At 49.5% G+C, this 56083-nt stretch carries 63 protein-coding genes (1 of these 63 cut by a window edge); 22 read left to right on the top strand and 41 right to left on the bottom strand.

Annotated features, from left to right (window positions below; genetic code table 11):
* The 5 genes in view from OGV71_RS01875 to OGV71_RS01855 are tightly spaced (at most 14 nt apart) and all read left to right on the top strand, a layout consistent with a single transcriptional unit that may run on beyond the window.
* Nucleotides 1-297, top strand: the end of a protein-coding gene (locus OGV71_RS01875; RefSeq protein ID WP_197385926.1) for a hypothetical protein. The gene continues 492 nt to the left of window position 1, outside the view; 297 of the gene's 789 nt are visible here — the last part of the coding sequence; the start codon falls outside the window, past its left edge; its stop codon occupies nt 295-297.
* Between the two features lies 1 nt (nt 298).
* On the top strand, nt 299-595 hold the full coding sequence (locus tag OGV71_RS01870) for a hypothetical protein (RefSeq protein WP_197385925.1): 297 nt from the start codon (nt 299-301) through the stop codon (nt 593-595).
* Nucleotides 596-609: 14 nt separating this feature from the next.
* Nucleotides 610-996, top strand: a complete 387-nt coding sequence (locus OGV71_RS01865) for a S24/S26 family peptidase (protein ID WP_197385924.1) — start codon at nt 610-612, stop codon at nt 994-996.
* Between the two features lie 7 nt (nt 997-1003).
* Nucleotides 1004-1300, top strand: a complete 297-nt coding sequence (locus OGV71_RS01860; RefSeq protein WP_197385923.1) for a coiled-coil domain-containing protein — start codon at nt 1004-1006, stop codon at nt 1298-1300.
* On the top strand, nt 1287-1595 hold the full coding sequence (locus OGV71_RS01855; RefSeq protein ID WP_197385922.1) for a hypothetical protein: 309 nt from the start codon (nt 1287-1289) through the stop codon (nt 1593-1595). The genes OGV71_RS01860 and OGV71_RS01855 overlap by 14 nt, the downstream gene beginning before the upstream one ends.
* A 307-nt stretch (nt 1596-1902) precedes the next feature.
* On the opposite strand, the gene OGV71_RS01850 is transcribed toward OGV71_RS01855, so the two are convergent.
* From OGV71_RS01850 to OGV71_RS01840, 3 genes are all read right to left on the bottom strand, one after another.
* Entirely contained in the window at nt 1903-2244 is a 342-nt protein-coding gene (locus OGV71_RS01850) for a hypothetical protein (RefSeq protein WP_197385920.1), read from the bottom strand.
* A gap of 14 nt (nt 2245-2258) precedes the next feature.
* Nucleotides 2259-2828: a DNA-binding protein gene (locus OGV71_RS01845; RefSeq protein ID WP_197385919.1), complete on the bottom strand. Its 570-nt coding sequence runs from the start codon at nt 2826-2828 to the stop codon at nt 2259-2261.
* Nucleotides 2829-3631: 803 nt separating this feature from the next.
* Nucleotides 3632-4036: a hypothetical protein gene (locus OGV71_RS01840; RefSeq protein WP_151237608.1), complete on the bottom strand. Its 405-nt coding sequence runs from the start codon at nt 4034-4036 to the stop codon at nt 3632-3634.
* Between the two features lie 160 nt (nt 4037-4196).
* Here OGV71_RS01840 and OGV71_RS01835 point away from each other — a divergent pair, with 160 nt between their 5' ends.
* The gene (locus OGV71_RS01835; protein WP_220755895.1) at nt 4197-4646 is read left to right on the top strand and encodes a DUF6884 domain-containing protein; all 450 of its coding nucleotides are present in this window, start codon (nt 4197-4199) and stop codon (nt 4644-4646) included.
* Between the two features lie 309 nt (nt 4647-4955).
* Nucleotides 4956-5828 (top strand): RepB family plasmid replication initiator protein, encoded by an 873-nt coding sequence (locus tag OGV71_RS01830; RefSeq protein ID WP_071444869.1) that lies wholly within the window; start codon nt 4956-4958, stop codon nt 5826-5828.
* Between the two features lie 364 nt (nt 5829-6192).
* Here OGV71_RS01830 and OGV71_RS01825 read toward each other — a convergent pair whose 3' ends face one another.
* From OGV71_RS01825 to OGV71_RS01815, 3 genes are read right to left on the bottom strand one after another with little or no spacing between them, the layout of a single operon-like run.
* Nucleotides 6193-6699, bottom strand: coding sequence for a hypothetical protein (locus OGV71_RS01825; protein WP_197385918.1), 507 nt, complete (start codon nt 6697-6699; stop codon nt 6193-6195).
* A gap of 2 nt (nt 6700-6701) precedes the next feature.
* Nucleotides 6702-7484 carry a hypothetical protein gene (locus OGV71_RS01820; RefSeq protein ID WP_220755896.1) on the bottom strand — a complete coding sequence of 261 codons (783 nt, stop codon included), beginning with the start codon at nt 7482-7484 and terminating at the stop codon, nt 6702-6704.
* Nucleotides 7481-7765 (bottom strand): PAAR domain-containing protein, encoded by a 285-nt coding sequence (locus tag OGV71_RS01815; RefSeq protein WP_071444871.1) that lies wholly within the window; start codon nt 7763-7765, stop codon nt 7481-7483. The genes OGV71_RS01820 and OGV71_RS01815 overlap by 4 nt, the downstream gene beginning before the upstream one ends.
* A 154-nt stretch (nt 7766-7919) precedes the next feature.
* On the opposite strand from OGV71_RS01815, the gene OGV71_RS01810 reads away from it, so the two are divergent.
* Together OGV71_RS01810 and OGV71_RS01805 are read left to right on the top strand one after the other, a co-directional pair.
* On the top strand, nt 7920-8546 hold the full coding sequence (locus tag OGV71_RS01810; RefSeq protein ID WP_126510731.1) for a division plane positioning ATPase MipZ: 627 nt from the start codon (nt 7920-7922) through the stop codon (nt 8544-8546).
* Nucleotides 8543-8836, top strand: coding sequence for a hypothetical protein (locus tag OGV71_RS01805; protein WP_126510733.1), 294 nt, complete (start codon nt 8543-8545; stop codon nt 8834-8836). Before OGV71_RS01810 ends, OGV71_RS01805 begins: the two co-directional genes overlap by 4 nt.
* 211 nt (nt 8837-9047) lie before the next feature.
* Here the strand turns inward: OGV71_RS01805 and OGV71_RS01800 are convergent, their stop codons facing one another.
* The 6 genes from OGV71_RS01800 to OGV71_RS01775 form a co-directional block, all read right to left on the bottom strand.
* Nucleotides 9048-11246 carry a Dam family site-specific DNA-(adenine-N6)-methyltransferase gene (locus tag OGV71_RS01800; RefSeq protein WP_243457033.1) on the bottom strand — a complete coding sequence of 733 codons (2199 nt, stop codon included), beginning with the start codon at nt 11244-11246 and terminating at the stop codon, nt 9048-9050.
* Nucleotides 11236-12144, bottom strand: a complete 909-nt coding sequence (gene rdgC, locus OGV71_RS01795) for a recombination-associated protein RdgC (RefSeq protein WP_071444874.1) — start codon at nt 12142-12144, stop codon at nt 11236-11238. The genes OGV71_RS01800 and rdgC overlap by 11 nt, the downstream gene beginning before the upstream one ends.
* Nucleotides 12145-12210: 66 nt before the next feature.
* Nucleotides 12211-12816, bottom strand: coding sequence for a baseplate protein (locus OGV71_RS01790; RefSeq protein WP_071444875.1), 606 nt, complete (start codon nt 12814-12816; stop codon nt 12211-12213).
* Between the two features lie 43 nt (nt 12817-12859).
* Nucleotides 12860-13840 (bottom strand): tail length tape measure protein, encoded by a 981-nt coding sequence (locus tag OGV71_RS01785; protein WP_197385916.1) that lies wholly within the window; start codon nt 13838-13840, stop codon nt 12860-12862.
* A gap of 2 nt (nt 13841-13842) precedes the next feature.
* Complete coding sequence (locus OGV71_RS01780) at nt 13843-14607, bottom strand: baseplate (RefSeq protein WP_240498904.1); 765 nt, start codon at nt 14605-14607, stop codon at nt 13843-13845.
* Complete coding sequence (locus tag OGV71_RS01775) at nt 14604-15365, bottom strand: phage tail protein (protein ID WP_151237602.1); 762 nt, start codon at nt 15363-15365, stop codon at nt 14604-14606. The genes OGV71_RS01780 and OGV71_RS01775 overlap by 4 nt, the downstream gene beginning before the upstream one ends.
* A gap of 153 nt (nt 15366-15518) precedes the next feature.
* On the opposite strand from OGV71_RS01775, the gene OGV71_RS01770 reads away from it, so the two are divergent.
* Together OGV71_RS01770 and OGV71_RS01765 are read left to right on the top strand one after the other, a co-directional pair.
* The gene (locus OGV71_RS01770) at nt 15519-15830 is read left to right on the top strand and encodes a type II toxin-antitoxin system HigB family toxin (RefSeq protein WP_000558568.1); all 312 of its coding nucleotides are present in this window, start codon (nt 15519-15521) and stop codon (nt 15828-15830) included.
* Nucleotides 15827-16246: a helix-turn-helix domain-containing protein gene (locus OGV71_RS01765; RefSeq protein WP_000990392.1), complete on the top strand. Its 420-nt coding sequence runs from the start codon at nt 15827-15829 to the stop codon at nt 16244-16246. The genes OGV71_RS01770 and OGV71_RS01765 overlap by 4 nt, the downstream gene beginning before the upstream one ends.
* A gap of 36 nt (nt 16247-16282) precedes the next feature.
* Here OGV71_RS01765 and OGV71_RS01760 read toward each other — a convergent pair whose 3' ends face one another.
* From OGV71_RS01760 to OGV71_RS01750, 3 genes are read right to left on the bottom strand one after another with little or no spacing between them, the layout of a single operon-like run.
* Nucleotides 16283-17485, bottom strand: coding sequence for an OmpH family outer membrane protein (locus OGV71_RS01760; protein WP_071444878.1), 1203 nt, complete (start codon nt 17483-17485; stop codon nt 16283-16285).
* A complete protein-coding gene (locus OGV71_RS01755) occupies nt 17478-17807 on the bottom strand; it encodes a hypothetical protein (protein WP_000121260.1) in 330 nt (109 codons plus the stop codon). The genes OGV71_RS01760 and OGV71_RS01755 overlap by 8 nt, the downstream gene beginning before the upstream one ends.
* Entirely contained in the window at nt 17804-18463 is a 660-nt protein-coding gene (locus OGV71_RS01750; protein WP_186805022.1) for a maturation control protein, read from the bottom strand. The genes OGV71_RS01755 and OGV71_RS01750 overlap by 4 nt, the downstream gene beginning before the upstream one ends.
* Before the next feature lie 253 nt (nt 18464-18716).
* On the opposite strand from OGV71_RS01750, the gene OGV71_RS01745 reads away from it, so the two are divergent.
* Both OGV71_RS01745 and OGV71_RS01740 read left to right on the top strand, forming a co-directional pair.
* Nucleotides 18717-18854, top strand: coding sequence for a hypothetical protein (locus tag OGV71_RS01745; protein WP_165612481.1), 138 nt, complete (start codon nt 18717-18719; stop codon nt 18852-18854).
* A complete protein-coding gene (locus OGV71_RS01740; protein ID WP_071444879.1) occupies nt 18826-19056 on the top strand; it encodes a hypothetical protein in 231 nt (76 codons plus the stop codon). The genes OGV71_RS01745 and OGV71_RS01740 overlap by 29 nt, the downstream gene beginning before the upstream one ends.
* Nucleotides 19057-19302: 246 nt before the next feature.
* On the opposite strand, the gene OGV71_RS01735 is transcribed toward OGV71_RS01740, so the two are convergent.
* Nucleotides 19303-19941 carry a Ref family recombination enhancement nuclease gene (locus tag OGV71_RS01735; RefSeq protein WP_071444881.1) on the bottom strand — a complete coding sequence of 213 codons (639 nt, stop codon included), beginning with the start codon at nt 19939-19941 and terminating at the stop codon, nt 19303-19305.
* Nucleotides 19942-20086: 145 nt separating this feature from the next.
* Here OGV71_RS01735 and OGV71_RS01730 point away from each other — a divergent pair, with 145 nt between their 5' ends.
* From OGV71_RS01730 to OGV71_RS01720, 3 genes are all read left to right on the top strand, one after another.
* The gene (locus OGV71_RS01730) at nt 20087-20527 is read left to right on the top strand and encodes a phosphatase domain-containing protein (RefSeq protein WP_071444882.1); all 441 of its coding nucleotides are present in this window, start codon (nt 20087-20089) and stop codon (nt 20525-20527) included.
* Between the two features lie 22 nt (nt 20528-20549).
* Nucleotides 20550-21041 (top strand): hypothetical protein, encoded by a 492-nt coding sequence (locus OGV71_RS01725; protein WP_071444883.1) that lies wholly within the window; start codon nt 20550-20552, stop codon nt 21039-21041.
* Between the two features lie 736 nt (nt 21042-21777).
* Nucleotides 21778-22209, top strand: a complete 432-nt coding sequence (locus OGV71_RS01720) for a hypothetical protein (RefSeq protein ID WP_071444884.1) — start codon at nt 21778-21780, stop codon at nt 22207-22209.
* A gap of 32 nt (nt 22210-22241) precedes the next feature.
* Here OGV71_RS01720 and OGV71_RS01715 read toward each other — a convergent pair whose 3' ends face one another.
* From OGV71_RS01715 to OGV71_RS01690, 6 genes are all read right to left on the bottom strand, one after another.
* A complete protein-coding gene (locus OGV71_RS01715) occupies nt 22242-22916 on the bottom strand; it encodes a hypothetical protein (RefSeq protein ID WP_126510745.1) in 675 nt (224 codons plus the stop codon).
* A gap of 1 nt (nt 22917) precedes the next feature.
* Nucleotides 22918-23388 carry a hypothetical protein gene (locus tag OGV71_RS01710; RefSeq protein WP_071444886.1) on the bottom strand — a complete coding sequence of 157 codons (471 nt, stop codon included), beginning with the start codon at nt 23386-23388 and terminating at the stop codon, nt 22918-22920.
* Nucleotides 23381-23863, bottom strand: a complete 483-nt coding sequence (locus OGV71_RS01705; protein ID WP_071444887.1) for a helix-turn-helix domain-containing protein — start codon at nt 23861-23863, stop codon at nt 23381-23383. Before OGV71_RS01705 ends, OGV71_RS01710 begins: the two co-directional genes overlap by 8 nt.
* Before the next feature lie 82 nt (nt 23864-23945).
* Nucleotides 23946-24398: a hypothetical protein gene (locus OGV71_RS01700; RefSeq protein WP_071444888.1), complete on the bottom strand. Its 453-nt coding sequence runs from the start codon at nt 24396-24398 to the stop codon at nt 23946-23948.
* Between the two features lie 9 nt (nt 24399-24407).
* Nucleotides 24408-24728, bottom strand: coding sequence for a hypothetical protein (locus tag OGV71_RS01695; protein ID WP_081364652.1), 321 nt, complete (start codon nt 24726-24728; stop codon nt 24408-24410).
* A gap of 81 nt (nt 24729-24809) precedes the next feature.
* Nucleotides 24810-25835 carry a tyrosine-type recombinase/integrase gene (locus OGV71_RS01690; RefSeq protein ID WP_234105101.1) on the bottom strand — a complete coding sequence of 342 codons (1026 nt, stop codon included), beginning with the start codon at nt 25833-25835 and terminating at the stop codon, nt 24810-24812.
* Nucleotides 25836-26391: 556 nt separating this feature from the next.
* Here OGV71_RS01690 and OGV71_RS01685 point away from each other — a divergent pair.
* Nucleotides 26392-27426, top strand: a complete 1035-nt coding sequence (locus OGV71_RS01685) for a hypothetical protein (protein WP_071444890.1) — start codon at nt 26392-26394, stop codon at nt 27424-27426.
* 28 nt (nt 27427-27454) lie between these two features.
* Here OGV71_RS01685 and OGV71_RS01680 read toward each other — a convergent pair whose 3' ends face one another.
* Nucleotides 27455-28966: a terminase gene (locus tag OGV71_RS01680; RefSeq protein WP_185812396.1), complete on the bottom strand. Its 1512-nt coding sequence runs from the start codon at nt 28964-28966 to the stop codon at nt 27455-27457.
* Nucleotides 28966-30195, bottom strand: a complete 1230-nt coding sequence (locus tag OGV71_RS01675) for a hypothetical protein (RefSeq protein ID WP_071444891.1) — start codon at nt 30193-30195, stop codon at nt 28966-28968. Before OGV71_RS01675 ends, OGV71_RS01680 begins: the two co-directional genes overlap by 1 nt.
* Nucleotides 30196-30458: 263 nt before the next feature.
* Between OGV71_RS01675 and parM the strand changes: the two genes are divergently transcribed.
* On the top strand, nt 30459-31538 hold the full coding sequence (gene parM, locus OGV71_RS01670) for a ParM/StbA family protein (RefSeq protein ID WP_071444892.1): 1080 nt from the start codon (nt 30459-30461) through the stop codon (nt 31536-31538).
* Nucleotides 31538-32029 (top strand): hypothetical protein, encoded by a 492-nt coding sequence (locus tag OGV71_RS01665; protein ID WP_071444893.1) that lies wholly within the window; start codon nt 31538-31540, stop codon nt 32027-32029. Before parM ends, OGV71_RS01665 begins: the two co-directional genes overlap by 1 nt.
* Here OGV71_RS01665 and OGV71_RS01660 read toward each other — a convergent pair.
* The 8 genes from OGV71_RS01660 to OGV71_RS25540 form a co-directional block, all read right to left on the bottom strand.
* Entirely contained in the window at nt 32009-32419 is a 411-nt protein-coding gene (locus tag OGV71_RS01660; RefSeq protein ID WP_071444894.1) for a hypothetical protein, read from the bottom strand. The two genes, OGV71_RS01665 and OGV71_RS01660, sit on opposite strands and share 21 nt — an antisense overlap.
* Before the next feature lie 225 nt (nt 32420-32644).
* Entirely contained in the window at nt 32645-33946 is a 1302-nt protein-coding gene (locus tag OGV71_RS01655; RefSeq protein ID WP_286532480.1) for a DNA-directed RNA polymerase subunit alpha C-terminal domain-containing protein, read from the bottom strand.
* 408 nt (nt 33947-34354) lie between these two features.
* Nucleotides 34355-34561, bottom strand: coding sequence for a hypothetical protein (locus tag OGV71_RS01650; RefSeq protein WP_071444897.1), 207 nt, complete (start codon nt 34559-34561; stop codon nt 34355-34357).
* Between the two features lie 89 nt (nt 34562-34650).
* Nucleotides 34651-35208, bottom strand: a complete 558-nt coding sequence (locus OGV71_RS01645; protein ID WP_071444898.1) for a VRR-NUC domain-containing protein — start codon at nt 35206-35208, stop codon at nt 34651-34653.
* Between the two features lie 209 nt (nt 35209-35417).
* A complete protein-coding gene (locus OGV71_RS01640; protein ID WP_165612480.1) occupies nt 35418-35585 on the bottom strand; it encodes a hypothetical protein in 168 nt (55 codons plus the stop codon).
* 151 nt (nt 35586-35736) lie between these two features.
* Nucleotides 35737-36006, bottom strand: coding sequence for a hypothetical protein (locus OGV71_RS01635; RefSeq protein ID WP_071444899.1), 270 nt, complete (start codon nt 36004-36006; stop codon nt 35737-35739).
* A gap of 10 nt (nt 36007-36016) precedes the next feature.
* Nucleotides 36017-36454, bottom strand: a complete 438-nt coding sequence (locus OGV71_RS01630) for an olxA (protein WP_197385912.1) — start codon at nt 36452-36454, stop codon at nt 36017-36019.
* A 38-nt stretch (nt 36455-36492) separates the two neighbouring features.
* Complete coding sequence (locus OGV71_RS25540) at nt 36493-43335, bottom strand: helicase-like domain-containing protein (protein WP_197385911.1); 6843 nt, start codon at nt 43333-43335, stop codon at nt 36493-36495.
* A gap of 88 nt (nt 43336-43423) precedes the next feature.
* Between OGV71_RS25540 and OGV71_RS01620 the strand changes: the two genes are divergently transcribed.
* The 3 genes from OGV71_RS01620 (at nt 43424) to OGV71_RS01610 (ending at nt 47623) form a co-directional block, all read left to right on the top strand.
* On the top strand, nt 43424-45112 hold the full coding sequence (locus OGV71_RS01620) for a portal protein (RefSeq protein ID WP_071444902.1): 1689 nt from the start codon (nt 43424-43426) through the stop codon (nt 45110-45112).
* Between the two features lie 13 nt (nt 45113-45125).
* A complete protein-coding gene (locus OGV71_RS01615; protein ID WP_197385910.1) occupies nt 45126-46139 on the top strand; it encodes a head processing protein in 1014 nt (337 codons plus the stop codon).
* A gap of 566 nt (nt 46140-46705) precedes the next feature.
* Nucleotides 46706-47623, top strand: coding sequence for a hypothetical protein (locus OGV71_RS01610; protein WP_220755881.1), 918 nt, complete (start codon nt 46706-46708; stop codon nt 47621-47623).
* Here OGV71_RS01610 and OGV71_RS01605 read toward each other — a convergent pair whose 3' ends face one another.
* The 9 genes from OGV71_RS01605 to OGV71_RS01565 all read right to left on the bottom strand — a co-directional run bounded on the left by OGV71_RS01605 (nt 47624) and on the right by OGV71_RS01565 (nt 55999).
* The gene (locus tag OGV71_RS01605) at nt 47624-48115 is read right to left on the bottom strand and encodes a TIGR02594 family protein (protein WP_071444906.1); all 492 of its coding nucleotides are present in this window, start codon (nt 48113-48115) and stop codon (nt 47624-47626) included. It lies immediately after the preceding gene.
* Between the two features lie 97 nt (nt 48116-48212).
* Entirely contained in the window at nt 48213-48506 is a 294-nt protein-coding gene (locus tag OGV71_RS01600; protein ID WP_071444907.1) for a hypothetical protein, read from the bottom strand.
* On the bottom strand, nt 48496-51534 hold the full coding sequence (locus OGV71_RS01595; protein ID WP_286532471.1) for a hypothetical protein: 3039 nt from the start codon (nt 51532-51534) through the stop codon (nt 48496-48498). The genes OGV71_RS01600 and OGV71_RS01595 overlap by 11 nt, the downstream gene beginning before the upstream one ends.
* A gap of 101 nt (nt 51535-51635) precedes the next feature.
* Nucleotides 51636-51983, bottom strand: a complete 348-nt coding sequence (locus tag OGV71_RS01590; protein ID WP_071444909.1) for a hypothetical protein — start codon at nt 51981-51983, stop codon at nt 51636-51638.
* Complete coding sequence (darA, locus tag OGV71_RS01585) at nt 51980-53878, bottom strand: antirestriction phage head protein DarA (RefSeq protein ID WP_071444910.1); 1899 nt, start codon at nt 53876-53878, stop codon at nt 51980-51982. Before darA ends, OGV71_RS01590 begins: the two co-directional genes overlap by 4 nt.
* Nucleotides 53875-54507, bottom strand: a complete 633-nt coding sequence (locus OGV71_RS01580; RefSeq protein WP_071444911.1) for a defense against restriction DarA-related protein — start codon at nt 54505-54507, stop codon at nt 53875-53877. The genes darA and OGV71_RS01580 overlap by 4 nt, the downstream gene beginning before the upstream one ends.
* Nucleotides 54494-54943: a hypothetical protein gene (locus tag OGV71_RS01575; RefSeq protein ID WP_071444912.1), complete on the bottom strand. Its 450-nt coding sequence runs from the start codon at nt 54941-54943 to the stop codon at nt 54494-54496. The genes OGV71_RS01580 and OGV71_RS01575 overlap by 14 nt, the downstream gene beginning before the upstream one ends.
* The gene (locus OGV71_RS01570) at nt 54943-55257 is read right to left on the bottom strand and encodes a hypothetical protein (protein ID WP_071444913.1); all 315 of its coding nucleotides are present in this window, start codon (nt 55255-55257) and stop codon (nt 54943-54945) included. The genes OGV71_RS01575 and OGV71_RS01570 overlap by 1 nt, the downstream gene beginning before the upstream one ends.
* A 100-nt stretch (nt 55258-55357) precedes the next feature.
* Nucleotides 55358-55999, bottom strand: a complete 642-nt coding sequence (locus OGV71_RS01565; RefSeq protein WP_197385936.1) for a recombinase family protein — start codon at nt 55997-55999, stop codon at nt 55358-55360.
* Nucleotides 56000-56083: the final 84 nt, after the last annotated feature.

The raw sequence follows: 56083 nt of genomic DNA, 5'->3' as shown, positions 1-56083 counted from the left end.
TCTATGGCAAGACCAGAAGCCGAAGGGTTGCGTTCGACGCATTATTTTAATCCATGGGCCTACGTCAACATGGCTGCAGGGGAGGCGTTACTGCAGCGCCGTCTTTGCCTTAGACACGTACCTGAGATCGAAAATGTCGGAACCAAAATATTCCGACGATTGAACGAGAATGGACAATGGCAAGTCACTTCACGCAAGGATATCGAGGCATCAGATTACGCTAAAGACACCTGGGCCAGTTTGTGCCTTGCTTTTCTGGCGGAGCCTCAGAAAGAAGGTTGTAGGGAGGATAAATAAGATGAGTAAGCGCGAAGAATTGCTGGCACGTCATGCGCACCGGCTGCAGCAAATGCTGGTGGGCCACCAGCAGGAAATTACCGACCTGATCGCTTCGCAACAGCTGGAGTTGGCGGAGTTGATGATTCATGAGGATGATCCGCAGCGCGCGCTCGATGTACTGAATATTGTCAAAGCACCGCTACAGTATGAGGTGACGAACGGCAACCCTCAACTGGCTGATACACAGGACGCAAAATGCCTTGTACACATCATTGATCGCACCATGGAGCACATTACCAAGAAATATCGCATGTAACCGGAATTGACACCATGGCCCTGCGCAATAATACTGTATATAAAACCAGTATTATTGCGCGAGGTATTCCCGTGGGCTTTCCATCACCAGCTAATGATTATGTCGAACGCCGTCTTACCGTAGACGATATCTGCCAGAACGATGCTAACTGCGTAACGATACAAACATCGACAGGCTACGCCGTTGTTAACCGCTCATTCAGGCCAAAACAGCGCAACCTGGTGCTGATCTCATTCTGCGGTCGTACTCACTTTGCGCGTGTTATGGGGAGGGCGTTGATAACCGACGACGGCGAAGCCATTGAAGGGGATGCTCTTGATGATGTAACGGTCATGGGAGTCGTTACATTCCTCATCAACTCCGCATTAAATGCAGTCACTGATGAGCTACCCGTAATTTAGGGGAATTATGCCAACTAAAACTGAACTCCAGGCCAAATGTGATCAACTGGAGAGGGATAACGCAGAACTTGTGCGCCAGCTGCAGCGTCTGGAAAGGCAGCTCTCCGGGCAACTTCTTCCTGAAGAATGCCAACCGGCAGATATGCCGACAAACCTGATGGCGCTGATGAAAAAGCACAGGGTTCCGTGGGAGGTTTTTTGGTGCTATGAGCACGAACGCTGGCTTGATGAGTTGTGTAGTAGCTTCCCGCACGATACCTATGGGACGTGTCCGGGATGCAGGGGGGAAGATGGCAGTCACTGACGAGAGCATTTACTTCAAAATGCTGAGAGAACGGCGGCTGATGCGTCAGCAAATAGCGAGCCTTGAACGCCAGCTGCGTGAGGCAGAAGAACGCTTAAATTGCTACAGCACCAACCAGAGTACGATCCCGCCAATACCGATGACAGCGCAGGTCCAAGAATGGATGTTTGAGTATGGTCTGCCGTGGGAGGTTTTCTACTGCTACGATCACAAGCACTGGGTGGACGAGCTGGATAATAGCTTTCCGTATTACTGCGACAACCGATGCCCAAAATGCCGTAAACAAGCTGGGTAGATGGTCAACTATCATTCTGCAGGTAATTTCCCCCGCGCGGTTAACCATGCACGGCGTTTCAACATCCAGTTTTGAAACGCCGGGGTATTTTCAACCTGCAGCACTTCTTTTTGCCTCCACGCCATAATGGGACCTGCTTTCTGAGGTTTTCCGAGAAAATCTGAGATAGCCTTATCAGTCCAAAGTCGCGCTTTCAAACCGCTTTTACTGATCCATTCAGTATGCCAGGCATCACTGGCCCTCGTTCGCATATCAGCTGCGTTGTAATATAGCCTTACCGCCATTGATGCCCTCACTACATGTCTTTTTACTGAGCTTGTTTTAGCCCGTATTCCCCGCCATAAAAGCTAAAGGCGCTCCATTCATTAGGAAGCTCTTTCTTGTCGAGCGTGTAATGGTGGACCACATAGCCGTCGGCTGCGTCCTCATAAACCAAGCTCACGTAGCCGATGCGAGTTAATTTCCCTGGTTCTTTCACAGAATAGATATCACGGAGATATACCGGATATTCAACGACTATATCTGGAGAGTTAGCCCCCATTGTCTCTTCACAGTGCTGAAGTAGCTGATCGTTCATTTCTGCAACTGAGTCGTGGTCGTACACTTCCAGGTAATTACCCCAGTCACGGTGGTATTGAATTTTTGCCATTCTCGAATTCCCTTTTATCCGTTCTGCACTTCACGGATGCGTTTAATCACAACGTCCCGTAGTTCACTTAGCGCGTTTGCTTCATTACCCAGCTTAGAGATAGACAGCTCAAGCTCATGGCTATACCAGGCCAACTGATGGAGATTCATTTGCTTGTGGTTGAGGGTAGGTGCGACCTCTACAAAATCATTTCCTTCCTGTCTTAAGTTAAACAAACTCATTTCTTCTACTGTGGCGAACTCAGCAATGACGACCTGCTGGTGGTCTGGACGCTGGGGCTGTCGAATGAGAATGAACGGAGGTTCTGTCGAATACAGGAACGTCGGTTGCGCGCGTGTTTTTACCCACTCAGCCTGTTTTTTTTCTGCCAGTTCGCAGGCTTCATCATAGGTGTTTGCTTTGCCAAACAGTGTTGGGCGGTCCCACGCTCCACCATTCAGACAGTACACCAGGAATGCGCCGTCATGGGTGATGCAGTAAGGATGATCCCACCAGGTGTCGAGCTGGTTCTTAGATCGTTTGTCGTTTGGTGTAATGTCAAAATTGGCAGGCAATTTGGGGTCTAGAGGAATACAGTTAGCCATAGTATTTCCATATTTCCATGAGGTTTATGCTCATAGATTACACTGTGTGTATAGGGAATAAAGCTAAATTGTGAGAAGAGGGCCCGCCTAAGCGAGCACCTCTTTGCGCACTGAAATTAACGATCTTTCCAGTATTCCAGCAGGGTCATGATAATGACCGCTACAGGGTGCGCAAGTTTCAGCAGAAGAAGAAACATGGCATGAGCCTCTATTGTCTCCGTGCCTGGCTGCAAACACTCTTACACTTGCCTTTGCAGTTTGTGTATCCGTAGTCGCCAGATACATTCGACACGAATTTAGTGGGAATGAGGTTTAAGCATCACCAAAAACCTGGACAAACTAAATTCACATTCAAATCAGTAGTAAACGACTTTTACGTCTAAAAAAATTGAAGAATGCTGCTCCTTTCGTTAAGCTTCCCTCAGTCGCCAGATACATTCGGCACGGTAATTGAGCCGCAAACTCAACTACTGACTGAAAGGCCCAGTCTCATCAACTGGGCTTTTTCTATTTTGGGTTAAGACCAAAATAAAAACTACATGTAGTGGATGCTTGATAAAGTAGACGCTATATGGTGAGTATTCTAGTAGGGATTCTTTTCAGTACAAGAGTTGATTTTAAGGTTAAATTGAGGTTGCAGAAGGGGAATAATAGCTAAGTGCGCGTCTTATAAGGCCTGGCAGATATGTCAATAATTGAGAAAAAAAATAGAAAATTTGATCGAGTGCCGTATTATTCATGCGCAACAAGTCAATTCTCTATTTTTTAACGCAAAATAGTGTATGTATGCACAGTTAAATCAGCTAACGCTGGTTCTCAAGACTTTCGAATGATTCCTCAATTTCCCACGGAACAGACTTAAATCTCTCAATCGCCTTAAACACATCCCCCGCGCTGGCGGTCGGTTCAACTGCACCTTGCAGCCACGGTAACAGGGCTTCAATGACACGAACCTTCATCTGCTCGCCGGAAGCGAGTAAACGAGCCTGGTATGCTTCAATATCAGCCACCAGCGCAGACTCTGCTAAGCGCTGAAATGGTTCGCCTTCGCTGGGTGCATCCAACTGCTCCAGGCGCTCTTTAATACGCTGCGTATCGCGCTTTACTGCATCAGAAGGCGTGGTTGCAAACCATAACTGGCATAGGTGATCGGGGATAACGATCGTCGTGCGCGTACCGGTGCCTTTCCTCACATAATTCACTTTCATACTCATGTCCTGGCTAATCTGGTTGATCACATCATATCTGTCGAATGAGCCTGAGTAAATATTTACTCTTTATCATTGACTACTGATTATGAATGAGTAAATATTTACTCATTCAGCCGGGAGCATGGTGCAGCCGACGATGAGAAATCAGGAACAGATTATGAAACATAGCTTAATTCTCATGTCCTGCTCTGCGACAAAGGGTAGGGCAACTGCCCCGGCAATAGACCTTTATCAAGGGGTCATGTATTCGACGTTCCGCGCGAACGCACCGGTAATATGGCCAGCCGTTGTCATCTTGTCAGCAAGGCACGGTTTCATTGACGCGAACAGTATCATTGAACCGTATGAGCAACGCATGACAGCTGCGCGAGCCGGTGAAATGGTCGCCGAACTCTCTGCTTTCGACTCTATAGAATGGCCCTCTGGAGTACGCTCAATACTGCTTGCTGGTGGGAAGAACTATCAGAAGGTGATGTGGGCAGCGATTGAGCGCCGTATTAAACTCGGCTTGCTTGATGCCAACATCATTATTGATCAAACGAGCGGCGGTATCGGTTATCAACGGGCGCAGCTAGGAGCCTATCTGCGAAATCTGGCCCACAACTAACTGATAGTTACAGAAATTACGCAAATGACTTAAGGTGGCTAAGCGGTGAGTTATCCACTTATCCACCTGATAGATCAATTCTTTTAGTCCAATAGAGATCATTAAAAGATCAATAAAGATCACCGACGCTGTATCTATTTGATATAGGTAAAGAAAACGGCAGATCGTACGGTCACTTTCATAATAAATACGGTCGCTTTCATAAATAATACGTTTACTTTCATAATAAATACGGCTACTTTCATAATCCGATTACGGTCACTTTCATAATTTGCTTGTTTTTTAAGCTACCTATGTGGATAAATAGGAATGTCTTTGAATAACAATGAGATCGTCAGCCCCTTTGCTGTCACTAAAAAAGATTCAGACACAGTTTATGAACTGACGCCAAACAGCAATAAGACAGTTCAGCCTGTCGCCTTGCTCCGACTTAGCGTATTTACGCCTGTATCGCCACGTGAGCGCGGCAAGCGTGATTTCCTCATAGACGCATCGGATGAGCTTTCCAGCCTTGAGGTGGCCCGTAGAGAGGGCTACACAGACATTAAAATTCACGGCGCTAAGTTAAATATGTCCACGGATTTTAAAACGTGGGTAGGGATCATTAGCGCTTTCAGTGTCTATGGCTTCACATCTGAAAAGATAACCCTGCCATTTACTGAGTTTGCGCGGATGTGTGGTCTACGTCCAACGGATATTAACCAGCGCGCGCGTAAACGCTTGTTTGACTCCATGTTTAACCTTTCCAGTGTGACGCTTTCCTTCCGCTCCAAAGACGGAAAAAAGGCCATGGTCACGCACCTGGTGCAGAAAGCCACGCTTGATACAGACTCTGACCAGGTTGAGATTGTTGGCGATCCGAACCTGTGGGAGTTGTACCGCTACGACCATAAGGTGTTACTGGGCTTAAAGGCGCTGGGTGAGTTATCTCGTAAGGAAGCCGCTCAATCGCTGTATATCTACTTCGAGTCCATGCCTTCCGGCACGTTGTACGTATCACTGAAGCGCTTACGTGAGCGTCTGGCGATGCAATCTCGCGTCTGCGACCAGAACGTTGTAGTTCGTCGCGCTATGGCTGACCTTGTGTCTATTGGCTATCTGGAGTTCTCTGAAGCGAAGAAGGGCAGGGAGGTACAGTTTATTATCCATTCCCGCTCGCCAAAACTGACAGCCTCCAGCTGAGGAATACGGTTAGTTTCATAATACGGTTAGTTGCATGCTCTCGCATGCGTATACGGTTAGTTTACTGTACGGTTAGTTGCATGTTTTACCCCGCTGCTGGTGATAGCAGGGCTGAATAGTAGACCTGCAGGCGCGATGTTTTATGAAAGTAACCGTATTTACTGGCTCCATTATGAAAGTAACCGTAATTAAACCCGGGCCGAAAAAAAGGCCGCTATTGCAGCCTTTCCCATACCCATCATCACACCATCAAAGCTTCATGTTGTAGTCAGACCGGATTGCGTTACGCGAGTTGCATTCTTCAATTGCATCGAACAGCACCATCGTATAGGCAGGGTATAGTTCCAGGTGTTCTGGAGGATCTTCAGGAATCAGGCACGGTAGGTACGCTTTGGCTTCCTGCTTTGGTAGGCTCACTACCTTTGTAACGACTATTGGCTCTGCGGTTGACTTCCTCGGCGCGTTCCCGTTGCATCCTGATAACACCGTCAGGAAGACGCAAATTGCGAAGCCCCGCCTTCTGGAGCTGTTTAGTAAGGTTTGAAATTGCATCTGCTGTTTCCTGTTTCTGTTTGCTTAGCTGTTCTTCCAGATCACTCTCTTTCTTATTGCTTTCAGCCTGAAGATCGGCGCGCCTTTGCAGTTCAAGCCGCAACTCTTCGTTTTGCTCTTGCTGTTGCTGGAGAGCGACACTCAGGCCGCGTTTTTGGGCATCAAGGTTGTCGTTGTCTTCCTGCAGCGTTTTGTTGTCGGTTTCCAGACCTTTTACGTACTTAACGTGATCTGAATAGGCGTTATATCCCTTAATCAATACGTAACTGAGTAGGGCCAGCGTGACTGCTATAACCGGCGTTCGCCAGGCACTTAACATGTTCATTCCTCTTTGAGTGCGTCTATAACGCCGGGGGGCATGATTGACGCTATGGCTTGTGACATAACAGGATCGGCGGTTAGCCCTACCGTCAGTGTTATGGCTACGGCATTAGCCAGTGATTTTGTGGCTACAGCCGTAGAGTTATTTACCCGGTCTGTGTAATCGCTGGTTACTGTGCTGGTGGCATCAAGTACCGAAAACAGCGGGGAAAGCGTTTCAGTTGCAACTTTCAGCGCTTCAATTTCAGCTGGTGTGAAGCTGGGCGGTACCGGTGGGGGAGTTGCTTCTCCTTCACCTCCGGGCGGAACGGCGGCGGCAAGCATTTTTTCGTTAATGATGTTCATCGCATCTGACAGTGCAGTTAGCTCAATATGATTCAGTGCGTCGATCATGCTTTCACTGGTGGCGGTGTCACATAACCCTTCCACCAGCGCAAATGGCGGTACCGGCGTTAAGCGGTTGCCTTTTGCATAGCATTCCCAGCCGATTTTCATCTGCAGAAGATCCGATGGCGTGGTGTACCCCTGAATCGCTGCAATAAATCGGCTGGCCTCCGCAGCTGCTGCAGCCAGTGTATTGATGTATTTGGGTAGCATATCCGTGTACCCGGATATTGATGGAGGGTATGTGACGTCAGCCAGGTAAAGAGCGGTAACGGCACTCTTTAGGCTGTCAGACAGGCCTGTCGCTTTGCGGTAACTAATAATGGGCGCTGGGGTCGCTGAGCCTTGTGCCGTCAGGATGCCGAAAGCATCAATTTGTTTATCGTTATCTAACATCATGCCACCTGAAAAAAATCATCGCCGGTGGCTACCACTGAGCCGCACGACACGGGATCGGAAACGCATGCGATAGGTTTCCCGTTTATGGTGAACCAGGGGCGTGTAGATACCGCTACGCCGCTGTGAGTGGAATTGCCGTCTGAGTGATCGGGGAATAGGTTTCCATCCACCAGCACCGGCTTTCCATTGATGGTTAGGAATGGCTCTGCTTCTGCTGTTTTCCTGGATGGAAATCCACCATGACCAGAGCAAACGGAATCAATAGTTCCTGCTGCGCTCATAACGCCTCCTGTGTTGGTTACGCAGCGAAAGGGTAGGTGGTCTGTGATTTACTCTGTGAAATGCGCATATTGGGACGCTGGGTGTTTGTTTTTTTTGTTATTGTCACATTATAATAGTGTCATTCAATGTGACAGTATGACGCGGGGTTGCACGATGATTATATTACTGGGGTCTCAAAAGGGTGGCGTGGGCAAATCGACGCTGGCCGTTTCTATTGCGGCGTATCTGCTGGAGTTAGGGAAAACCGTTATGATTGTCGATGCCGACGATCAGAAGTCAGTTCTGACCTGGTATAACAACCGTGATGAAAATTTGCCGCGCGTACCAGTAGTATCGGCTACCGGCAACATCAAAAACACTCTCTTAGAAATGTCTCAGCATTATGATTTTGTAATAGCTGATAGTGCTGGGCGAGACAGTAGCGAGCTACGTTCCGGGCTTATGGCGGCTGATGTATTTATTTCCCCTCTTCGTCCTTCACAGATGGATCTGGATGTTGTGCCGCACACCTGTGAAGTATTCACTGCAGCTAAAGATTTCAATGAAAAGGTTCGCGGGTACCTTGTTCTGAATATGACGCCAACCAACCTCTTTGTGAATGAAGGTAATCTGGCGGCAGAAGTGCTGAAAGACTTCCCGGCAATGGCTCAGGCTTCAAACCGTGTTTGTGACCGTAAAGTTTTCCGTGACACGTGGGCGTCAAGCACAACCATTTTTGAAGCGGAGAATGAGAAGGCAAAAGAAGAGATTCGTAATTTAGTTGATGAGGTGATTCTGTGAGAAACCGTGCTGCAACCAAACCTGGCGAAGACGCTTTTATCACTGGAGGCTCTGCCAATGCCGGTGTTGTTCCCGTGGTGGCATCAAAAGGCCGCGCGAAAAGCCGACCGGTTACGGTGTCACTAACCGATAACTATTTGAACCAAATAACCACTCATTTACAGCAAGCTGCAGCTGAGGGGGAAGTAAGCCTCACGCGTACAGATGTTGTTAAAGCTGGCTTGCTGGCTCTGGCAGAACTACCGCCAGAAAAGGTTATGAATTTCCTGAAGCAGACGAAAAAAGACTGAACTGATCTACGGTAAGATGATTAAGCCCACTTCGGTGGGCTTTTTGTTATTAGAGTATGGGGTCCAGCTTACGGGGGATAACCCCATGCGTCAGCGCGCTCTGTATCGCCTACTGCGCCGACTTCCACGAAAGCGACCTTGCAACCCGGCCCCTTTGCACTTTCGGCCCTGAGTAGCCAGCGTTTGGCTATTTAGTTTAGTTCGTCGTGCGTCATGCGGCCCCCAGCGTAGCAATGATATCAATGGCGATTTCACGTGAGTCGCCTTTGCATGACATAGAGCGGCGCGCAAACAGGTCGCGCACGTTAAAGCCAGCTTTGCGGTATGCCTCAACCAGTTTCTCGTTGCTGGAGTTCGTGGCGATCACACGCGCGCCTCGCTGGTGGGCTGCAACCATTTCATTGAGCAATTGCCATTGGTGTTCGTCGGTGAACGTAGTGCCGGTGTATGTTGTGAATCCTTCCTTACCCGGTAACGGCATATAGGGCGGATCGCAAAACAGCACATCGCCTTCACCGGCCTGGCGGATAGTGTCCACGAAAGACTGGCAGTGAAATTCGCATGAAGGAGAGAGCTTGCTAAAGGCTTCCATTTCATCTGCAGGGAAATAGGGGGCTTTATACTTGCCGTAGGATGAGTTGAACCCGCCTTTTAGGTTGTAACGCATCAGGCCATTGTAAGAATGGCGGTTGAGGTAAAGAAGTGCCGCAGCGCGTTCCAGTGGTGTGTAGTGAATACGGTTGAACTTCTCGCGAATGTCGAAGTAACCCTTTTCGGAGTTATACCCATCAAACATTGCCCTGGCTTTATCCACCAGCGCGCCGGGGGTTTTCTGTAGTGCATGGTAAAGGCCAATAAGGTCAGCGCTGGTATCCCCGCCGATGTATCGCTCAAAGCCTTGTGCATTGAGGAATACCGAACCAGCACCGACGAACGGCTCAATGAGGCGCTTACCCGATCCAATAAACGGCATGATTTGGTCCAGCTGGGCATATTTCCCGCCGGGCCATTTGAGGAACGGGCGTACAAAAGACGACGTATTCACCGCCTTAGAGGTTTTGCGTTTTTTCTTTGTCATTTTCTCAACGGTTTTAGGTACAGGAGAGGGGGATTGCAGTGGTGCATTAACCGGTAATTCGCTAAGAATGCGTGTCATCAGCCAGCGCATAACCGGAACTGCCATACTGTTGCCAATGGCTTTATAGCGCGGTGCATCTTTTGACAGGCGCTGTATCTCATCGCTGGATAGTTCAGGTCTTTTTCGTCGTAGGTATTCCAACTCATCGTTAGTAAGCCGCTTGAATCGGCCCGTGGGGATATGGGTATGACCGTCAGGCATACCCTGCAGGCGTTCACATTCAATAGGTAATAGGCGTCGAATTTGTGATGATGGATTGCATAGTGTGAGGGTGCTATCTCTCGCGCCGCCTAATCCGGCTGCATTACCGGCACGAATAGTTGCGGCAGTATTATCGGTGTTCCAGAAGCCGCGCCCGGTTTCATTAAATACTATCGGGGCTTCATGATTGCAGGTTAGAGTCGGGCTGGTATCGTCCTGAGTTATTTCGGCTCCGGCCTGCCCGGTTGCCATACATATTGTGTTTCGGTAATTCTTGCCACCAGCGCCTGTTGCATCTTCTCTGGTAGTCGTTTCCCGCGGCTTTCTGCTCGGCGGAGTATCCCGGCACATGCTTCCCGGCTCAAAAAGTACCGATCCGGGATCAATTCCTGCTCCAGCACATGCGACAAGGAAGACTCTACGGCGGCGTTGGGCCACTCCGAAATATTTAGCGTCTTTGACGCACCAGGCCACGGTGCGGCATCGTCCAACAATGTGACCGTGCTTTGTCCACTTAGGAACATGTAACCCGGCCTTTGCTCTCCATCGCCAGAATCGACCGTGTTTTCCGCGCGCCGGTCGTTCACCTGGTTCAAACGGATCATATTCGCCAACCAATCCGGCAAGAAAATTGCCGTAGGCGTTGTCACTGCTGATAAGGACGCCGGGTACATTCTCCCAAACGATAATAACCGGTGGGAGGTTGTCAGCAGCTCTGACTTCATCAATTGCATTCGCGATCTCTATAAATTTTAAGGTGAGTTGGCCTCGCGGATCAGCCAGACCACCGCGTAACCCAGCAAGAGAGAATGCCTGGCATGGCGTACCACCGACCAGCACATCTGGCGCGGTGATTTCACGCGCCCGGATACGCGCGGGGAGTGTCGTCATATCGCCCAAGTTGGGAACGTTAGGCCAACGGTATGCCAATACTTCAGACGGGAATTTTTCTATCTCGGCAAACCAAAGAGGTTTTAAACCAAGCACCTCCCATGCAAGGCTTGCCGCCTCTACGCCGCTACACACTGAGCCATAGGTCAGCTGGTGGCGTATTACTTGGTTAGCGCTCACAGACGCCACCCAGCGCAACGGTGAGATCGCTCATCATGGCGTTGAACTCGCCTGAGAAAAGTATGAAATCAGCCACCAGCCGGGAATGAGCGTCTTCACGATCGATATCGTCATTCTGGTCGCGCAGCTCGTCGGCGAAGTTAATGGCTTTGATCGTCATATCATCCATCAACCGAAACGACATTCGGTCCCGCCAGTGCAGTCCCGCAGCGGTCGCCAGCTTACCGGCTTCCAGGTGCGTAGATATTTCATCGCTAAACAGATCTTGTTTGCTAACGCGGAGTGCGCCGCCATCTTCCAGAATGGCTTTAAGCACGGCATCAGAGCCAATAGTGAAACCTGCTGGCATCTGATTTGATTTGAGCCAATCGGTCATCGTCAGCTCAATGGGGTTTTCCATCATCAACGGCACAACGGGCAGAGAACCGATGGTTTTACGTAACAGGGCCAGTATGTTTTCTGCAGTTCTGGCGCTACCGGCTTCGACGATAACCCGCTGCAGGTTCAGGTCTATCCAGACGTAGTGCATGGAGGACTTGGTGAATGCGCGCGGAATGAGAGCCATCAGCGCTTCATCTTTGAGGGCCAGACGTTCGGCGCGGCGAACTTTACGGCCTTGCGTGTTTTCTACCTTGTTTACACGCTTCGCCACTTCCTCGTTGACTACATGCGTGGGGAGTATCTTGCTTTCATTGCAATAGCAGATCAGGTAAGAGCCTTCATGCTCAATAACCATTGTCTCCGGGGTAACGTTAACCCAGCCAGACGTAGCCATATCCTGAGCTGCACAAGGCGTGAAAGCGAACTGGGCTAATTGCTCGTGAAACGCCTCGCGTGACAGGGAAAAATCACGCGAAAGGCGATAGATACAGACGTTTTTTAAGAAAGGAGATTTCATCCTGTGATTACCTACCTGATAAAGACAGGTCGATTAAATCACATTATGCCTTAGAATTGATGTTATTTATTTTGAAAAATCAACTTGCGATGCTTTGCCGCTCAGCTTGCCAGCTGCAGTTAGGTCCATTGCTGTGCCTGCTGTTATTTCTGTTTTACCCTTAGATTTTAGGCTGATTTTTCCACCAGCTTTTACAATGAAGTCTCCACCAGCATCAAAGACCACATCACCAGGTCCGATAATGTAGGCTTTACCGTCCTCATTCATGCCTATGCGCGTACCAGCTGCAGTATTGGCTATCTCATACCCGCCACCAGCTGTACGAACCTCAAAAACGTTATTGCGATGCACAACAAAATCTTCACTTGGTGTGAATTGTGGGCGCGCTGGCGCACCATCAACCGGCGGCGGCTCCCACGCGGAACCTTGCCCGGACGCTTCAGGCGCAACGTTAGGAACCCCGCCAGGCGAATCGGAGGCTGCGCCGACAATCAACGGTCGTCGTGTATCAGGCTTTCCCCGAACATCGGTATATGGAAACTCTACCCACACCAGATCACCGGTAACTGTTGGTGTAAAAGCATTGCCAATGGGCATCATGTATTCCGCCCACGGTAACGATTCATCCGGTACGCCAACCCAATCCGGCAAAACCCTTACTTGCGCGCGCATTAATCCGCCAGGGTGCTTAGTTCCCACAATGACAGCTCTTTTCTTACTCAATGTATGGCACTCCTAATATCATGCGCGTGATATACGATATGCGGTCTTCGTAATGCGCTACTCGCTCAACAATGAAGTTTTTCGGGAGGGATTCATCTACCTGGTTTTTCTGGTCGTAGCGATGGATCTGGATACCGATCACCATGCCTGCAGTGATATCTGTGTTACCTGATACCTCAATGTCTAATTTCGGTACCAGGACCTGCTGCATGTTCTTCAGCGTGGACATATCTGCATCGGAAACATAGCGAACGGGCAGGGAGGCGTCCCCAGTTTCGACATACCCATCAGTTTCTGAGTAACCAACAAAGCGATACTGGCTATCCTGTGTGGCGGCAAAATCCTGATTGATGTGCTCGGAACGGCTGATCGTGTATTGAGCTGAGGGGTTATTGGACTCATACACCATCGCCGCTTTTGTCTTGATTAAGCGCGCCATTTCCTTCACGTAAAACTTACCGCGCGCTATCCACACCAGAGCGCCATGATCGGCAGCTATTTGGCTGAGCACCAGCGATGGCTTTTCTCCCATATTTAGGTGATACGTTCCTGCTTTTTTAAACGTATCAGCCTCAACGGTTAAAGAACCTGCAAAGTCTTTGAGAATGTCTCTTGGCTGTCTGTTTGAAAACAGTTTTGCTGCGCTGGTGGGCGTCTTGATTGTCTTCAGAGCGTCAAGGATCGCCGTTATCTGGACCACATCACCCTGTGCTGGTGCTGACGTAACGAAAAAGGTTTCTTTTACCGTCTTGCGGTCGCCGGTGGGATCGCCCGTTTCGACCACCAGCTTAGCGCCGTAGGCCGCTTTGTATTCGTCAACAATAGAACCCGTGGCATCCCTCACCTCCAGACGCAGAAGGGGGCCGGTAAGCGCTGTTTTCTCAATGTAGAGAACCGAATTTATCCAATCTCGGGGGATGACCTGATCGTTAAGCGTTGCCGACTGAAGAAAGTATTGCTGTAACTGAGCCATAACTAACCCTGAGTGCCGCTGTACGTATGAACACGAACCTCGCTCGCATCGACCTCGAACGCGGTTAGCATGTCTGCCATAACCGTTAACGTCGCCTGGGCTGCAAATATCCGGTTTTCGGTGATCGGCGTTGATAAATCGCTGTAGCCGATAGCCTTTGCATCCTGGAAAGAGCAATCAATTTCCGTTTTTGCGTTAACCAGATAGTCGATAGCCGTAAAGCTGGTGGATTCGCGCCAGCGTAATGATGACGCTAAGGTGTTACACATCAGGCTGAGAGTGGATTTTTCGGCAGCAATCAACGTAACGCTGTAGGTTAGCAATACCTGCATGGCGTCCACCTCAGCGATCGGTGTTTCGCCATCATCAGCCATTAAGTCTCCTACTTCGCGCCGATGACGTTGGTTGTCGTTATTTTCGTAGTCAGCGTCAAAGGTCCGTGAAATGTTGATAAACGGCATGGCATCGCGGTTAATATTTTTATCGGATGGAATGCTACGGCGTCCGGCAGCTGCGCGACGAACCGCGCCCAAAAACTCAACCACGTTATCAAAATTGCCCACGAATACGCGGTCTTCCGGCTTACGCTTCAGGAACTCTGCAAACCGCTCACGGCCCCTGTTGGGGTGAGTCACTACGACGTCGCTGAAAATTTTATTAATTTCCCGCGCCACTGCTTCATCGATCGCGGAAAATCCGGTTATTTCGAACTTCCCTGTACGTGTTTTTTTCCACTGGCGCGTTTTGGCTAAAAGTTCTCGACTCATTTAACGATCCCTCCCTCAGTTGTATCCATGTTTCGTGCAGGAATGCAGTAATACAGCGAGCCGACGTGCTGTGTACCTAAGCTGTAAATGCGATGTACATACCACCAGCGCTGGGCCAACTTCCCGGATGCCATTTCTTCATTCCAGGTGAGTATTGAACCGATAGAAACGTTTTCTGCGGCTATACGCAGTAACTGAAGCTCATCACTCAGCCCGTCCTGTTCGCCGTCAGAATCAACGGCCTGAAATGAATCCCGTTCATCAGGACAATCCAACACCTTGACCGGGACCGGATCGAGATAGCGTAGGTCACGCTGGTTGTTGTTCAGTTCGGTGTAGGACGGGCCTTCAATACCGCTTTCTTCGTCAACCTCGCCCACATCCTCGGGGTCTGGTCGAAAGAGCAGGGCGTCAAAGTTATCCGGGTGCAGGTCTATGAATTTCATCCAGTCCTGGCGCACCATCGAATTGAGCGGGGAGTGGCCTTTAAAACGCGGCTTCAGACTTATGTCCTGGTCGCGTGTCGCCAGTTCACCTGGCAATGCTGCGACCGGCGCGCTTTCTGTTGAGCCTATCTCATCAAAAAGCGTTTCTTCTGGCTGCTGCGGGGCAGCAATATCCACCTCCACCAGCTCATCCATATCGGTAATTGCTGGTGGGGTGGCTTCGGTTGTTTCCTCTGGCTGGATAACGGCAGGGCTAACCGGAGTGACTGTTACCGGCCTTATGTCGTCAAACCATTCATCAAAACGGCCCATTCTGTGCCTCACTGACGGGGTTAATTTGCGTATGTGAGCACTGTATGGAGATTGTGAATTGCAGAGGCACTAATTATTTTCAGTTTCCAACTTGTCAACTCTGCGGGAGTGCGATATTATGTTTCCAAGATGGAAACACAAGGAGAGCGAAGGATGCACGTTGTATCGAGAGCACCTTTCGATACAGCCACCAGGCAATTCCCCAATCAGGCAGCGGCACTAGACGACGTATACCGGACTTTGAAGAGAGAGAACTACACTTCACCGGACGAAATGAAAAAACGATTTGCCTCGCTGGACAGAATGAAATATCGGGAGAAGTGGTGGGTGATCGATGTTGGCGGTGGGAATTTAAGGGTGATGTTTTTTGCTGATTTTGAGCGTGGGAAAATCTTTATAAAGCACATAACCACACACGCCGAATACGACAAGCTGACAGATTTTTACCGGAGAACTAAAGAATGATGTACACCGATGCTATCCAGGCGGCAAACAGCCTGGTTAGCATTGTCCCCCTCCTGGGGGGCAATGCCTCTCGCAAGGACTATGAAGACGCGCTGACGCTGGTTGAATACTTGGTTGAACACGAGCCAGATCATCCGCTGGTGGACATGCTGGTTGCGAAAATTGCCCAGTATGAAGATGAGGCGGAAGAGTTCGCGGAGTTCAACGACCGTATTGCAGCGTTACCAAGTGGCGTGGCCCTGCTGCGTGTCCTGATGGACCAGCACAAACTGACTCAGAGTGATTTTGAGGAAGAGATTGGTAAGAAATCGCTGGTGAGCCGCATCCTTAACGGGACTCGCTCATTAACACTGGATCACATGAAAGCACTTGCGCGGCGCTTCAACATTCCGCCAAGCTCATTCATGGACGCGTAAAACAGCCCCCTGACCGAAAGGTTGGGGGCTTTTGCATTAACCCCTGCCTTTGTTTTTCACGTAGTCCAGGAAGCGTTTTTCGGCATCCTGACGTGATACACCAGTCATAACCATCGCATCAATAAACGCCTGGCGTTCCACCTTGAAACGGTCGGCGAGCTGCTGCTGCAGCACCTTGTTTTTATCCTGCTCGGCTTTAAGCTTTTGCTGACTTTCTTCTGCCTTTGCCCGTTGTTTTTGCGTCATTTTCCGGGCTTTTAGCAGTTTGTCGCTGAGGGTGCGTAGCTTTGTACTGTCTCGCGCAATCTGATTACCCAGCGCTTTCTGGCGGCGCTGGTATTTATCCCACTCCTGACGCATCGCCCCCTGGTTAGTCTGTGAGTTACGGTTCTTGTTGAATCTTTTCCGGTCTTCCTCGGTGAAATGCTTAGTAGTACGCCGCTTGTCGTCACCGAACCCTACACGCTTAGCGGCCTGCAGCATGGCCTGACCGATCCGCAATTGCCAGCTTGCCGACTGGAGTCGGGTCATTGCGTGGATCACGTGCTTACAGGCGATCCCTTTGAGATTAGGGTTACGGATTTTGGGGAAGGCGTATTCCTTTGGTGGTGCCAGGGCAAAGTTACCGGCGGTCGCGATGTAGCGATACCAGTATTGGTGACGACCACAATCACAATCAAAGGATACACGACCGGCACACAGCTTTTTCGTCACTTTTACCGCGCTAGTCTCATCCCCCAGCTCATCAATTAGTGAATCCCATTCCTCAAAACGCACTTTCACGCGGTGATGCTGATCTTCGGAGCGATCTGATGCCTCCACGCTGACCGTGACGACGTTATGTTTCAATGATGAAGGCACGGCGCGCTTAATGCCGGAACCGTCGTCTACGGCGTTGTTAGCACGCTTAACGTCGATCGCTTCACTTCCGGCTATGAGCTGGGCATAGGTGATCCCGGCAACGCCTGAATTGAACGTCTGTCGGATATCCTTGCGGCGGCTTTCAAATGCCTTCAGGTCTTCGACCGTGAAGAACGTACCGCCTTTTTTCTTCTTGCCAAGCGAGAGGATATCTTCGGCTGTTTTGTTCTTCAGTGAAAACGGCGTCAGAGTGCGGCGAGCGGCGCGGCGCTTGCTTCGCTTATCCTTCTCAATCTGGTTGAATAGGCGTTCGAACTCGCGCGCGCTGAGGCCTTCTGTCTGGTATCGCCCGTTACTGGCGCGGGGAAAATCAGCCACTGATTAACTCCACCGTTCCCGACGCATAGTCGCGCATCCGGTCACGTATCCAGGCCACCGGCGGCACGGTTAATGTTGTGCCAACCGGCATGGCTTCAGTTTCAGATTCATGCCCCACCAGCAGGCGGAATACCCAGCGTAATTCTTCATTACCGTAACAGCGAAACGCCGACAAATCAGAACGGTAAACCTCATCGGGCTTGATGGTGTAAGAGATGTTGTCGGCGCTGTAGCTGGTGGCCCGTGCAATGACTTCCTGATGAAACAATGCCAGCAGGATAGGATCGTCAATTGTGCGGTCATCCAGGCGGTTGTAACTCATAGAATGACCTCGTTATCACTGATTCGCTGCCCGGTTAGCGATGGCGGAACGGCGTTTGCACTGGTCACTTCCTGATGCTTAATGAGGTTCCCGAAAACGCGTAATAGCGGGTGCTGCTCGCGTTCTTCGCCGCCGCCGGTCATTGCTTTGATGTACGCAGCAGAGGTGACAGGATGGTATACCGTGGCAAAACAGCACATGATCGTGAGCAGGTGCTCGGGTCGAATATCCTGCCAGTTGATGTGATACACCTCGTCACCGGCGGCGTTGTAATCAATGTCCACGATAGAAGACGGGATCTCATATGCGCCGGGGTTTTTCTCAGGAAGAGAAATGGCTTTCTGGAGGCGCAATTCGTTGTAGCGCTCGATGCCGACGAGAACGGCTGCGCGCGAGTCTGTATGTCGCGTCTTCAGTGAAACATGGTGAGCGCCGCTTTCACTCGCAATGGTCCCACTGGTTTCATCCACCAGCACCTTAAAGTCAGCTTTAAGTAGCTTCTCGATGGCGGGGATCACTTTTACTCGTTGTTGTTTTAATGAGTTGGGGAGTGGTTTCGGGATGCTCATTATCAGGTTGTTGTCATCGTTATAGATAGCGGTGACATAGAGCGGGTTTGATGTTGAGAGACTGAAAACAGCTATTTTTTGACTCAATTTTCTATCCTCCAGAAAGCAAAAAGGCCGCGATTGCGGCCCCTTACTGGCTATTGATGTTCCCAACCGCGCTAAAGCAGGAAGTTAAATTGTCAAAAGTACCCTCAAGGGAACACAACAGCTGCGAGGATTTTATGCGGTTTGTACTTTGTGTTTTTTCATGTCAAAGGAAAAATTATTAGTCACGGTGAGTTGAGTAAGGGTTGGTTGACCTCCTTCATAATCAAGAATAGGCAGCTTAAGCGGTGGAATTATGTATCGTTTACGCCATACTGGTCTGCGTGAATTCAACCGCTTGTTTTCGGTGACGTTTTCGCAGCCGGTGTACTCGGCGATTATGACAATCAAAAAAGGAGAAGAAGATGCCTTGGAAGAAAAAGGTTGGGCGTAGCTTTGGATGTGCTGATGGAGTTTTTGCTGGTCATCCAATTGACCAAAAAGAAGCAAAATCAGCAATAAAAGACGCAAAAGCGAATGGTGCTTCATTTGATGATTTTGCTAAAGAAATGACTTCGTATCTTGGTGGCGCGCATCCTAATGCAACCAGCGAGCATGTTCGTAAGCAAATTGATCGCGCCAGAAAGATGTGGTGATAAGAAAGCAGGCAGTGTGTTAGCTGTCTTCGTTGTCGGGGTTGGCGCTTTTATGCCAGTCCCGTTGTTCCTCAGTATTGAGGCCGCACGGCGGCTCTGTCTTACTCCACTTACCAGCCCACCAATATTGTCCGTTCCGGCGCTCACAGGTTCCGCAAATCTTGCAAATATGGAGTTTGGTCAATCCATCCAGTACATATACGTGACCGTGGGGATTTAAGGCCCGTTCCGTTGTTGTGCGAGCCATTAGCGCCCCTCTCTGGTTATTCCAGCCTGTTTGTAGGCCATGAGTAGCAAATCCTCTTCCGAGGCGTTCAGGCGCGTAAATTCGGCCTTTCCGCCAACATTGCCGCTGGCATGAACCGGCACCAGCCACGGGTATTGCTCTCGATCTGCTTTTGAGGCCGCGTCCTGGTGATGCCACCGGCACAACGGTAAAACATCCATATGCGCGCCAGCTGCAGTGCGCCCATTTACATGATGCAGGCTGACAATTGGCTGGTGGTGCTTATGCAGCCAGCAAGCGGTGCAGGGGAGTTTGGCTAACGCATCCATTACGCGCCGTTCGTCTGCAGTTGGGGTTCGGCCTTTCAGTCCTCGCGTTGAGGTTTTGCGGGGTTTGGTAACGGTAAGTGTTGTACGTGGTTTCTGTGCCGATTCCTGTCGCTTAATGCGCTGTTTTTCACGCTGCGCTTCCTGATACTCCGGCGAACGGATACGGGCTAATCGTTTTTCGGCGGATCGTTGTGCTGCCGCCTGGCGTTTTTCCTGTTGATGTTGCCGATAAGCTGGGTCAGCCAGCTTGGTTTTCTGACGCTCGCGCTGCCGTTGCGCTGCGATTCGCTGTTTTTCGTAGAGTGCATCCCGATCCTCTGTACTAAGCATGAACAACCCTTTTAAAATACCTTAGATTTAATGGTATTCTCAGAGTATAAAACGGAATGTTGTAATTTATCCATTCGATAAATACAAACACCTTAGAATTACATTTAATTTTTATTGTTCACTTACGAATGACAGGAGTGTTTTTGTGACCACTGCAGATATCGTGGTGTTTGACCTGGACAATACGTTGGCTGACCACCGCCACCGTGAGTATCTGATTCCTGGCCCGGACATGATGGGTTACGCGCCGAACTGGGACCGTTTTAGCCTGGCGTGTGAGAAAGATACTCCCATCATGGCGAATATCGCGTTGCTGGTGGCACTGAGCAGACATTACAGGATTTTCATACTTACCAGCCGGGGAGAGGTGGCCTATGCGGAAACCGCTGCCTGGTTATCGCTATTCCAGATCCCTTATGACCGCCTGATCATGCGTGGGGAGAAAGAGCACCGACCACCAGCTGAGGTTAAGCGCGACTGGATCAGGAACATCGGTACCGAAAACATTTTGTGTGCGTTCGATGATAACCCGGACGTGTGCGCCGCTATCCGTTCTATGGGCGTTACCTGCCACCAGGTCGCCTGAATCCATTACAAGGAAGCCAGCAATGAGCGACACCCACCAGATAGACCAGATTGCTTTAATAAGTGCCATTTCTACAGAACTGTGCCGCCAGATTCCTGGCCTCACTGTAGACCACCGTTACAACACGATAATCGAAGCAGCCAATTTAATCGTTAAGGAGTTCGCCCGTAAGCCTGTCGTGGGCTTGAAGGGGGTAGGATTGAATGCGTGGCTTGCCAGTGATGATGTGGGGGCCAGCAGTCTTTATATGGCAGCTATGCTGACGGGGAGCTGTAGCGCTGAGCATGCTTACCCCCGTGACGTTGATGATTTTGGGCGCTGCGTTCGAATGATAGAGGCTGTGTACCAGGAAGGGGCAAAGGTTCCTCTGGACCCTATGCTTAATTGCGGGCCTCATTGGGCCATGGTCACAACCAACTGGCTGTCATGGGAAACGATGTACAAGGCAGAGAAGTTTGCGGAACTCCATGAGGCGATGCGTGAAGCGTATGCTGCAGTAGCCGTCGGTAACTAACCATATAGGGGGTACAATTACCCCCTTTCCTACCTAACTTTCTAAGCCCGTGTAATCGTCCGTCTTTGTGGCGGGAAATGTGACGTCGTATCGGCGACTGTAATGGTACCAAGGTCGTTGCCTTGTTCGTCATACTCACGATACGTGTAATAGTCCGTATCACGCCCTTTGCGGTCCTCGTTTCGGCTACTGATTAACTCAAATCTATGGTTTGGGTTCAGGTTTAAAGCCTCGATATATTCTTCATCCATGTAAAGCCTCGTTTTTGTTTATTGAATAGCGGATTAATCATAGACCACTACGGAGCGTAAACGTACTGTTGGTTATTCAATTACACAATCTTTCAATATGAAGATTTATTTTAAAAGTAAAGATAACAAGCTTTAGTTTGATTTTCATGTTCAGCCCTTTGTTTTTATCATTTCTCGTTGGTGGCTATGTTATTTTCTTCAGGGGCAGGTGAGCAAATGAGTTTTTATAGTAACCTGCTCATTGCCCTCCTTTAGTTGTTATAATTAAAATTAAAGTAAACCCTTAGAAAATAATGTCTAATAGCCAACACACCCAGTCATAGCAAGAAGCCATGAGCCACAGGGCGCGCGGCAGCTGACGCGCTCAGGTTGGGGCGTTAAAGATTATTGCTTAATAACATACTATTGTTGCGGAAAGTCCTATAACCTATCTCGCCAGATATAAGTGAAAGCATATTTATTGCTTTTTAGTCTGGTAGGGAAATATGAAAAATATAAAACGGGTTTTAATTTCTGCATTGCTAATCTCTGTTCCGACAGTAGGACAATCCACCAGCTTACGTGCGCTTAATTTCGAGTGCGGTACGCGCAAAGTTATCATTTATCAGGACTCAGGCATGGTCGCGTTAAATGGTAATAAAATGGATGACGTAGAGTTTAAAAAGGGAGTGGAGGGTTACATTGTCAACTTCGCGGAGTATGCAGCTGCTGGTGGCTCCCGGACGGCGTACAGCTTGTGGTTTAAACCCGATTTAACGAAGGGCCAGATGCCTGCGCTAATCCATCAGTGGCTGAATGCCGACAGCAAGCCCCGCAAAGAGGCGGAAGTAGACGCCTGCAGCTCACCAACTCAGATCGTGGCTGATAACCCTAAACCGTCAATGCTTGAATTGTTAGCGGAAGATGCTGAAGGGTGAATAACAGCCCCCTGGTGGGGGCCGGTCGGTGATTACTCAGGAACGCGCGCGGCCTGCTTTAGCTTAGCGGTCGTAAACGCTTCTTGTATCAAGTCTGGCGACGGACCGACTACCGCGAACTTATCAAGCTCCGGCGCGCGGATGAATGCAGGTGTGCTTTCCAACAATGCCAGGGTACGCGGGTGAGGGACCACGTAATGTAGCTCCGGCTGCGCGGCATCGTGCTCCCCGATATAGACCCAGGCTTGTTGGCCCAGCCCCTGTACCTGCAGAAACACCATTGCAATAGCCATGGGTAAAACGGTGTCCTGGTAAGAATGGGATTGATGACCGTTTGTCATAATGTCGCCGGTGCTCGGCTCCGGGTTATTCTCGACCTGCCAGCCACCAACTAAACGACCTTCAATAAACACGATCGGATTGACTACCATCGGCACCAGGCGCAATAGCCGTTGCGCGAAACTGGCATCCTGTGACGGCACCATTACCTTCGCATTCAGATGCTCAGATATGCTATCCACGTCCTCTATCTGCGTGTCTGGTGGCGTCCAGTAGCGCTCGCTACCGCGCTCCCATACCGTAACGCCATTGGTATTAATGGGGGTGAAGCCGGTAAGGGTAAACAAGGCCAGATCAATATTGTTCTGGTCGATTTCGTTGCCATCGAGGGTGAAGACACTCACCCCTTTGCCGATGATGTATTCCATGTTATTTACCAGCCTTTGCGGTTACATCCCCTTTGGGTTGACTAGTGCTTTTAGCTGATTTCGGCACATCAAAGCTGTCTACTTCTTCCAGCTCCGGGCAGACAATCTTTTCCAGCATTGCACGGGCGACAATCATCCCCGCTTTAGGCTCAAATGATTTACCGCCATCGTCGATCACCATACGCAGAATAAGCTCTGAATGGTCGCCAGGCTCCACCAGCGCTACGCATTCGGCAAGTCTGGCATGGTTAGCTCTTGCGATATCAGGTGCAGAGTAAACCTTCAGCACGTGGCCTTCAGGGACGTTAAACGCCAGCCCTGTTTTCAGCCAGTACGCCTTTGCGTGATTACCGGCATTGCGGATGACGGCCTCAAAACGAATGTCTGTAGCCTCAATAGGGAAAGTAGAGCCACCAGCCAGCATTGGTACCGTTGCGCCTTCATCAATCTTGCAAATCTGTAATTTACTCATGGATATTTTCCTGTGTTTTAAATTTGTAGTACCGGCATGCTGCCGGGAGTGGTTTGTCTTGATAGGACTCAATCAGTCCCAGCTTTTTCAGCCTTGCGGCAGATCTCAGAAATATCGTTCGTGACACGCCGTTTACCCGCAGCATGTCGCTTGCCGTAATGACGCCTCTTGACTGAATGAGTCGCAGAATCTGTAAATCCACGCGATAAAGGCGGTACGGCTTCATGCCAATAATTCTGGCGGGAGTAACCGCGAGCCGGTACCGGCATCCGCTCCGGGCCAGCGTCTTGTTTTCAAGAAAGTCACGTAGCGTTTTGCGAATGTGATCGGTGCTGACGCCAGGTAGAAGGGCGGTAAAATCCCGGCGGGAAAGCGTCAGGCCGCGCTTTTCACCGCAATAGATCGCGATAATGGCGGCGGCAACGTCCGGGTATGGAGAAGAAAAGATCTGTAATTGTGGGAAGGCGTTGTTCAATTTGCTATCCTGTCAGTGGCTTTTTCAAAGGCTAAATCGCAATGAAGAAGGGGGGCTGTAATGGCCCCCTTTTTTCTGTCTATCACCCTTGTTCCCATCGTTCCCCGGTGTCAGCACACACCATTCCATGACAGACACGTCCCTGGTCCTCTCTGTACGCCATTCCCCCGTAGCGCTGGCGCTGATTGAAGAACTTTCTACCGGCAAGGTAGGCGTAAGGGCTGGTGGAGTCCTCCGCGTCATCAGGATTACCGGCCTCCGCGTCAATTATCCCGCGCTGGAACTCGTCAAGAACGTCGCGCCGGTCGTCGAAACGGATCACTTCTCCATGCTCCTGGTCGCGGCAAAACTCGATCACCCCGTTCTTAACCAGAGTGGCTAATGTCTTGGGATGCTGGAAAATGTCAGGACCGAAGTAATATCCACTGTATGAGTCCACATAAGACCCGTTGCTGAAGTTGCCGACTGGATCATTTATGTCATGGGCGCTTGCAACGGCGACGAACAGGCGCACAACGTTTGACGATACGGACATTCGCTTCTCTTACGCTGGTTTGTGGCGACTGGAATATTCCAGTCGGATTGGCCCGGAAAACACGTTATTGATGCGGTCAACTAATGGCTGGTGCTCGTTCTGGTAGTAAACCAGCAACTTGCGCGCTGCCGTTTCGGTCACTCGCTGTACGTACTGGCAAGCGGCGTTACGGTCCGGGTACTCTTTTTCAAGCGTCAGGAGGGGGGTTACTTCGGATTGGGTGGCAATGCCAAAAACTACCACGGCACGACCATGTTTGATGCCTGCAGTAAAACTAACCTTGCAATGGTCAATGACAAAGTGTCTGTGAAGCAGGACAAGATCCGACATAACACCTCCTTTGGCGTGTGTCCGATTTTGTCCTAATAACAGTCACGTTACAACAAATAAAAGCCTTAGAATGATATGTATCTACCTTTCCATGATGTCACTCATGGCGCTGTTTTCGTTCTTCAGGCGTCGTAAATAGCGCATTACTGTCTCTGGTTTTGACCATGTTCCTTCGTGCATTATCTGCGCCATACTCACACCGCGCTCAGCCATATCTTGTGCAGCTCCGACCCGGGCGCTATGTCCAGACCACATTTCATACCTGCCTTTGTTGGTAGTTTGCGATGGTCTGCCCAGCAGCCGCCAGGTATCCTGGAATATTTTTTCCAGTGAAGGCGTCGTCATCGGCGTTTCTGATATCTGTACCCGATCATTTTTAAATACACGACAAAACACAACCGCGTCGGGATGGCTGATCAGCTCTGAAGTATTTAGCCATTTTTTCAACATGTTACTGGCTGGAACACTCAGATGCTTGATGACACCTGCGGCGGTCACGACTGTTTTTGTGTGAGAAATGTCCATGATTATCCGCTCATCGTTAACGGATAAGTCTTTTACCCGGATTCGGGCGATTTCCTGTATTCGAAGAAGCGAGTTATAGGCTACATACAGAAAAGCGAGGTTTCGCAAATCGGCAAGCCGGTCGGACTGGGATAAAATATGACTGGCTAACTGCAGGTCGGCGAGCCGGAACGGGACGGCCTGTCCGGTTTTCTCTCCGCCAAGAACGGACTGGCGGCGAATTTTCTTCATCGCCAGCTGCACTTCTGTACTGTTTTTTAGATCGGGAAGCCCACAAATTCGGGCCAACATGTTAAGCATCGCAAAATGATTGGTGATGCTGGTGGATGCAACACCGGCTTCATGTAGTTCCAGAAAATAAGCTCTGGCGCAATCGGGCATAATCGGCAGCGGCGCGATCTGATTTTTCTGGCACCACACAGCCCACGCCCGGACAACCGATGTTAGTTTTTTGAACGTATTTTCAGAATATGCCTCTTTATCCGCCATGAATTTGCGTAGATTCTGTGCAACTTCCTCTGGAGTGATCCCCGTAAGCTCGGGAAAACTCGAATTCATGTCGATAATATTCGGATAGTTCAAGTTATGACCTCCTTGATAACGTGAGAACCGTGTGAAACGGCCTCATGCAAAATACATACTTTCTAAGAAACGACGTGCTACGTAAAAAATAAGGCCACCAGCAACGCCAATGGTCCCAATCTTTCACAGGCCTCTAAAATGATCACCAAGATAACCCGTTAAACTGATCATAGCACGTAACTTTATATAACCCCCATTATCTATAGTTATTTTTTTGCCTATTTTGGCTCAAACGTGAGTGAGCTTAGAATCAAAAGTATATATAAAGGGAAAGGTTTGCTTTAGTATGTACCCATGACAGGCCACATGAATGAGCTAACTCAGGATGAGGGCGATGGGATTCAGGTCGGTCATTGTGTTACCTGGTCGTCGTTACCTCAGATTGGTGATCATTTTGCGTGATCACCTGCCAGACGACGTGACACATAAGGTGCTGGAAGCATGGCTTTATTGAGATCGCTGTCTTTCTAAGGCTTTATCGTGTTCGTTGATTACTTTCAATGTGGGTAGCAAGTGGGTAAGAACGTGTTAGTACAACCAAAAGGACAATCACACAATGCCAGCGTTTAATGACGTGATGTTTGAGCAGCAGTACAAGTTGTTTTTGCAGACCAAAAAAGACTGGATGCAACTGGTTGATTCACTCGCCATCTGTCACAGCAGAAATGCCAAAGACGAGAAGATTCGTCCTATCGCATTTTCAAACGATGAGGCTATTTTTAATAAAGCTGTTGATTTACAAATTCGGTGGAAAAAGTTTGCTGAACTTGCTACTGAGATGAAGAAAAACAAAAGCATAGCCATATCGACAGCTATATATTCACCGGTTCCAATGTTAATAATTGAACCAGTGTCCGTAGCTATTGGTTTTTTTAATGCTGCAACAACATGCACTCATACACGCGAGGATTTGCTTAATAGATATGAAAAGCAAATAAAGAAACTTAGAAAGTTTCCTCATACAAATGAAGCCGTTAAAGCGCTCACTGAGGAAATGGAAACATTTGAAGCATACCCCGAAGGACACAAGTTCCGACACCGTGTTAGTGGGTATCAGGATACTGTCTTAGATGTTGTTTTTAAAGGTGAAAACGAGAGTACGCGCGCACGTTGCGGGACTCATGGCGTCATGATTTATCACCCGCAATGGACAAAGGACGACATAAAAATATCAACAGAGCCTAAAACAGAATATTTCAATAAGTATAGTCTTATAAAACCATTGAAATGCTCAATATTTACGGTTGGGGATATTTACGGCATTGATCAAATAGAGATTGCAGAGGCTAAGGCTGCGCAAAAAACTATCGTTGAGCAATCAATTTTAAGCCGTATTACCCACTTTGAAAGACGGGCTAAAACTAAGCTGGCAAAGGCTAAAACAGAGGCTGAAATAGAAAAAGCTAACCGCTCAATAGAGGCGGGTAGGCGTAAGCTCGAATTGCTTACAGAAGAGGATCGGAAATTACTTGAGCGAAAATTTGCGACCGATAATAACAATATTCTTTCTATCTCAGAGCTGCGTTCCATGTTTGGAGATACACGCAGCCGACGCGGTAAGAATTTTAACATTCTGATTAAGAAAGATTGAAATTGGCAGGGGGCCACCAGCCCCCTCCTTAAATCACATCATCATATTTCGACAGTTCTGCCAGTGCATCTGCGCGGGTTTCTTCCATGTCTCCACCCAGGTCATCATTAGCAGGGCGATACGATATCAGCGTTGAAAAACAGTACGTATCCCAACGGTCAGGTGACTTGATATTCATCTTCTGCCGCATGTAGTCCTTTTTCATCATCGCAACACGCCCATCCTCGTTTATCTTCCAGGGTATTTTAGAGGCCTGTTCTGCTGTTTTAGGCGACGAATCCAGCCTCATCCGGCCTGTCTGTATGGCGTCACGAGCTGCTATGTTGGCATAGGCTCTCTGGCTTACAAATCGGTCCTTATCTGTTTTGGCGAACATAGGCTTACCCCAGCGGATACGGACGACGTTAACTCCCCTGCGCTCCAGCTGGTCGGCGGTAGCTGAGCCTACGCCGTCACTATCCACGCCTATAGTGATATTGGGGAACCGCTCCTGAGTACATTCGTTCGCAATAAAGTCACCGAACTCTGTAGGGTTCATGGTACCCGGCATTTCAAGCACAACGAACGGAACGAACCGACGTTTCTCACGATAGCCGCTTACCTTCATAATGTTCAGGACGGATTTGTCTCGACCGTTCCCGACGTCAGCAAGCGCCACCCAGCCCCAGTTTTTCTCAAGGTACACTTTACGACGCTGGGCGCGCTCACAGGCATCGCGGCCCAACAGGAAGCCATCAATCACGGACGGGAACTGGCCCAGTACCTTGATTTTGTACTCCATGCTGTCACGACCGCCATATTCCGCCAGCTTCATGACAATAAAGTCGTCAGTTACAAACGGTGATTCTTCAGAGTTGAGGACAATCGACGTCCAGATCCCTTTAGGGTTATGTTCAGTCTTCGCCAGGCTGTGATGAGAGTCGTAGAAGTAACCAGACGGGCGCGTCGGCTGGGAAAGCATGAGCATGCGGTTATCAGCTTCCGTCAGCGCGCCGGTAAGGATGCCGATAGCCTTATCAGAGATACCGGACGCTTCATCCAGAATTATCAGTAAGTGTTTGGAGTGCTCCCCTGCCAGCCCTTCCTCATTACCCAGGCGATAGCCTTTACAGAGAACTTCCCACACACCTTTCCGGCTTCTTTCATAAAACATGGTGTCGGTTAAAACAAAGTGGTTCTGCAGCCACGGGTGACGTTTTACGGCGTTGGCCCAAAAGGTTTTTACGTACTTGAAGACGCCAGATTTTACCTGCGCAATTTTGTTCGCGATGATAACGACGCGCGCATCCGGGTACAGAATCATGTAAATCATCAGCATCATAGCTGTCAGGGATGACTTACCGGTACCATGCCCCGATGTAACGGTCGTCATGCTCTTTATCTGCTGAACCGACTGCAGTATTTCATCCTGCTGCCAGCTCGGTTGCATTCCGAACAATTCAACGACCGCTAATCCCCAGTCATGACGATAGCGGATAGCCATGTCACGCCAGCGCGGATCAGAGGTTACGCATTTTATTTTCTTCTTCCCGGATGCCATTATTCGTCCTCATCCGGGGGCGCTATCGCGATCTCATCGCCTTCGCCGTATAACTCGCGGGTCGCCTCGTAATCGAGATCTAACCCCTCTTCATCTGGGTCTAACTCCCCTTCGCGCCGGATGCCGTCATGGTTCGTATCGCCATACCCGCCCTCGTCTACAATCCTGGCGACGGTTTCCCGGCGCTCTTTCAGGAAGGCTTCTTTACCGGCCTGCGCTTCGCGATATTTACGGGCCTCTTCTTCCAGCTGGTCATCATCAACAGCACCGGCGTCACTTACTGGCGGTTCTGCTTCCTTGATCTCCTTAGCCAGCCTCAAGGCGATGGAGTCCGGCAGTTTTACCCCATGACGCTCGATGTACTCAGCGGTTTCTGCTATATCCCAGTCGTTTTCATCACGCAGCTGGTAGGCGGTGGCAATAACCTGTGCCTCGGTCGCTTTTGCGCCCAGCTTTTCACGGTCAATCTTGAGCTTTTCTCGTGAGGAACGGATAGAACTGATACGGGTAGCGTGGTCATCCATCCTGTAGCCGACTTCAATCAGGAGTTTTGTCAGCTTTAACAGCGGGTGTGGCCCGGACGGTGCATCGTCATCGCCCTCCTTGTCACCCTTTTCTCGTGGGGTATTCATGTTGGCTATTTCTGTTTCGAATAGCTCTACTGCCCTTGCGGTGGTTCGCGACAACAGTTGCATATGCTCGACGGCTGTTTTAACTGTGGATGCCTCGCATTCTTCCAGGCCAGCCTCCAACAATGAGACAGCCGCATCACGATCAACCTCGCGGGGCTTCCCTCTGGTATTCGCGACAACATTCACCTCATTGCCGGTTTCGAATTGCTTACCCTTACCTCGTTGTTTCGGTACATGTGGGATCACTTCCCCCTCATGCACTGGTTTGATCATTTTGGCGCGTGTGCCTTTGGAATTATTTTTTTTATTTTTCGTGCCTGCTCGTGTTTCGCCGGGTTCACTCTCTCCTGTAATTTCCTCTAAGGCACTGCTGTGCTTGAGTTTTCTTCCCTTCCTTCTGATGGTTAGATCATCTGCCTGATCACGCGCCGACAGCGTGGGCGCCAGCCCCTCTTCATCCGTCTTTTTGCTCAGTTCGCGACGTGCGGTATTCGGGTTTAAGGAATGGAATTCGGCATACTCCTTGTAAGTCACGCCTGACTCAAGTTTATGTTTTTTATAATTTTCCCTGTGCCAATCCCAGTCAATCTTTGCCATTACGCCTACCGCCAAAAACCACACTGCCGCGAGGATAGGCGGTCTGGTTTTTAGAGTGATCACGCAAATGATCACTTTTTTTTGATCACTTATTTGATCACTTAGATTTCCCCCTGCTTATTGATCATTATCTGTCCTTTTAATAAGCACGTTTATTGCCCATATGGTTGCTAAATAGTTCTTTGAATATGGACTTTTTAAGTCTTTATGGTACATTCCCATTGCGATTTATTACTTTGAAATTAGCTAATAGGAATTAGGATATGAGTAAGAAAAACTACGTTTTTGTTGCAGTGGATGCAGGCTCCGGCAATGTGGCCCTGACCTTTGAACGTGATGGCAAGATGGAGACTTATGTAACTCCGTCCCTGATTCGCTCAGGTAGCCAGCAAACGTTAGCCAGTGAAACATCATCCTCATGGTTAACCACCGATGATGGTCGTGAGCGCAGCTATGTTGTCGTTAACAAAGGGACGGACCTGGTTGATACCTGCGACCCTGACTATCAGGTAAGTGCAGCACATCGTGTATTAGTTAATGAAGCCCTTGTTCGTGCCGGTCTTGACGGTGCTGACGTGATACTTGCGGAAACACTGCCGGTGAACCAGTTCTACTCTGACATTGGTAAGATTGATCGCGTCCGTACCAAGGCTAAAGCCGACAACCTTTTGATACCCGTTCGCAATTACAGCGCCGATATTCAGCCAGCCCGTATCGCACATGTTGAGGTATTCCCTGAAGCTGTTCCTGCCGTGATTTCTGCCCAGTCTGACTTTCCAGATTTGTTAGAAGCAGAAAGCATCCTGGTCGTTGATTTAGGGCGCTTCACCTGTGACATGGCTGTGGTGGATAAAGACCTGCAGGTTATTAGCCGTCGAACGACTGAGAACGGTATTCATCGCATGATTGAGCGCGTTTATGCTCTACTGCAGGAGTTTGAGGCCACCAGCGGGAAAAATATCAACGCCAAGAGCCTTAACATCGAGAGCATTGATACGATAATTCGTCAGGGGTTCATTGGTTCGCGCCTGGAAGCAGCTCGCAGCAAGCGCATTGATGTATCTGGCGTTATCAGTCAGGCCGCCAGTGAACTGGCTGAGATTATCCGCGCTGATATTCGCAAGGTTCACAGAAACATGCTGGATATTGATGCACTATTGCTGGTAGGCGGTGGTGCAAACTATATTGGTGGTCGTCTACATGGCATGCCTGATTACACCGCCGACTGGCATGATTTGGTATTCATTCCTGAATACCCGGAAACAAGCATTGTACGCGGCGTTTACTTCGCACTTGACCCAGTGCGTGACGAGATACTGGCTGAACTTAGCGAGCGGAATTAATGACAAAACAAACCATCAAGATTACCGGGCTGGCTGAGTACAGCCCCTTAACTGACGCGCTGGCAAATGAATACAACGGTCTGCAGAGTAACGCCGCTAAACGTCGGCTGATGCTGGATTGTCTGCGTTACGGTTATGCACTGGAGAAAATGGGGCTGGGCGCTCTGGTTGCACTAATGGAACGTCAGGATCTGATGGCATTGCCGGAAAGCGAACGCGCTGAGCGCTTTATCAGTATGGCTATGTCATTGATGGGAATGGTTGCGGCTGACCACCAGCCAAAGAAACAAAACAGACAAGCTGCCCCAGTTGAGTCTGAGGCTTTGGTACCGGGCAAGGTGTCTGAGCCAGCTCCACTACCGAATGATGCAACGTCTGTTAAACCAGTGGAAAGCAGCACTCCTGGCACTAAGCCCTACCAGGTGGAGAGTGAACGTGTATCACGCCCAATAGCAAGGCTTAGCCGTCCTTCAGACGATAGTAATACCTGATGCGATCCGCTCACGGCAAATGCTGTTGAATAAGTTAAAAGCCAGCCGGGAAACCTCCTGGCTTTTTTTATTCTCTAACTCCAGATCCTTCTTACTCCCACTATGAAACGGCAAATCGTCGTAGCAAACCTGCCTGTTACCTCTGATCTTGAATAGATAACCTGAAACCGACGTAAGCAGATACATGCGAGGATATGCGCCGGGGAAAGAGAAGCAGCTGGCAGACGGGGATTTCATGAAGGTACGCACGATATTCGTGACTGATGTATGCCCGTTCTCAAGCTCGGGATAGGCTTCGGTGAGTGCCGCCATGATTTCAGAAATCGTCATGTAACGACCGCACTTCAGCATAACTGCGGCTACTTCGACACTGGTTATACGTTCAGACATTCCATTTCCTCCGCTTAACATTACCGTTAATTCTAAGGAAAATATAAGCATAGGTAATCACGTACCCTCAAATTTTGAGTGCGCCTGATACGTTTTGGAGAAAAATGGATAAAAAAAAGGGCTGATTAAATGGTCAGCCCGTTTGCAAAGGAATTAATGTCGTAATGTCGGCTCGTACTTTACGTACTGCTCCATTTATTATCAAGCTAATTCTAAGGATTTAATTTATTTGCGTTTGTTTTTTACTGATTTAGCGCTGCTGATCACATTCGATTTATACGCTTCAATGTCGCCGTTCTCGCGCGCCCAGCGTATAGCCCAGCTGTTTATCGCGTTAGTGATTTCCGTAGCGGTCTGCTCTCCAATCCCCTTAATATCCACCAGCTCAAAAGGTAACACGGATGCAATGGCTTGAACGTTCTTAAATCCCGCACATTTCAGGGTAGAGAGCACTTTAGCCGGTAACGTCAACTCATCAATGCCAGCTGCGATAGCATCCAGCGCGCGCTTGTGGATTTTCGGGAAGTCCATTTCTAACCGGGTCATGATCCGCTGGTGTAATTCTTCGTCTATCGCTGGGTTCCAGGCATTTTTAAATACGCTCAGACGTTCGTAAATCGGATTGCCCCACACACCAGGCACCACGTCCATCGCTACCAACATGGCTGTGCGGATCTGGAAATGGAAATCAGCCAGCTCAATCACATGCCCCTTAATGTAGCTATTGCGCGCCAATAACCCAAAGTGGAAGTTGTAGATATACAGGTTAAGCTCAGTCCCTTGCTCAGTAACGACAGTATGAAGTTTCACTTGTTCGCGACCGTCGTGAAAATCCACCCGCTTTCTAAGGTTTTCGTACAAAGCATTAAGCCGGTCCAAATCCTGACGTTTGGTGATCAGGTTCGAACGGGCTGTAGCGACCTCTTTATCGGCGATATTGAGCTTGCCCTGCATGGTTTGAAGTCTCTTATTTGTGTCTTTGCGCTCTGCTCGCAACCTGGAGACTTGCTTTGTCAGATCGTCACGCTCACGGAGAAGAGATTCAGGATGTAAGCGCTTATAGGTATCAAAGGACGCTTTCAATGAATTGTAGGCCAGCTGCATCGTTGTTAATTCCTGTGCTGATGACTCAATCTGGCTCTGCAAATTAATAATTGAGTTTTCCAGCTCAAGCGCCTTCATTTTGGCGTCATGACGTAACCCTTCCAGCTCGTCTTCTTTCGCCTGTGCCTCTTCCTGCACACCTACTTTGTACAGGTTCATCTCCAGTAGTTGGTTTTTCGTTGTCTCAAGCTGTTCAATGAGTGCGTTACAGTCGTTGGTTTCATCATCCAGGCGCGTATTAACGTCACTCTGCAGCTGCTCGATCATGCTTATACTGGTTTCCAGCGCGCGCCGGTCGAGGTCGTCACCGCTGATACGGCGTAATGTCAGATTCAGTTGGTTATAGACGCCGACAAAGGAAAGGTGAAGAACCTCATCGGTGATGCGGGTAGGAGTGGTGAGTTGTTCTGCGGCATTAGACATTTTTCTCTAAGATTCCTTGTTAGAATTTATGGTATTTAACAAGGCGAATAATAATCTGTAATTTCCTAATAGTCTATTGATAACGGACATAAAAAAGGGCCGCACTGCAGCCCTTAATGCGCATATCACTGTAGTAATAGCACCAGACCTAATACCAGGAACGGTACGAACCATGCAGCGACGTTTAGCCATCTACGCCATACCCTACCTTTCCCCAGCCCATGAAAGTATTCGTTCTCAGTCATGAGGCCAAGATAGCTTACTGAGATCAGGCCAGTGGACTCATCCATGTCCAATGACTGTTTGGCTAAACTGATATCAGGTATGGTCACTACGTCATAATCCAATGCGAGTACCGCACTCCTGAAATGCCCCTTTTCTCCGACAAATGACAGGTTGTAGTAGTGTTTACGCATGACACACCCAGTTATCAGCAAGCAAATCATCTAAAGACGGCTCAAACGGTGCCATCCCTCCCTTCATATCATTGACTACGAACACTCCCCCTTCCTCAGATTCATCTGGCTCATACGTTACAAAATCGGCAGAGCCTTCCCGTTGGCCTATCATTTCGGGGTTATTTTCGAGTGTGTTGTATACGTAATTAATGTCCATGTAACCCCGATCCTCTACCCATGCTATGTAAAAAAAACTGCTGGCAACGCGCCACCAGCACATCTGACTTCACTATCATCGCCTTACGTTTAAGCCGCCGCCCTCCAGTAGCTGTTATTTGGGTGCTCTGGCATCGATTCACCGGCGGCAAGCTGTGAGTAAGCCACCATCTCCGCGACGGCTTCATCCGGTGTGAATGCCAGGATGCAGTAGTAGCCTTGATCTGTCAGCAAATTGAGCCATTCAATCTGCTCTTTTGTTGGCTTTTTCTTCCCGTGTTTTAGCTCTACTCGCATCCCGTGATAAATACCGGCTGGCTTATCAAGAGACATATCTGGATAGCCTTTTTTTTGCCCTTCCGCTGGCATTTGCGCCGCGCTTTTTTTGGTGCGATATCCGCCGTTCGGAGTCGCATGAAGAAGTGAGTAGAGATCGGGGTGTTTCCGTTCTATGCGATCAAAAACTTGTACTTGATCGTAGTGTTCCTGGTTGCCTTTAAGCAGCTCTGGTTTTTTTATCAGGGCCGCGAGTGCTGCTGCGTGAACTGAAACCTTAACAACTGTTTTTAACCAGTCTGAGTCAGAAGAGGCGGCGCGAACTGGACGCTTCTTTTTGTATCCTTCAAGCCATTCCGATGAAAATCGCATACCCTTTCCATGAAGCTTAATGAAGTATCACACCCCGAAAGATATCAAGCTATCTAAGAGATAATGAATAATTACATTTATTCTCACGGCGTTTCAAAAAAAACACAATAGCAACAGCCAAGCTTATGGCTGTTAGCTATGTAAACGCCGAAGAGAATGCAAAAACCGATGATATTGTTCGGTTGTCGCGTGGGCTTAGGTTAGATTGTTCAACGGATCGCGAATTGGTAGATAAGACTCAAGATCCAGGCCGCGCCGAAGGTTGAAAGAAGCAGTGCGCCCCATACGATGAGGGTCTTTTCCAGAGAGGAAACGTCGTTTTTTTTCGCAGAAAGCTGAGGGTGGTTTACAAAATCGCGTTGCGCGTAAGTTTTCATGATATAGTCCCGTTGTTCTCTGTAGGCCTAAGTTTGACGGCGAAAACCTACAGGTGAATGTGAGGCCCGGCTATGCCGGGCTTTTCTTTTGCTCCATTAAAATCTAAGGCTTTAATATATTTAAAGCAAGGTATTTTTCTGTTAGAAAACTTCAGATTGAAAAACTAAGAAGTGTTTCCCGTGCGTTCGCGAGCGCAAGATCCCACTCATCCCGCGTCAACTCTCGCACCAGCCGTACCCGCTCATTGCTTCCAGGACGCATTACCCACGTCCAGTTTTTTTCCTGCTGATTATCAATCGTCAACTCGAAAACCCCCTGTGACCGCGCAAATCGTAAGCAACAACCCATTGCTGCAGCCTTTTCCCGCAACTGGTCCGAAGTGTAAAACCGGCGTTCAGTTTGGGGTCTGACTTTTGACATGTATGCTCCTTTATCTGGTCAGTTTGAATTTTTCGATGGACTCGTCGTAGCTGGTGTATTGGTATGGCTCATTATCATCCGCCGACGGCATAACACTGAGAAAATGAACAGCACTGTGAATATTACCAGACTCCAGCACTTCGTCAGCATAAAGGTGTGCCGCCACCAGCGTCAGAGCTGGGCGACTCATGGTGTAAATCGCCGCCACATCCCCATCAACGATTTGCCCAAAGTCAGTATGGCCATCTTTCAATAGCAAGACCTTGAGCGAGGGCCACCATGGGCCAAACGATCGATATGTTTTAACATCTGCTTTCAGGCGCTCCACCAGCCCCTTTAGATATGCTGCGGTAAACTCTTCTTCGCTGCGACCTAACAGGGCATGCACCAGCAATACTGTCTCTATGTACTCTTCTGTCGGCTTAATGGTGTCGATTAATGTCGTCATTTCTTTTTGGCCCAGTCACCTGGGCCTCTCCATGAAAATTAAATGATGGCCTGAATGCTGGCTTGGATTTCGGCTTTGTCGTACCGGCTTGAGACTACCCACGCAGGCTGGGTAAACTCGTTACCTTCAACCGGATCGTCTTCAAAGTTCCAGAACGTCGCACCGTATTTCTCTTTAAGCATTTCCCGCACGGATTTTTTCTTGAGCGTGGCACGTCCTGACGTATCACACAAAACGTGCGCACCACCAGCCGGATAGCTGAGTTTGAACGTTCTACGACGCCAGACGCGCTTTCCTTCAAGATTCAGCGAGTTTTGCTGAATGCTGAAGCCTAATTCTTTCTCGTCAGTTTGCTCTTGGGTAAACTCTGTTGCTTCCGCTTGTTTTGCCTCTCGCTCCTGCTTTTCGGCTTCAATTTCTTCAGCTGTTTTTTCCCCTGCCATCATAGAGAGATATTCTTCCCATGATGAAGCAAATTGTTTAACCCCCCCGTGCTTAATCTCCTGTAATTTATATTTAATTACGTCAATGTGACGGCGCACCAGCTCTGCGCTGCGGAAATCCTCAACCGATATACGGCTTTCGGAGTATGCGCCCACCAGCACCCCAGCCATCAGGTAATCAGCGAGGGAAGACGTCAGCAGCGAATCATGGCTATTCACCTGTTTAATTAAGTCGGCAGTGGATGAGTCAACCAGATCGCGGATCACCTTCAGCGACCGCACACCACTAAGGCGGGAGTATTGCTCATACAGTTTTTGCGCCAACTTTTCATTGCCATCTTTCATGACCTGTAGCTTTGCCACCAGGCGCTCATCACGCAGTTTCTGGAACAGGTTTTCCAGCTGGCTCTTATTTGAGAATCGCTCGTGTAGCTGTGACAGGGATGACGTTGAAATGCGGTGTTTCCACATAGCCCTAACAGACTCATAGTTACCGTTAAACTGGGCGCGAATGTCGCTATCCGACGCCCCAGCCAATGAATCGTTATACATGGCCTCAGCCTTAGCGATTGATTCATTGAGCACCGGTAATACATCCTCTACGGTCCCCTGCTCGCCAAAGGCCTCCAGCTCGGCGGTGTAGTTTTCCCCAAATACAGCAATGAAAAAGAGTCTTGCCGAGTACATGCTCGAACCGCTACGGCTGTATGCAAACAGAGCACGTTTTAGGCCATCATCACTACTGTCCGGGTAAACATAAGACGTTGGCGCGATATCATCCGGCAAGGCTCCACGCAAGATATAGACCAGCTCAAGTTTGCCGTCATTGTATGCCATCCAGTAATCATCCCTCACGCGTAAGACGTTCTCCGTCACCGCATCGTAAAACTGCGCACGGGTAAGGACACTGGCAACCTTGTCTGGTGTGAGGCCTTCAGCTGCCCGACGTCTTGCCTCTACCGTATCCAATGAAACATCAACCTGGTTGATAATATCGCTCACCGGCATTTCTCTCTTCGATCCGATGCGATACGTGGAGTACGGATAAACTGAGGTGTAAGTGATTTCAGTTTCTACCGTCTGTTTTTCCGGTAACAGGCGAGTAATGCGCACAATCACTTGCTGTGAGGTATCAGTATTGATGGTGTAATAAGCGTCGGTTTTTAACACTCGACCGCTATTCGTTTTCATGTAATTAGACGGATTCAGCAATACATCCGGGTCAATATCGATCACACCTGCAGCAATGCTACGTTCCAGATCGCCTTTGGCGCGCTTTAGCATGGTGGCGGCGTTTTTATTGCGCGTTAGGGTATTACGGGCTGTTTTAACCTGGCCTTTCAGGTCGGTTAGTTTCTCAATCTGATATTTCAACATGGTCCGGGCATTGCGTCGTGACGAACCGTGATAAACATCAGCGCTTCGCTTACCGTGGATCTCCGCCCAGCTGTTATATTCGGATTCCTCCTTCGTAACTTCGTTGCGCGCCTCTTCTACCGCTTCCTCCTGGGTGCCAAGCTGTGCAGTCAGTTCGTTGAGATTGTCAGCCAGCGCGGTCGGATCTTCGTTTGCCGCAATGGACGAACGCAGGTACACATCAAGCGCTACCTCAGCTTCTTTTTCGGCCTTACGGCGTTCCGCTTCGCGTCGGGCTGAAAGCTGCGCTTCAAGACGCGCTTTACGCTCATCCTGGTTCGCCGCCAGCAGCAGCTGAATATCGTCATTTTCATCCATGTCGCCGTTCTTGAGCGTTGAGGCATCAGACGTCATGATTTCGCCAATCCAATTACCCTTGCGTTTCAGCGTACCTAACCGGAATTCGTCAAATGAACCTTTGCCACAGTAGTAATGGACGTTCACGCTATCCTGTGATGAACCTACGCGCGCGCCGCGCCCGTTGCGCTGGTTGATGCTGGCAGGGGTCCATGGTAGCGTCAGATGATGAATATCCGTGGTACCTTTGTGAAGGTTAATCCCTACTTCAGCCTTTTTGTTGCAGATGACGATCGGCGTTCGACCTTCGTTATAATCAGCGGCGATCCCTTCCATGCCGGTGAGCGACATATCATTCAGCGCGGAAATGTAGTCCTCATATTTTGCCAGCTCGCTGTAATATTTCTCCCAAGCACCGTCTTTGTATGTACCGTCGGCTTTTTCCGTCGGTTCGACCGGCTTTTTAACCTTTTTCAGCTTCACGCCGGTGGCCTGCTGTACGCTGGTGGCATTGATGATCCCGATCTGACTCTCATCCATACCCAGCGCATTCGACAAAATGCGGCGTAGCTTACCGTGCTGGCTTTTCTCATCCATGAAGATGATTTGCTTACCGTTAACCAGTCCGGCTTTAAGGTTGGCAATCAGAGCGGCATATTTCGGTGGGATCGGGTGCGTGACTGTCTTCATGTCGATCCCGGCCTTCGCAATGGCTTGAAGCACTGCAGCTTCCAGGTCTACGCTAACCACCAGCTCGACGGCATCCCCACGGGTACTAACTTTGGTTTCGACTACCTTACTGGATAACGTGCTCACCAGGCCCGTGTCAGACTCATCGTCATCAGCCTCTACCCCACCAGCTGCAGCGGGAAGACCGGCGGCAATAGCCATAACCTTTTCGCGTTGGTCTTCGGGGAAGATAAACGTCATTGACGACCGATATAGATCAGGGTCAATGACCAGCTTATCCATGTCGCGGATCACCGAGAAAATAAAGTCATCGTTTTTGTTCGCCGTGATGGAAATCGTGCCATCCTCATTGCGTTCAATGACGTCTTTCTGCCCGATCTTCGCCGCGCGCTGGCGCAATTCCTCGTAGATATCGACCTGCTCTTGCGTTAGCGGCACGTCTACGTTGATTTCGTTCAGGTCGGGGATTTTGACGCTTTCCTTGACGTCCTGAGCGGTCTTGAGAGTGGTCCAGCGATGGAAAATACCGCGTAAGCCGTCCAGGTTCTTAAAGCCCACCAGCCCCTGCTTATCAACAACCTCGCCGGATATCTTCTGCACCACCACATTAGCGGTTTCGCCAAATACGCGAACAAAGTCATCAGGGGTTAATATCCCCATGGCTTTCCACTCTTCAACCGGCACGACGTGAGATAGCATGTTGAAGGCATCTAACGGGCTGTTTACCAGTGGAGTAGCTGTTAACAGGGTTACGCCGCGACCGTTGAATTTCTTCATCAGGTAGGCGCTTTTCACAGCCATGTCGCGCGCGATTTGCGAGACTGCAGGATTCGGCAAATAGGCCAACTGCGCGGTTTCTCGACCAGCAGCCAGTGAATTTCGGTAGTTGTGGCCCTCATCGGCGATCACATTGTCAAAATTCATGTCCTCAAAGTACGGAACCTGGTGCTTTTTCGCTGTGCCAGTGTCAGCGGCCTTGTCCTTAATTTTGTTCTTCGCCAGCTCAGCACGATGGCTACTTTTCAGAAGATCGGTACGGCCCATATCAATAGCGTTATAGAGCGCCTGTGCCGAGTTCTCTTCTATGGTTTCTTCACGCAGCGGGATCATGCCAAACTGTTCTTTGGTCATGATGACGCTACGGAAATTCGACGCCGGTATGCGGTTCATTCGCTCCAGAATCGTGGCGCTATCGGCATCCTTAATGACGTTACGCATTACCGGGTTGCCGTCACGATCAGTCATCGGCTCGTTGTTTTCATTGCGAACCTGGGATGTCTGAATCTCGCCATCTTCCCCACGTACCTCGTCAATGCCGACAAACAGCATTTGCGCAAAGACCTCCGGGCTGTAGAAGTCCCGCGCCTCGTGGTACCAGTTGTGGTAGACCGCCTTTGGAACGACAAAAACAGTGCGTTTTGAACGTCCGTGCTGGTAGTTGAATGCTTCAAGGGCAAGCGCCGTCGTCGTTTTACCCAGGCCGGTACCAAAGCCCATGATCCCGCGCCCATCTTCCGAAAGGCGGCGAACCTCAGAGTTCTGATAGCTTAATGGGATGCGCTTGCCAGACAGTCCTTCCAGGTGAAGTGACTCACTGGAATGTTCGAACGGAATGTAGTTGTTAAAGGCATCGTTGTAGTCGTTCACAACACCCTCAACGTCAGGATGTGATCGCAACCAATCGTTGAAGCTACCTTCCAGCTTAGCTATGCGAGAAAGGTATTCCCCCGCCTTCGGGCCGCGCGGCTTCACACCGTTAAGGTAGTTCTCCAGCTGGTTGAGGAAACCATCGCTGTTATTAGCCTTTTTAAACTCAGTTACACCGCTATTGCTGGTGACGGTTCGCAGCTGATACCCGGTAAAAATACCGTCTTTACCTTCGTAATCATCCGCCGACACCAGGTAGCCATTCTCAACTTCCAGATCCTTTGTATAGCGGAAGGCGTCATAACCCTGTTCGGCGAGAAATTCTTTAATCAGGCGACGGTCAAGCCAACGGGCGTTGAGGTTGACTTTAATTTTGTCGATTGGGGCCGCTTTTCGACGGGCATTAATCAGCTCCATCTGGCGAACAAAGTTTTGCTTTTCGGGTCCGTCCGGGTACTCGTTTACCAGCCCTGCAAGGTGGTTGATTTTGCCGCGTACATTTCCGCTGGTGGCGCGGGACATTGGCAGCATGTTTCCATAGCCATCGAGCGCAATTTCAGGGAACCCGGCAAGATACGCCAGTAATGCGTCATCACTTTCAGGAAGCTTTGCAGTACAGACCTCTCTAAATTGCTCCAGCGTGACGGGAATCAGGTCAATCTGGCTAAATAAATGACTGACTACTTGCTCTGGATTAGCGGTATCCAGCGTTTTCAGTTCAGTCTCATTCATATTACCGGTCAACAAATCCGACAGCTGGCCTTCTCTGGTTACGTTCGCCTGGAAGGTGAGCCAGGCCTTCGCGGTACTATCGGACAACCCGGATAACCGCAGGCCATTAGGTGATCCGTTTCGCGCTACCTCTTCGGCGGTAATCCTTGCCGCGTCCACCAGCAAAGAACCCGCGTCACGCCCCTGGGCGATCATGTCCTGTGCATCGTTAATCGTCAGGCCAATCAAGCCCCCACGCATTACTCGTTCACGCTGGCTGGCTTTCTGCCTTAGAGCAAATGAAACAATACCTTTTTGACGATCGGAAAGAAGGGACGGGTAAACATCCATGACGGCGGCGATCTGGCTGGCGGTCAGCGATAGCAGCCCCTGCAGAGATCGGCATCTCGTTTGTAAATCCCCAAACGTTGCTACACCGAATCTGGCAGCATCAATGGCGGTATGGTTAGTCGTTGTGTCTCGTATCCACTTGTCGCCGTCGAACGTATGCCAGATATCGCCCACCAGCCGCTTGTCACCTTCGACGGCCCCCTGATACAAATCCTGTTCAATGGTGAGCATGGACCAGTCAATTCGGCTATCAAAGCGACGTGACAGCGCCTGTTTCATTGCCGCATTGGTAAGTTGGCCATCCTTCTTGACCGTCAAAATATTATTGAATGATGAGCGCTCTGTTTCTCCGTGAACAAAGCGTTTCCCCTCGGGGCTAAGGAACCATTTACCCTTAATGAATACAGGCCACAGCACATTCGCGCCGGTGAGCATTTTGTCAGTGGCATCATTGACGATCTCCGCCAGGGGTTTCGTGTGCTTACGTAACACCCATACATCGACCACCGTTGATGTTCCGCTCTCGGCAAAGGTACCGGACGGCATACGGTGAGCACCCAAAAACTCCGCTTTACGGGATACGCGGTCGCGCAGCTTCTTGTTCGTCCCTCCGCCGTCGGTCATACCGTTCGGTACCACCAGCACAATCAGGCCACCAGGCTTCACCTTGTCTATGGTTCGTAGGATGAAGTAATGCCCGACGTTCGTTTCGTTTTTGTAAGCGGGATCAAGCTCAGCGTAACCAGTTCGGCTTTCGCCAAATGGGACGTTTCCGACTGCATGGTCGTATGTATCATCCGGTACTTTAGCCGCTAAAGTCTCAAACGCCCCCAGCTGTACGCTGTCTTCAGGGTGCAGTAACTGGTTAATACGACCGGAAACTAACGAGATCTCCGCTGCAGTCATAATGGCACCTGCAGGCTTCGTTTCCTGGAAAATACCGGTACCTGCAGACGGCTCAAGAACGTGACCAGACGTTACGCCATAATCAGCCAGAAGATCCCACACACCTTCAGCCATAAATTGCGGCGTGTAGTATTCGTACTGGCTTCCCCCATCGGTCAGGCCACCTTCTCCGGTGTAACCCGCAAGAATTTCACGCTGTTCAGCGCTCAGGTTGTTCCCATTAAAATTTTGAGGTAGCTCATTCAGCAATCGCATAGCGTCATTGTTCGCTTGTCGCCTGGCTCGCTGGATACTTACGCCGCTCTCCTTTTCAATGCCGAATTGCACAACCGATCGCACCTTACGCGCGCGAAGTATGGCTGTTATCAACTCACTTAGTGTTGATGCCCCACCAATTGCCTCTGAAAGCTGGTTTGTCATTTTTTAACCTTATGTCCGTAAAACATAGACCCAATAAAATCCACGTAAATCTAAGCGGTCTGTATTTAACAAAGGTACTGGTCAAAACATGGCTAACAGAAAGACGACAAGCTCCGGGCCACTTGCGGCCCTGAAAAAAATGTTCTCCAGTGCGCCTGCCGCGCCACTGGCACAACTCCCCATCAGCAGTGGTCACAATGTGGTTTCACGGTCGGGGCTGTCATTTCTGACTGGCAACCGGCAAGACGCGCCTGGAGAACTGACAACACAGGCGGATCAGATAGGTATCAACCTTGAGCTGCCTCTGGAAAGGTTGTCGCGGTACACAGTGCTGGAGGAAATGGCAAAAAGCGCCACGGTTTCCCAGGCGTTAAATATCCACCTCGCGCAAGCCTTATCTCCCAGTAAACGGACGGGCCTGGCGTTCTCCATCGTTGCTAAAGACCCAGGGGATAAAGAAACCGTGGCGCGCTGCAATGAGCTAATGAATGACCTGGGGGAAATGATTGATACCGGCCTGCCGTCGTGGGGGTTACTCATGGCTATTTTCGGCGTCGGATATATGCGCCCCTACGGTGAGCCTGGTCGCGGGATCGTAAATATCGAATCGTCTTACTACACCCTCCCGTACTTCATTCAGGAATTTAACAAAGGCGGGACTCTCGCGGGGTTCTCAGGCGATTACCTTCTTTCACCGGAAACAATGCAACGCATGCTGGCTGACCCGTGGGAGATCGTGGCAATGAAAAACCCGTTTTGGACGCCATCAGGGAAAATTATTCCGGTCACAACCGGTACGCGTGGATATTCCCTATTAACGGAACAAAACCAGCACCCTATCACCGAAACGCAGAACTACGGGACCAGCTTTCTGGAAAACTCGTATGAAGCGTTTATGAACCTTTGCGGCGCACTGAATGCACTGAAGGCCACACGTTACAACGCTGCAAAAATTGACCGGCTGATCGCACTGACAACCGGCACTCTCGATCCGGTAAACGCCGCGAACTACACGCGCACGGTCAGCCAATCCCTGAAGCGTAACAGCGAAGCTATGTCACGCCGTTCTCTGCAGGCGAATACCATGCCGACGGTGCTTAACCATCTGATACCGGTTATGGGGGATGGCAAGAATAACATCACTATTGATACCCAGTACATTCCAGCTGATATCACCGGCATTGAAGACGTCATGTTTCATCTTCGCCAGCTGTGCTCAAGCCTGGGCATAGACTCGACCATGCTCGGCTGGGCAGACCAAATGTCAGGGGGATTAGGTGAAGGTGGTTGGGCGCAAACAGCTATTCAAGCCGCGATCCGTGCTCAATGGCTCCGCCAGGCAGCAAGCGATGTGATTTACCGGCTCACGGATATTCATCTGGCATACAAACACGGTAAAGCCTACCTGTCTAACCAGCGCCCCTACTCCGTCCAGTTCAACTCAATGAACACAGCATTGATGCAGGAAGAAGCCCGAGATCAGGATTCCCGTGCCAACTTCATCGCTGTTATCACGCAAATTCTCGACCAGATCCAGCAAAGCCCCAAATTGGCTGGTAGTGAAACGTTCATGCGTTACCTGTTTTGCGACCAGCTAAAAATGGATGAGCAGATGCTGCAGTCCATGATCAAAGAGTTCAATGCGACCAAAGACGCAGGAGAACACGACGACATGATGTACGAATCCGCCCCAGGTAGAGGTGATGACAGTAACCCGGAAACATGGAGTCGGGAACAACTGCTTAACTTCGCCAAATTTGTTATGACACAACAGTAATACGGAGCACACCTTGAAATCACTAAAGACAGTTACCGATCGCTTTTCTCTGGTGGACACCATTCGTCGCCACACACCGCAGAATACGCGCAATTACATCCTGAAATCGGTTAGAGATACCTTCAACGATCCTGAAGTAAAAGAATGCATCTCTCTCGGTGAAATGTACGGCTACTATGGTCATGGTCGCCGACAAATTCACTACGCCAAAACAGGAAAACTAACTCTCCCTGAAGTCTCCGTAGCGGTTGTGGAAGGCAAACCCGTAACTCTGACGAATGTCCCGTCCAACCGCACCCTTTCAGTATCAGTAGATGATGATGGCGTGGTCACGCACACACAGGAGATTCTTGATACTGAGCCAGGCCATATTGTCAGTGGCATGGAGGCGTCAAGAGCTGGTGGCTGGAGTTGGGCCACTGGCGGCAACGACAGTTCACTCCGTTCAGTAGTCACCGGCTTTTATGGTTTTGACTATGTAACCACGCCAAACTATATCAGCCTGGACAGGGCGTCATTAATGCTTGAGTCTGCCGGTACGCGCACCGAGCTTATGATCGCTGGGCTGATTGAGTCAGGTTTTAGTGAAAACGCGGCAACGGACCTTTGCCATCACTTTGAAACTTTGCGAGAAGATCAGGCTATGTTTGAGGCCGTAGAGCATACCAGCCACCTAGAAAGTAAGATGTGGGCGCTGCAGGGCCAACTGGCGGAAATGCAGGCGCGAGTTAGTGAGCAAAACGCCATGCTGGAAAGCGCCGGTGAACTGGCGAAAACCCGCCGCCGTATTATGCGAGAAACATTAAACAGCCTGCCTGTTTTTCTCAGCAAAGAACAACGTCAGGCGCTGCTACGTATGGAATCTGAAGAAGATATTCATGTGTTGTCTGCGATGCTGGAATCAGCTGCAGGAAATATGTCTTCCAGCCTACCTATCGGCGATCACCCTCCCCGCCAACACGATCCGGCGAAACAAACCAACATCGCCAGCGATGAGGATGTACTCTGGTTACGTCCGAATAAATAACTTCGTAGCAAACCGCTCAAACCGCCTTAACTGGCGGTTTTTTATGCCATTCCAGCAATAAATTAATAACGTTAATTCTAAGGTGTAAATAAACACAGCATTGTCAAAAACAAGAGATCAGAATAGTATCCAGTTCCCGACGATCAGGATCGTAACGGCTAAAAAGATCGTGCTTTTTGGGAATCTGTGGGTGATATTACCCGCTGAAAGCAAAAAACCACCCTGCCAGGTGGTTCTTGCCGGGGGTTAAGCCCCTGAAATTCAATGTGATAAGCCAACAACCATGCCGAAACAAAGAGGCAACAATAAAAGGAGACAAAAAGGAGGCAAATATGAATTAACCCGATCCGTTTTTCCCAGCCCACAAAGATGAAAACGTTCTTTACTGAGCGGAGGCCTTTTGTTGTCTGGTTACTAGACTAGCGTCCAGTTTACTAGCGCCGATCTCGGCACTCAAGTCTTTTTTTTGCTCACCCGTGACCATCTTTGTCCAAATGTTACTCAGTGACAGGAAGCCCCGCGTCTGGAGGTTTTCTAAATCAATATAACGATGGAAATGAAGCAGAATGGATAACACAAAGGAACTATGGAATGACATGTCGTCGGCTATCACGGGCTGTGTCATTAGCGCTGACCTGCCAGATTTTGAACACTATCACCACATGGACAATGAGGCTCTCTGGCTTGAAGTACAAAAGAACTACCCCACGGGATATAAACTAAGTCACGCTTTTCTTTTCCTGCCAGCGGCGCTTATCAGCCGGACCGGGAAACTGATTGCTGCCAGCATCGCCAACAAAGTAAATCCGTCCCACACCGGCGTTTGCTATGCCAGCCGTAAAACGCTCGCGCTCGATGCCGAAGTTTCCATAGCCACACTCGACCGCTTCACTGCAGGCGCTTCCGGTCGCGCTATTTTTACTTCTGAAATACCCCAAGACAAAATTGGTATTGAAACTGCCAGACGCACACTAACGCGCGGTGCCATGCTGTTTTGCCTTGCGATCGCACTGTTTCGTAAAACCACCAGCAGAGTGAAACAAAAAGTAATGGCCTTCGCTTTGAAAGCCGCGTCAGCTGTGCTTTTCAACAAATCAGGGGGGCGCAAAACGCAACCCGAAAAGGGGGCGCAAAATGCGTCACAAAAGAAGATATTAACCCCTTCTAAAAGTCAGAAAGAAAAGACAAATATTGGGACCGGTGAAAGTGATCCTGTGGATAAGCAAGAAGGAGTGAAAGGCAAAACGCTGAAGCAGTGGAATGAGCGCATTAACAAAACACGGATTCAGGGGCAGCTCAATACAGCAGAACGCAATTACCACGAACGACAGTCTGTACTCGGTGCCAACGAGAAGCGTTACAAGCACATGTTCATCAAGCTGATGGATACCATGAAAAAATCTATCCACCAGCGTGATGACGGTATATTCCGTGCCAGCTTTAAAGACGTGGATTACAGCAAAAAACCGGATGGTTTTCGGTAATTACGCTTCGCTGGTGGACGTCTGCGCATTCTGCAGTGGTAGCTTGTATGACTCCGGCCCCGGCTCACCGGCAGGCCAGCGATAACCGGTTACACGGCTACGCGGGAATGCACGAATGTTTACAGCATCGCCCTGGTTGCCCCCCAGCACTAACAAATTACGGTTTGCATCCTGACCAACAACAAAGCCGACATGACCGCCACCTTCACGGGTAAACGTCACAATGCAACCATATGCCGGATCGTGCAGCGCGGTTCCCCAAGAGGTGTAGCTTCGTGCCGATTCAAATCGAGTAGACTGGATGCCTACACGCTCAAGCATCGCACCTACAAATGCAGCACACCACGGAGTTTCATCGTCTTTGATGCCACCACGTTTAATGTCCTTCCACATTTGTAGGATCTCGGGGTTATGTTCCGCACCTTTGATTTCACGTAACCCGATGTGTTTACGGGCCTCAACTATCCAACGGAGTTCATTGGGCTGACTCATGCTTTTTTCCTCTGTTAGCAATGAGCCGAAACAGTAACCGCTCTGTACTTTGCAACCGGTAGCGAGCAAAAAGAAGCCCACACGAAGTGGGCGTTTCTTAGTGGATTGTGCTGGCTATGTTCGGGGTATCTTCATCATTCGGATCATCATCGCCAGCGTCAACTTCAGGCCAGTCCACCTGCCAACCAGCGCTTTCCAGGCTACGTAAGACCAAATGTGCGTCAGCATTTAAAGAGTTCACCTCTCCCACGGCAGAGTTAGGCCGTACACCGTTAAGAGCATTGCGCATATCATCCTGGGTGATATCTCCCTCAACTATTACCAGCGTACCGGCATTACTGCATTCAACCATACCGGCTTTTCCTCCGGGCATTGTTACCTTAATGCGCATTCTGCAGCTCCTTAAAGCATCCCAGTAAAAACTCGATAATGCCGTCACCGTTTAAGTATGAAGTTGCAGTCAATTCAGGATCGGCGTAGCACTGCAGCGCCATTGAAAACACTTCAGTAGAGCGGCAATTGTTCAACGATGGTGCTTTCGATAATAACTTACCACTCGCGAGACTTACCCTATTATCCATGTAGATTTTTGACATGTAGTAATGACTTAGTGATGTTTTGACCTTGTACTCAGCATCGCCGTACCCGCCAAAATTGCTGTATACCAACCGTCCTTCAGTCTTTGATTTAATGAAGCCTTTTGCGCGCTCCAGCAAATGGGGGTTAGAAAATTCCACATGGTGTCCAAGTTCGTGCCACATAACATGTTCGGCATCCGTATCCGCGTCGATCGTCACAGACTGGCAGCTCTGGCTTGCACTCGCTCTAACCTTCGCCTGGTGCTCAATCTTTTTCAGCGTATCCAGCTTGCCGCCGGTCAAGGTAAAGACCTTTTCCGCAACATCGCGCGCATCGTACCCAGTACGCCATCCTGCTGTAACAGTGGTTTTCTCAATAATGTCGCTATCCAGTTCAATCGCATTGCCCCACGCTTCGGCATCTTCTTTTGACACTGGGGATGCCTGCATCACGGCATCCATAGCCGCTTTAACTTTACTGTGTATTTTCTCAACAATTAGAGGCGGGTATGGAGCTTTATCCTTGAATAACCTCTCAAGTTCATATAGCTGAACGGCTTCATCTGATTCACGGTCTATAAACCATTTAAGCCGATCTACCTCCAGACCTATCCCGCCATGTGGCGTGAAAACATCTTTCAAATATGGTTTCAACTTTTCAGGCCGGTCACGAACTTTATTAATCTGCTCAATATAATAATCGACCTCTTCAGGTAGCTTTAGACGACCATCCTTATCATTAGTTTCGGCAAGCGCTTTCAAGCGGCGTAAAACATCGATGTAAGCATCTGCCAGCTCGTCGCCGCTAAAGTCTTTCGACAGCCCTACCGCATCGAGCGAAGCCTTTCCACTTTCCATTACATCGCTAATGTCCGTGAGTGCCTTTTTGCCTGCAGCGATCGCCCACTGCAGAGCGGCTATCGTTTCAGGGATACTTTTTGCATCAGCCAGTTTTTTATCAAACTTACTCGTGACTTTCGCATAGATGGCATGCGGCATTTTCATGAATTTGTCCAGCCAGGTTCTGCAGGCCTTACGCAACTCCTGCCAGCTCAAGTCTGATTGCATTAAGTCTTCAAGCTTGTGCATAAGCATGAACAATCGATCCGGACTGGCCCCACCCTCTGATGCTTCCAAAAATAACTTCACCCGGTAATCAATATTTCTGGCATCCGCCAGTGACGGCGCAGGTTCATTATTTTTAATGGCTTCCTGCAACGCCTTGTAGTAGAAGGCGCTATTTTCTGAAGAAGTTGCCATTTCGCCAAGCAGATTGCCGCTATAACCGTGCGCTTCCACCCATGGCTGAATTAGAGGTCGCTGTGAATAAAGCATGTTTCTGCCCACAGAAGCACTCAGGCGCGCGAGATTTTCTTCAGTATTCGGATTGGCCTTAGCAAGCTTTCCGGTCATTTTGATGACGTTTACCAGCTCGTCAACGCTTGTTGCACTCGTGATCATTTGCGATATATAGGCACGGTTATCACCCGGTGCTGATTCGAACATCGCAAAGTTAAGCCCTTTCCCCTCACCAAACTCATCTTCAATTTCGGTAGAGACTGCAGACAACACATCAACAAGTGACAGGCTACCGCCGCCAAACATATCCCCCAGCGCCTGCTGCTGGTGGATTAGCTCATCATTTATTTTTTGCGCCATCTTCTTGAAGGCAGCGCCTATACGCTTGGAACTGCGACTATTGGCAACGATAAATAGCGCCAGGGCCTCAGCCTCTTTGCTGATGTCTTCAAACAGCCCTTGTTGTGCGATCACCTCTTCGATTGCCTGGCCTGAGTCTTTGGCCCGGCGCACAAGGTTAATGGCCTCCTGTAGCGCGGCAATGGCCTGTTTATCAAGACCGTCCACTTCCTCAATACCACCCACCAGCCCATTCACAGCCTCTTTGTGAACGTCACCAGATAGCATCTGCATTTGTGCAAAATCACTGGCTGCGGTGTTGAGTGCAGTCAGGATATTACGCATCTCGGGATCGGGTTCTTCTGCGACCATTTTTACAAGTCGTTCGTCTTTGTACGCTTTTGCAAAAATAGCGTTCTGAATGCGATCAATCAGCTGCTTGGTCGGCCTGCCGTCAGTCGTTACCAGACCTGCAGTTGCAGTATCCCCAATTTCGCGCATAAACGACTGAATGAAGCCGTCATTAGACCGGGCAAGTAGATTTCCCTCTTCGGAAGGGGAAAACATCGCCATAAGCCGCTCATCGAGCATTTCGGCATCTACGAATGCCTTTTCGCTCGCTGCCATTTCCTGCAGATCTGAGAGGTTGGAATCTCTGGCAAACTGAGCACGATCAACGTCGGTGACACGCTCCCTCACCAGCACCGGCATATCCATCCGGGCAATATCTTCAGCCTTAACCCCATAGTCGGCTGCATGGTCGATCAGATACTGGCGATAGCTGTCAGCCTGCCCTTGCTCATAGGCCCGTAGTATTCCCATTGAGCGCCCATTCCCCGACTCAACAACGTTGTCAGGGCCGACAATAGGCGCACCGTGGCTACTTAACCCTGAATCGGTTAATTGTGCTGGACGTAAGTTTCCGGCGATCTTGCTCACCTGAATCTTACTCGACATTCGGGTACGATCCCTCGGCTGCAGCTCCGTTGGGAATGCAGGGTTTATCGTCCCATCAAGGTTATTCGAAATTATCAGGCTACTGGCATTAACAACTTTAAAGCCCGTTTTGACCTCATCCCCTTTGCTCGTCACAACAAACGACGTTCGCCCTATGGGGGTTTGTCTCAACTGCAGTGACGCCACCAGCGTAATTAGGCTATCCAGACCTGGTGTGTTGCTAATGGCCTGTTGTGCTGTTTCCAACGGTCATACCTCCACGTTTTAGGTTTCGTGAAGGATAAGGAGTGTGTGTTATTCAGAGGGGAGAAGAAAAAGCCCCGATTAACGGGGCTGGTTATCAGAGATCAGATGGCGTAGTCATTCTGAGCAACCCACGCATTGGCCTGGCCCTTCATATCGTCCAGTGTCAGAAATTCGTTAAGGTACTCACCGACCTGGCGAAGCGTATCCACAAAATCCATTTGGGCCTGTTTTACAAACTTCCCGGAGAGAAAGTCTTTAACGATAGACGGCGTATTATCTTCAGCTGGGTCGGCTGGGATTGATTCGGTACCGTAACCCAGCTTCACCAAAATAGCGTCGATTTCGTCATTCAAATCCAGCAAATCCAGCCCTTTAGCTGTTGTGGCCTGAACCATCAATTCATCCAGGCGATCATTCAGGTCAAGGCGTTCCAGCGCGCTTAAATTCATGCTCCAGCCCCCTCTCTTTGAATTGCCACCAGTAAATCAGACAGGTGTTGCGCAGCGGCATTCACTTTGTCTTCATTTTCGTCAAAACGACCAGCATTCTGTAGTGCGGCAATAGCCCCGCGAACCTTGTTACGGGCGTCACGGATTTCCGCTATGTCTTTCGACTGCAGTTGCATTACGGCATCCAGATAACTCAACGCATCATTCGCTGCTGTATCGGCTTCAGATACCACGGGAGTTTCCTCATTAGTCTGCGGCGGCGTGGGAGGTGTTTGGCTTACCAACTCGGCCTTAACTTTCTCCATAAAGTAATCGAGATCGTCGCCTTCCGGGTAAGCAATGTTCGGCGCAGCTTTCTTCGTATTCAGCTTCACCTGAGAGCCGAACGTTGCCGGGTCACTCTCAGCCATTTCAACATATTGCTGTGCGTAATTAGCCATTGAATCACTAACGACGGTTTTCGCCAGTACATCGAGATCCGCCTCGGTCGGAATCAGCTTCAACTCAAAATTAGAGGCTTCCTGCTCTGTCAGCTTACGATCGTATTCAATGAAACCATGACGAGCCAAACGACCATATTTATCGCTCTGTTCCGGCGCATCCAAAATTGCAGTGTGATCTGCCGGGACAGCACCGATACTCGCTGGGCGACTTGTAAGCGCATAACGGTACTTAGCGGTTGGTTCTGGCGGTTGTTCTGGTGGCAACTCCGGCGGTTGTTCTGGCGGTTGCTCCGGGGGAAGTTCTGGTGGTGGTGGTGTCGTGACAACGTAACGATCAGCGCGGTTCTCTCGATAGGCTTTCAGTAATTTAGTTGCAGTAACCCCCATAGCCCCGCCCTGGGATGATGGGGATGGCATTTCATAAACCTTACCAGAAGGATCGGTAATAATTACGCTACCTTGCAGCTCGCCGTCATGATCATATGAGTTGTAACGGATTATGGCCCCATTACTCAGAGTTGCCTTACCATCAATACCCATACGGTCTTTCACTTTGCGCGTTGCATCCGTGAAAGATGAACCGGTATCAGTGGTACCGGCCTGAGATACTCCCTGCAAAGCTACAATTTTAGCCTCCAGTTCGGCATTAATTCGACGCTGGTTAGCGAGCTTCTCCCGCACGTCCCGCTCATCGCTCTGATGTGCGATTAACTTGGTCTGGAGTGATTCGACCTGAGTTAGCAGAGAGGATTGTTGTTCGCTTAACTGATCATTTTCAGCGTTCAGCGCGTCTATATCACTGCGTAATTTAACCTGAGCATCTTGCTGCTTCGTGAATTTTGCACTGTTACGCTCTGCCAGGTTTGCAAGAGCTTGCGTTACTTGCTGCAAAGACACATCGCGACCGCCAATGGGGGCCACAATATGTGTTACATCGCGCTTGTTCAGCAAGAAACGGAAGGCCACCAGCAAATCATTGTTCTTTACGCGCCCGTTATCTGCAGTCGGGGAGTGGAAAACCAGGGAAATTGACTGCCCATCTGATAATGGAATCAACGCCGTCATAATTGGAATACTGTTCACCCGGCGAACCTTACCGATGACAGCCCCTCCAATCGTTTTTTCACCGCTATCGTCCAGGCCAGCATCATCCGTACCTGCTTTAATGTCGGTTCCGTTCAAACCGCGATTTAATGCCCTTACGAACGCGCGCATGGTCTGCGACAAACGCATGCGCTCAGTGCTAATCGCTTCAAACATTGCTGCATGAGAGACATAGACCAGCTCATCGCCAAGATAAGACTGGTCCACTTCTTCAATAGTGGCGCTTTCCAGCATCAAATCGGCGCTCTGGCCCTTCATCAGTTCGTTGTAAATATCATCAGAAACTGCAGGCGCTATATAGCCAGGCACGTCTTTCAGAAGAATTTTGTCAGTCAGTATTACGGTCATTTTTCCCCCTTCTGCAGTTGTGCGATCTCTTTCTCTAACTGACTGGTTTTTGCCAGCTCCAGATTTAGCTCGGCCTGGATGTTTTCACGCGACTTTTGCGTCATGTCGGAATCAGAGGATAAGGACTCAATTTTCTTTTGAGTCGCGGTAATACCGCCCTTCAGTTCCTCACGACGTGCGCGCGCATCGCTGAGGATCTGCACACTGGATTTAACGCCTTTGGTAGTTTTTGGTTTATTGCCAGCCTCATCTTTTTTCGCAGCCCGCGCGAGTTTTCTGGCTAGCGCTTTCTGAAATGCGGTGGAGCCTTTACGGAATAAATCAGCTAATGATTTACCCAGCTCAGCCATAGTTTTTACGGGGGTGTATGGTGCGTTCTTGCCGTTCAGCTTAATGCCAGAGATATCGCCAGTGTTGTTGACCTGAACAACCATAGCCTGTTCATCAATCCCTTTCAGCTCGAAAGTTTTTACCGGGATACCATCTTTTCGACGGGCTGTGCCTGCAGGTATGATTTTGACAACCTCATACCCTGATTTAGAGATAGCCTTCTTCAGCTTATCAAGGCCTTTCTCGTTCAACTCGTCAAAGTTAAGCGTGATGTAGCCCTTATCTTTAGTTGATGACACTGTATCCCCCTTTCTCCTTTGTGATGAGGTAATTACGGGAAGTTGATTCCTGAAGCGGGAAAATACGATACAGCGGATTCATTCGACTATTGCCGTGCGTTACACGGATCGTTAGTTCCCAGGTCCCCGTATCCAGATAGCGAGTATCAATAAGTAAATACTCCTGGTTTAAGCCTTTGGGCGTTAAATCCAGTGTTCTGGTCTTACCCGTAATTACCGCAGTGGGGTTACTGGAGTCGCGCAACCAATATTCGATATGCGCGCCGGTTAGCTTCTCGCAATTGACCTTAAACTTAACCGGGAAAGCTATCGCATTGTCCTTAACGACGCCTTCACCGGCCCCCAGCAACACGACCTGCTTTCTTTTACACAAAAAGCGATCGAGCACCGCTATCGCAGCCATTCCCACAAGGAAATATTGTTGAATATCGTTCATTAGCCCCGGCCCCCTTTTGGCCCAAATAAATATTGGATTGTGTCGATAAGTCGGTTTTTGAGAGCTGTAGACACCTCGCGACCGTTGTTGCTAACAACGAGCACGGCGAGATATAGCAAGCTATCGTCCCAGGCCTTATGTCTGGCGATGTAATAAGCGGTCAATCCTGCGAGTACCGCTAACACCAATTCGGTGAGCAAGTTAAGGGATGACGCTTTTATCCTTTCCTCGCGCACCCCATGCAGGAAAACGCCAATGCCGCTGAGTAGCGACAGGAAAAGCGCCTGTATGAGATTCGCTTCTACTTCTGCCACAAACCCTCCGTAAAACTACTGATTTGAAAGGTGCAGAGTAGTGAGTATGTGTATTGCAAATGAAAGGAGTTGGCTGGGGCTGTTTGAACTTAGAACCTATCTAGCCTTCCTCCAGAGCCTGCTCCCATATCGGTCGCTTGTTGAACTCCGCTTGTTCATAGGCATCCGTATACGCATCGTCCAGGCTTTCCATCTGTGATGCAGGAAACTTTTTATAGAGCGTCGAGACACCAACATCGAAAATAATGGCGACCTGCTTACGACTCATGCCGTCGAGAATTAAACGTCCCATCTGCGCCCAATCTTCCTGTGAGTATTTTGGTGGGCGACCACCTATTCGGCCTTTTTTACGTGCAACAGCCAAGCCCGCGCGCGTTCGCTCAATGATGATTTCACGCTCCATTTCCGCCAGCGCCGACATAATATGGAATGTGAAACGCCCCATTGATGTATCGGTATTTATGCCTTCGGTCAGAGACAGAAACTTGATATTTTTCTGTTTAAATGTTTGTAGCAGATCCGCCAGGTTTATGAGTGAACGCCCCAACCGGTCCAGCTTCCATACAACAACCGTATCGCCAGGTTTTAATTTTTTGAGTAAGCGGTTTAACCCTGGTCTTTTAGCTTTCGTGCCGGTCATTTTGTCTTCGAAAATTAGCTCACAATTTGCACGTTCAATAGCTTCGCGCTGAAGTTCAGGGTTTTGGTCAATTGTTGACACTCGAACATAACCAATTCGCATATTTTTTAACCTATTTTCTGTGAGAAAAAAACGGCGAATTGTATCCGATACTTATGAGGGGGATATCAGAAATGTTGGTTTAGT

Origin of the sequence: Citrobacter sp. Cf088 (assembly GCF_030334295.1) — a bacterium.
Classification (GTDB): domain Bacteria; phylum Pseudomonadota; class Gammaproteobacteria; order Enterobacterales; family Enterobacteriaceae; genus Citrobacter; species Citrobacter freundii.
This window is presented reverse-complemented; position numbering and strand designations above follow the sequence as displayed.

Excerpts from the sequence above, each read along its gene's own strand:
- OGV71_RS01865 (WP_197385924.1), top strand. The coding sequence starts at position 610 with ATGGCCCTGCGCAATAATACTGTATATAAAACCAGTATTATTGCGCGA.
- OGV71_RS01775 (WP_151237602.1), bottom strand. The coding sequence starts at position 15,365 with ATGGGCCGTTTTGATGAATGGTTTGACGACATAAGGCCGGTAACAGTC.
- OGV71_RS01630 (WP_197385912.1), bottom strand. The coding sequence starts at position 36,454 with ATGACGACATTAATCGACACCATTAAGCCGACAGAAGAGTACATAGAG.
- OGV71_RS01720 (WP_071444884.1), top strand. The coding sequence starts at position 21,778 with ATGAAAAATATAAAACGGGTTTTAATTTCTGCATTGCTAATCTCTGTT.
- OGV71_RS01565 (WP_197385936.1), bottom strand. The coding sequence starts at position 55,999 with ATGCGAATTGGTTATGTTCGAGTGTCAACAATTGACCAAAACCCTGAA.
- parM (WP_071444892.1), top strand. The coding sequence starts at position 30,459 with ATGAGTAAGAAAAACTACGTTTTTGTTGCAGTGGATGCAGGCTCCGGC.
- OGV71_RS01855 (WP_197385922.1), top strand. The coding sequence starts at position 1,287 with ATGGCAGTCACTGACGAGAGCATTTACTTCAAAATGCTGAGAGAACGG.
- OGV71_RS01610 (WP_220755881.1), top strand. The coding sequence starts at position 46,706 with ATGGATAACACAAAGGAACTATGGAATGACATGTCGTCGGCTATCACG.
- OGV71_RS01725 (WP_071444883.1), top strand. The coding sequence starts at position 20,550 with ATGAGCGACACCCACCAGATAGACCAGATTGCTTTAATAAGTGCCATT.
- OGV71_RS25540 (WP_197385911.1), bottom strand. The coding sequence starts at position 43,335 with ATGACAAACCAGCTTTCAGAGGCAATTGGTGGGGCATCAACACTAAGT.
- OGV71_RS01665 (WP_071444893.1), top strand. The coding sequence starts at position 31,538 with ATGACAAAACAAACCATCAAGATTACCGGGCTGGCTGAGTACAGCCCC.
- OGV71_RS01820 (WP_220755896.1), bottom strand. The coding sequence starts at position 7,484 with ATGATGTTAGATAACGATAAACAAATTGATGCTTTCGGCATCCTGACG.
- darA (WP_071444910.1), bottom strand. The coding sequence starts at position 53,878 with ATGACCGTAATACTGACTGACAAAATTCTTCTGAAAGACGTGCCTGGC.
- OGV71_RS01700 (WP_071444888.1), bottom strand. The coding sequence starts at position 24,398 with ATGTCCGTATCGTCAAACGTTGTGCGCCTGTTCGTCGCCGTTGCAAGC.
- OGV71_RS01770 (WP_000558568.1), top strand. The coding sequence starts at position 15,519 with ATGCACGTTGTATCGAGAGCACCTTTCGATACAGCCACCAGGCAATTC.
- OGV71_RS01815 (WP_071444871.1), bottom strand. The coding sequence starts at position 7,765 with ATGAGCGCAGCAGGAACTATTGATTCCGTTTGCTCTGGTCATGGTGGA.
- OGV71_RS01605 (WP_071444906.1), bottom strand. The coding sequence starts at position 48,115 with ATGAGTCAGCCCAATGAACTCCGTTGGATAGTTGAGGCCCGTAAACAC.
- OGV71_RS01695 (WP_081364652.1), bottom strand. The coding sequence starts at position 24,728 with ATGTCGGATCTTGTCCTGCTTCACAGACACTTTGTCATTGACCATTGC.
- OGV71_RS01860 (WP_197385923.1), top strand. The coding sequence starts at position 1,004 with ATGCCAACTAAAACTGAACTCCAGGCCAAATGTGATCAACTGGAGAGG.
- OGV71_RS01685 (WP_071444890.1), top strand. The coding sequence starts at position 26,392 with ATGCCAGCGTTTAATGACGTGATGTTTGAGCAGCAGTACAAGTTGTTT.
- OGV71_RS01680 (WP_185812396.1), bottom strand. The coding sequence starts at position 28,966 with ATGGCATCCGGGAAGAAGAAAATAAAATGCGTAACCTCTGATCCGCGC.
- OGV71_RS01575 (WP_071444912.1), bottom strand. The coding sequence starts at position 54,943 with ATGAACGATATTCAACAATATTTCCTTGTGGGAATGGCTGCGATAGCG.
- OGV71_RS01590 (WP_071444909.1), bottom strand. The coding sequence starts at position 51,983 with ATGAATTTAAGCGCGCTGGAACGCCTTGACCTGAATGATCGCCTGGAT.
- OGV71_RS01645 (WP_071444898.1), bottom strand. The coding sequence starts at position 35,208 with ATGCGATTTTCATCGGAATGGCTTGAAGGATACAAAAAGAAGCGTCCA.
- OGV71_RS01655 (WP_286532480.1), bottom strand. The coding sequence starts at position 33,946 with ATGTCTAATGCCGCAGAACAACTCACCACTCCTACCCGCATCACCGAT.
- OGV71_RS01635 (WP_071444899.1), bottom strand. The coding sequence starts at position 36,006 with ATGTCAAAAGTCAGACCCCAAACTGAACGCCGGTTTTACACTTCGGAC.
- rdgC (WP_071444874.1), bottom strand. The coding sequence starts at position 12,144 with ATGAAATCTCCTTTCTTAAAAAACGTCTGTATCTATCGCCTTTCGCGT.
- OGV71_RS01755 (WP_000121260.1), bottom strand. The coding sequence starts at position 17,807 with ATGAGTTACAACCGCCTGGATGACCGCACAATTGACGATCCTATCCTG.
- OGV71_RS01830 (WP_071444869.1), top strand. The coding sequence starts at position 4,956 with ATGTCTTTGAATAACAATGAGATCGTCAGCCCCTTTGCTGTCACTAAA.
- OGV71_RS01640 (WP_165612480.1), bottom strand. The coding sequence starts at position 35,585 with ATGAAAACTTACGCGCAACGCGATTTTGTAAACCACCCTCAGCTTTCT.
- OGV71_RS01660 (WP_071444894.1), bottom strand. The coding sequence starts at position 32,419 with ATGTCTGAACGTATAACCAGTGTCGAAGTAGCCGCAGTTATGCTGAAG.
- OGV71_RS01825 (WP_197385918.1), bottom strand. The coding sequence starts at position 6,699 with ATGTTAAGTGCCTGGCGAACGCCGGTTATAGCAGTCACGCTGGCCCTA.
- OGV71_RS01840 (WP_151237608.1), bottom strand. The coding sequence starts at position 4,036 with ATGAAAGTGAATTATGTGAGGAAAGGCACCGGTACGCGCACGACGATC.
- OGV71_RS01870 (WP_197385925.1), top strand. The coding sequence starts at position 299 with ATGAGTAAGCGCGAAGAATTGCTGGCACGTCATGCGCACCGGCTGCAG.
- OGV71_RS01745 (WP_165612481.1), top strand. The coding sequence starts at position 18,717 with ATGTATCGTTTACGCCATACTGGTCTGCGTGAATTCAACCGCTTGTTT.
- OGV71_RS01785 (WP_197385916.1), bottom strand. The coding sequence starts at position 13,840 with ATGGCTCAGTTACAGCAATACTTTCTTCAGTCGGCAACGCTTAACGAT.
- OGV71_RS01740 (WP_071444879.1), top strand. The coding sequence starts at position 18,826 with ATGCCTTGGAAGAAAAAGGTTGGGCGTAGCTTTGGATGTGCTGATGGA.
- OGV71_RS01715 (WP_126510745.1), bottom strand. The coding sequence starts at position 22,916 with ATGGAATACATCATCGGCAAAGGGGTGAGTGTCTTCACCCTCGATGGC.
- OGV71_RS01735 (WP_071444881.1), bottom strand. The coding sequence starts at position 19,941 with ATGCTTAGTACAGAGGATCGGGATGCACTCTACGAAAAACAGCGAATC.
- OGV71_RS01850 (WP_197385920.1), bottom strand. The coding sequence starts at position 2,244 with ATGGCAAAAATTCAATACCACCGTGACTGGGGTAATTACCTGGAAGTG.
- OGV71_RS01675 (WP_071444891.1), bottom strand. The coding sequence starts at position 30,195 with ATGGCAAAGATTGACTGGGATTGGCACAGGGAAAATTATAAAAAACAT.
- OGV71_RS01835 (WP_220755895.1), top strand. The coding sequence starts at position 4,197 with ATGAAACATAGCTTAATTCTCATGTCCTGCTCTGCGACAAAGGGTAGG.
- OGV71_RS01780 (WP_240498904.1), bottom strand. The coding sequence starts at position 14,607 with ATGAGTCGAGAACTTTTAGCCAAAACGCGCCAGTGGAAAAAAACACGT.
- OGV71_RS01810 (WP_126510731.1), top strand. The coding sequence starts at position 7,920 with ATGATTATATTACTGGGGTCTCAAAAGGGTGGCGTGGGCAAATCGACG.
- OGV71_RS01650 (WP_071444897.1), bottom strand. The coding sequence starts at position 34,561 with ATGGACATTAATTACGTATACAACACACTCGAAAATAACCCCGAAATG.
- OGV71_RS01845 (WP_197385919.1), bottom strand. The coding sequence starts at position 2,828 with ATGGCTAACTGTATTCCTCTAGACCCCAAATTGCCTGCCAATTTTGAC.
- OGV71_RS01620 (WP_071444902.1), top strand. The coding sequence starts at position 43,424 with ATGGCTAACAGAAAGACGACAAGCTCCGGGCCACTTGCGGCCCTGAAA.
- OGV71_RS01765 (WP_000990392.1), top strand. The coding sequence starts at position 15,827 with ATGATGTACACCGATGCTATCCAGGCGGCAAACAGCCTGGTTAGCATT.
- OGV71_RS01600 (WP_071444907.1), bottom strand. The coding sequence starts at position 48,506 with ATGCGCATTAAGGTAACAATGCCCGGAGGAAAAGCCGGTATGGTTGAA.
- OGV71_RS01790 (WP_071444875.1), bottom strand. The coding sequence starts at position 12,816 with ATGCGCGCGCAAGTAAGGGTTTTGCCGGATTGGGTTGGCGTACCGGAT.
- OGV71_RS01710 (WP_071444886.1), bottom strand. The coding sequence starts at position 23,388 with ATGAGTAAATTACAGATTTGCAAGATTGATGAAGGCGCAACGGTACCA.